This window comes from Microcoleus sp. Pol12B5, from assembly GCF_036701335.1.
In the GTDB taxonomy this organism is placed as follows: domain Bacteria; phylum Cyanobacteriota; class Cyanobacteriia; order Cyanobacteriales; family Microcoleaceae; genus Microcoleus.
This window is the reverse complement of record NZ_JAUBQQ010000011.1, coordinates 1-57,671: the sequence shown is the minus strand read 5'-3', so window position 1 is coordinate 57,671 and position 57,671 is coordinate 1. Positions and strand designations below refer to the sequence as shown.

Annotated in this window: 41 protein-coding genes, 1 pseudogene and 1 CRISPR repeat array (1 of these 43 running past the window's edge); of the genes and pseudogenes, 31 read left to right on the top strand and 11 right to left on the bottom strand. The window is 44.1% G+C overall.

The window, feature by feature from the left end:
* The 9 genes from QUA24_RS08540 to QUA24_RS08500 all read left to right on the top strand — a co-directional run.
* Window positions 1-482, top strand: partial view of a HAMP domain-containing protein gene (locus tag QUA24_RS08540; protein ID WP_333228820.1) — the final stretch only. The gene continues 5,335 nt to the left of window position 1, outside the view; the window shows 482 of its 5,817 coding nt (coding positions 5,336-5,817); its start codon lies off the left edge, out of view; its stop codon occupies window positions 480-482.
* A gap of 124 nt (window positions 483-606) precedes the next feature.
* Window positions 607-1,434, top strand: coding sequence for a protein-glutamate O-methyltransferase CheR (locus QUA24_RS08535; protein ID WP_333228818.1), 828 nt, complete (start codon window positions 607-609; stop codon window positions 1,432-1,434).
* Window positions 1,388-2,113: a chemotaxis protein CheB gene (locus QUA24_RS08530; RefSeq protein ID WP_333228815.1), complete on the top strand. Its 726-nt coding sequence runs from the start codon at window positions 1,388-1,390 to the stop codon at window positions 2,111-2,113. Before QUA24_RS08535 ends, QUA24_RS08530 begins: the two co-directional genes overlap by 47 nt.
* Before the next feature lie 7 nt (window positions 2,114-2,120).
* On the top strand, window positions 2,121-4,190 hold the full coding sequence (locus tag QUA24_RS08525; RefSeq protein ID WP_333228813.1) for a response regulator: 2,070 nt from the start codon (window positions 2,121-2,123) through the stop codon (window positions 4,188-4,190).
* A 138-nt stretch (window positions 4,191-4,328) separates the two neighbouring features.
* Window positions 4,329-5,156, top strand: a complete 828-nt coding sequence (map, locus tag QUA24_RS08520) for a type I methionyl aminopeptidase (RefSeq protein WP_333228811.1) — start codon at window positions 4,329-4,331, stop codon at window positions 5,154-5,156.
* Between the two features lie 175 nt (window positions 5,157-5,331).
* On the top strand, window positions 5,332-6,024 hold the full coding sequence (locus QUA24_RS08515) for a response regulator transcription factor (protein WP_333080704.1): 693 nt from the start codon (window positions 5,332-5,334) through the stop codon (window positions 6,022-6,024).
* A 979-nt stretch (window positions 6,025-7,003) separates the two neighbouring features.
* Window positions 7,004-7,363, top strand: a complete 360-nt coding sequence (locus QUA24_RS08510; RefSeq protein WP_333228808.1) for a hypothetical protein — start codon at window positions 7,004-7,006, stop codon at window positions 7,361-7,363.
* Between the two features lie 528 nt (window positions 7,364-7,891).
* Window positions 7,892-13,075: an nSTAND1 domain-containing NTPase gene (locus QUA24_RS08505; RefSeq protein WP_333228806.1), complete on the top strand. Its 5,184-nt coding sequence runs from the start codon at window positions 7,892-7,894 to the stop codon at window positions 13,073-13,075.
* A 356-nt stretch (window positions 13,076-13,431) separates the two neighbouring features.
* Window positions 13,432-15,717 (top strand): FdhF/YdeP family oxidoreductase, encoded by a 2,286-nt coding sequence (locus QUA24_RS08500; protein WP_333228804.1) that lies wholly within the window; start codon window positions 13,432-13,434, stop codon window positions 15,715-15,717.
* A gap of 172 nt (window positions 15,718-15,889) precedes the next feature.
* Here QUA24_RS08500 and QUA24_RS08495 read toward each other — a convergent pair whose 3' ends face one another.
* Together QUA24_RS08495 and QUA24_RS08490 are read right to left on the bottom strand one after the other, a co-directional pair.
* On the bottom strand, window positions 15,890-16,024 hold the full coding sequence (locus QUA24_RS08495) for a hypothetical protein (protein WP_333228802.1): 135 nt from the start codon (window positions 16,022-16,024) through the stop codon (window positions 15,890-15,892).
* A 223-nt stretch (window positions 16,025-16,247) separates the two neighbouring features.
* Window positions 16,248-16,463: a glycosyltransferase gene (locus tag QUA24_RS08490; protein ID WP_333228911.1), complete on the bottom strand. Its 216-nt coding sequence runs from the start codon at window positions 16,461-16,463 to the stop codon at window positions 16,248-16,250.
* Window positions 16,464-16,909: 446 nt separating this feature from the next.
* On the opposite strand from QUA24_RS08490, the gene QUA24_RS08485 reads away from it, so the two are divergent.
* On the top strand, window positions 16,910-17,035 hold the full coding sequence (locus QUA24_RS08485) for a hypothetical protein (RefSeq protein ID WP_333165309.1): 126 nt from the start codon (window positions 16,910-16,912) through the stop codon (window positions 17,033-17,035).
* A 223-nt stretch (window positions 17,036-17,258) separates the two neighbouring features.
* On the top strand, window positions 17,259-19,802 hold the full coding sequence (locus tag QUA24_RS08480; protein WP_333228800.1) for a protein kinase domain-containing protein: 2,544 nt from the start codon (window positions 17,259-17,261) through the stop codon (window positions 19,800-19,802).
* Between the two features lie 239 nt (window positions 19,803-20,041).
* Here the strand turns inward: QUA24_RS08480 and QUA24_RS08475 are convergent, their stop codons facing one another.
* A complete protein-coding gene (locus QUA24_RS08475; protein ID WP_333228798.1) occupies window positions 20,042-21,454 on the bottom strand; it encodes a hypothetical protein in 1,413 nt (470 codons plus the stop codon).
* Between the two features lie 77 nt (window positions 21,455-21,531).
* Here QUA24_RS08475 and QUA24_RS08470 point away from each other — a divergent pair, with 77 nt between their 5' ends.
* A complete protein-coding gene (locus tag QUA24_RS08470) occupies window positions 21,532-22,557 on the top strand; it encodes a hypothetical protein (protein WP_333228796.1) in 1,026 nt (341 codons plus the stop codon).
* Between the two features lie 181 nt (window positions 22,558-22,738).
* On the opposite strand, the gene QUA24_RS08465 is transcribed toward QUA24_RS08470, so the two are convergent.
* Window positions 22,739-23,062 (bottom strand): TMEM14 family protein, encoded by a 324-nt coding sequence (locus QUA24_RS08465; RefSeq protein WP_190735279.1) that lies wholly within the window; start codon window positions 23,060-23,062, stop codon window positions 22,739-22,741.
* A 125-nt stretch (window positions 23,063-23,187) separates the two neighbouring features.
* Between QUA24_RS08465 and QUA24_RS08460 the strand changes: the two genes are divergently transcribed.
* From QUA24_RS08460 to QUA24_RS08445, 4 genes are all read left to right on the top strand, one after another.
* Entirely contained in the window at window positions 23,188-24,492 is a 1,305-nt protein-coding gene (locus QUA24_RS08460; RefSeq protein ID WP_333228794.1) for an ATP-binding protein, read from the top strand.
* A 238-nt stretch (window positions 24,493-24,730) separates the two neighbouring features.
* Window positions 24,731-25,177, top strand: a complete 447-nt coding sequence (locus tag QUA24_RS08455) for a tellurite resistance TerB family protein (protein ID WP_333228792.1) — start codon at window positions 24,731-24,733, stop codon at window positions 25,175-25,177.
* Between the two features lie 153 nt (window positions 25,178-25,330).
* Complete coding sequence (locus QUA24_RS08450) at window positions 25,331-25,756, top strand: thioesterase family protein (RefSeq protein WP_333228790.1); 426 nt, start codon at window positions 25,331-25,333, stop codon at window positions 25,754-25,756.
* Between the two features lie 76 nt (window positions 25,757-25,832).
* Window positions 25,833-26,804 (top strand): putative 2-dehydropantoate 2-reductase, encoded by a 972-nt coding sequence (locus tag QUA24_RS08445; protein ID WP_333228788.1) that lies wholly within the window; start codon window positions 25,833-25,835, stop codon window positions 26,802-26,804.
* Between the two features lie 101 nt (window positions 26,805-26,905).
* On the opposite strand, the gene QUA24_RS08440 is transcribed toward QUA24_RS08445, so the two are convergent.
* The 4 genes from QUA24_RS08440 to menA form a co-directional block, all read right to left on the bottom strand.
* The gene (locus QUA24_RS08440; protein ID WP_333228786.1) at window positions 26,906-28,324 is read right to left on the bottom strand and encodes a 2-succinylbenzoate--CoA ligase; all 1,419 of its coding nucleotides are present in this window, start codon (window positions 28,322-28,324) and stop codon (window positions 26,906-26,908) included.
* 76 nt (window positions 28,325-28,400) lie between these two features.
* Window positions 28,401-29,516: an o-succinylbenzoate synthase gene (locus QUA24_RS08435; protein WP_333228784.1), complete on the bottom strand. Its 1,116-nt coding sequence runs from the start codon at window positions 29,514-29,516 to the stop codon at window positions 28,401-28,403.
* Window positions 29,517-29,527: 11 nt separating this feature from the next.
* Window positions 29,528-30,328, bottom strand: a complete 801-nt coding sequence (menH, locus tag QUA24_RS08430) for a 2-succinyl-6-hydroxy-2,4-cyclohexadiene-1-carboxylate synthase (protein ID WP_333228782.1) — start codon at window positions 30,326-30,328, stop codon at window positions 29,528-29,530.
* 133 nt (window positions 30,329-30,461) lie between these two features.
* The gene (gene menA, locus QUA24_RS08425) at window positions 30,462-31,358 is read right to left on the bottom strand and encodes a 2-carboxy-1,4-naphthoquinone phytyltransferase (protein ID WP_333165280.1); all 897 of its coding nucleotides are present in this window, start codon (window positions 31,356-31,358) and stop codon (window positions 30,462-30,464) included.
* Between the two features lie 427 nt (window positions 31,359-31,785).
* Here menA and QUA24_RS08420 point away from each other — a divergent pair, with 427 nt between their 5' ends.
* Entirely contained in the window at window positions 31,786-33,219 is a 1,434-nt protein-coding gene (locus QUA24_RS08420) for an isochorismate synthase (protein WP_333165279.1), read from the top strand.
* A gap of 111 nt (window positions 33,220-33,330) precedes the next feature.
* On the opposite strand, the gene QUA24_RS08415 is transcribed toward QUA24_RS08420, so the two are convergent.
* Window positions 33,331-33,627, bottom strand: coding sequence for an antibiotic biosynthesis monooxygenase (locus tag QUA24_RS08415; protein ID WP_333165277.1), 297 nt, complete (start codon window positions 33,625-33,627; stop codon window positions 33,331-33,333).
* A 73-nt stretch (window positions 33,628-33,700) separates the two neighbouring features.
* On the opposite strand from QUA24_RS08415, the gene menD reads away from it, so the two are divergent.
* Window positions 33,701-35,608 (top strand): 2-succinyl-5-enolpyruvyl-6-hydroxy-3-cyclohexene-1-carboxylic-acid synthase, encoded by a 1,908-nt coding sequence (menD, locus tag QUA24_RS08410; RefSeq protein ID WP_333228779.1) that lies wholly within the window; start codon window positions 33,701-33,703, stop codon window positions 35,606-35,608.
* Between the two features lie 44 nt (window positions 35,609-35,652).
* Here the strand turns inward: menD and grxC are convergent, their stop codons facing one another.
* A complete protein-coding gene (gene grxC, locus QUA24_RS08405) occupies window positions 35,653-35,967 on the bottom strand; it encodes a glutaredoxin 3 (protein ID WP_333165275.1) in 315 nt (104 codons plus the stop codon).
* A gap of 251 nt (window positions 35,968-36,218) precedes the next feature.
* Between grxC and QUA24_RS08400 the strand changes: the two genes are divergently transcribed.
* Window positions 36,219-36,434 (top strand): hypothetical protein, encoded by a 216-nt coding sequence (locus QUA24_RS08400; RefSeq protein ID WP_172188518.1) that lies wholly within the window; start codon window positions 36,219-36,221, stop codon window positions 36,432-36,434.
* 174 nt (window positions 36,435-36,608) lie between these two features.
* On the opposite strand, the gene QUA24_RS08395 is transcribed toward QUA24_RS08400, so the two are convergent.
* Window positions 36,609-37,475, bottom strand: a complete 867-nt coding sequence (locus tag QUA24_RS08395) for a WYL domain-containing protein (protein ID WP_333228777.1) — start codon at window positions 37,473-37,475, stop codon at window positions 36,609-36,611.
* A gap of 88 nt (window positions 37,476-37,563) precedes the next feature.
* Here QUA24_RS08395 and QUA24_RS08390 point away from each other — a divergent pair, with 88 nt between their 5' ends.
* From QUA24_RS08390 to QUA24_RS08335, 12 genes and pseudogenes are all read left to right on the top strand, one after another.
* Window positions 37,564-37,773 (top strand): hypothetical protein, encoded by a 210-nt coding sequence (locus QUA24_RS08390; RefSeq protein ID WP_333228775.1) that lies wholly within the window; start codon window positions 37,564-37,566, stop codon window positions 37,771-37,773.
* Window positions 37,774-37,836: 63 nt separating this feature from the next.
* On the top strand, window positions 37,837-40,383 hold the full coding sequence (locus QUA24_RS08385; RefSeq protein ID WP_333228773.1) for a hypothetical protein: 2,547 nt from the start codon (window positions 37,837-37,839) through the stop codon (window positions 40,381-40,383).
* Window positions 40,384-40,385: 2 nt separating this feature from the next.
* Window positions 40,386-41,330 (top strand): hypothetical protein, encoded by a 945-nt coding sequence (locus tag QUA24_RS08380; protein ID WP_333228771.1) that lies wholly within the window; start codon window positions 40,386-40,388, stop codon window positions 41,328-41,330.
* A gap of 3 nt (window positions 41,331-41,333) precedes the next feature.
* On the top strand, window positions 41,334-42,146 hold the full coding sequence (locus QUA24_RS08375; RefSeq protein WP_333228769.1) for a hypothetical protein: 813 nt from the start codon (window positions 41,334-41,336) through the stop codon (window positions 42,144-42,146).
* A 4-nt stretch (window positions 42,147-42,150) separates the two neighbouring features.
* Window positions 42,151-44,889 carry a CRISPR-associated helicase Cas3' gene (gene cas3, locus QUA24_RS08370; protein WP_333228767.1) on the top strand — a complete coding sequence of 913 codons (2,739 nt, stop codon included), beginning with the start codon at window positions 42,151-42,153 and terminating at the stop codon, window positions 44,887-44,889.
* Between the two features lie 43 nt (window positions 44,890-44,932).
* Window positions 44,933-45,775 carry a CRISPR-associated endoribonuclease Cas6 gene (gene cas6 / locus QUA24_RS08365; protein WP_333228765.1) on the top strand — a complete coding sequence of 281 codons (843 nt, stop codon included), beginning with the start codon at window positions 44,933-44,935 and terminating at the stop codon, window positions 45,773-45,775.
* A 354-nt stretch (window positions 45,776-46,129) separates the two neighbouring features.
* A complete protein-coding gene (gene cas4, locus QUA24_RS08360; protein ID WP_333228763.1) occupies window positions 46,130-46,723 on the top strand; it encodes a CRISPR-associated protein Cas4 in 594 nt (197 codons plus the stop codon).
* Between the two features lie 22 nt (window positions 46,724-46,745).
* On the top strand, window positions 46,746-47,750 hold the full coding sequence (cas1d, locus tag QUA24_RS08355; protein ID WP_333228761.1) for a type I-D CRISPR-associated endonuclease Cas1d: 1,005 nt from the start codon (window positions 46,746-46,748) through the stop codon (window positions 47,748-47,750).
* Between the two features lie 15 nt (window positions 47,751-47,765).
* Window positions 47,766-48,038 (top strand): CRISPR-associated endonuclease Cas2, encoded by a 273-nt coding sequence (gene cas2, locus QUA24_RS08350; RefSeq protein WP_333165245.1) that lies wholly within the window; start codon window positions 47,766-47,768, stop codon window positions 48,036-48,038.
* Between the two features lie 254 nt (window positions 48,039-48,292).
* A CRISPR array of direct repeats spans window positions 48,293-54,537; the repeat unit is 37 nt; unit sequence GCCGAAAACAACCTAAAACCCTATCAGGGATTGAAAC.
* 44 nt (window positions 54,538-54,581) lie between these two features.
* Window positions 54,582-54,767, top strand: a pseudogene (locus QUA24_RS08345) (transposase); the annotation flags it as partial.
* 124 nt (window positions 54,768-54,891) lie between these two features.
* Window positions 54,892-56,010 (top strand): alkene reductase, encoded by a 1,119-nt coding sequence (locus tag QUA24_RS08340; protein WP_333228759.1) that lies wholly within the window; start codon window positions 54,892-54,894, stop codon window positions 56,008-56,010.
* A gap of 391 nt (window positions 56,011-56,401) precedes the next feature.
* On the top strand, window positions 56,402-57,409 hold the full coding sequence (locus tag QUA24_RS08335; RefSeq protein WP_333228757.1) for a protochlorophyllide reductase: 1,008 nt from the start codon (window positions 56,402-56,404) through the stop codon (window positions 57,407-57,409).
* Window positions 57,410-57,671: the final 262 nt, after the last annotated feature.

The window sequence follows — 57,671 nt, the reverse complement described above, 5'->3', positions numbered from 1 at the left end:
CGGAACGTTTGTTAGATGAAACAGCTTTGTTTTTGCACCGAGTGCAAGCAAATTTGCCGGAACCGAAGCGCCAAATGCTAGAGCAATTGTATCAGACAGATTCGACGCTGGCGGGCAAAACAGTCTTGATTGTTGACGACGATATGCGGAATATTTTCGCCCTCACAAGTATGCTAGAGCGCCATAAAATGAAAATTGAGTATGCTGAGAATGGGAGAGAGGGCATTGCTAAACTGCAAAATACGCCTGGCATAAATATTGTGTTGATGGACGTGATGATGCCAGAGATGGACGGTTACGAAACCATGCAAGCAATTCGTAATATGCCTCAATTTGCTTCCTTGCCAATGATTGCTCTTACTGCGAAAGCTATGAAGGGCGATCGGGAAAAATGTATCGAAGCTGGTGCGTCTGACTACATTACCAAACCTGTTGATACGGAACAGTTGCTGTCGCTGCTGCGTGTCTGGCTTTATAGATGAAAGAAGTTATTAGTCATTAGTCATTAGTCAGCAGTCATTAGTCATTAGTCATCAGTCAGCAGTCAACAGTCAACAGTCAACAGTCAACAGTCAACAATGCCCAATAACCAATTACCAATTAAAAATGTCCGAAAGTCATGAACTTGAAACAATCGAAATTCAACTCCTACTAGAGGGAATGTTTCGCTATTACGGATTTGATTTTCGTAATTATGCTCTTGCCTCTCTCAAGCGCCGTATTAGGAACACTATTCGCTCGGAACGGCTCACCACTGTCTCTGCACTTCAGGAAAAGGTACTTCACAATCCTGCTTACTTAGATCGTTTACTGCTGGATATTTCTGTTAATGTAACGGCGATGTTTCGCGATCCCAGTTTTTACATTAGTTTCAGAAATAAAGTGGTGCCGCTGTTGCGTACTTATCCTTTTATTCGGATTTGGCACGCTGGATGCTCAACGGGAGAAGAAGTGTATTCTATGGCAATCTTGCTGCAAGAAGAAGGACTGTATGACCGTTGTCGTATTTACGCTACGGACATGAATGAATTAGTTTTGAAAACAGCCAAAACAGGGATATTCCCGCTGAAACAAATGCAAGAATATACGCAACTATACCACCAATCGGGGGGCAAGAAAGCGTTTTCTGAGTATTACACTGCTGCCTATGAAAATGCGATTTTTCGCTCTTCACTTAAAGATAATATTGTCTTTGCTCACCACAACCTAGCAACGGATAATTCTTTTAATGAATTTAATGTTATTTTATGCCGTAATGTGATGATTTATTTCAATTCACACCTCCAAGAGCGGGTACACAAGCTTTTTTATGAGAGCCTGGGAATGTTTGGAGTTTTAGGACTAGGACATCAGGAGTCTCTGACTTTTACACCTTATGAAAAATACTATGAACCAATTGAAAGTAGTGAGAAACTCTACCGGAGAGTTAAATAAGAAAAATTTTGAAATAGTGGTTGTGGGTACGTCTTTGGGAGGGCTAGAGGCTCTGACTGTGCTGCTGGCAGATTTGCCCCAAAGCTTTCCTTTGCCTGTAGCTATTGTCCAACACCGCCATAAGAGTTCTGAGAATAGGCTTACTTATTTTTTACAAAAGCAAAGCTCTCTCCAAATCACAGAGGCAAAAGACAAAGAGCCGATCGCACCTGGACGGGTTTACTTGGCTCCTGCTGACTATCACTTGCTAATAGAATCGCCCTCTGACGAGGAGTTTATCCTGTATGAAAACGACTTTACAGAATGGGGGAGCGTGGCACTGGAGTCAATCCATAATTCAAACTCCCCAATCCGCAATCGCGGAACTCCTACATTTGCACTATCAACTGAGGCTCCTGTCTGCTATGCGCGGCCCTCAATCGATGTGCTGTTTGAGTCTGCTGCGGATGCCTTTGGGGAGAAAGTTATCGGCATAATTTTAACGGGAGCTAATTCGGATGGTAGTAAAGGGCTGGCAAAAATTAAAGCTGAGGGAGGATTGACATTCGTGGAGGAACCGGATTCAGCTCTATGCCCGACCATGCCAGCATCGGCGATCGCAAATGTTGAAGTAGACTGGATTTTACCCCTCTCTAAAATCGCTCCCTGTTTAGTCAATTTGCTAAGAATTAAAGATTAAAAAAATTATGAATCAGCAGTCCCCCCATCGAGTAAATGTCCTTTTAGTTGACGATCGCCCAGAAAATTTGATAGCTCTAGAAGCTATTCTCAACAGCCCCTCTTATAATCTAGTACAAGCTAGTTCGGGCGCGGAGGCTCTGAGATGTCTGCTTAATGAAGATTTTGCAGTAATTTTGCTTGATGTGCAGATGCCGGGAATGGATGGATTTGAGACAGCTACATTGATTCGCTCTAGAGATCGATCGCGAGCGACTCCGATTATTTTTATCACAGCATTCAGCAGTAATGACACCCACGTGTTTAAAGGTTATTCTCTGGGTGCGGTGGATTACCTGTTCAAACCCTTGGAACCGGAAATATTGACCTCGAAGGTGCAGGTATTTGTGGAATTGTTCCAAAAAACAGTCGAGGTGAAGCAGCAAGCGACACTGTTAGCTGCGGTTAATAGTGAACTAAGTAAAAGTGAAGAGCGGTTTCGCACTTTGTGTGCTTGTTCACCACTGGGAATTTACTTAGCTGACGTTGAAGGCCGCTGTACTTACATCAATCCCCGTTGTCAAGCGATTTGCGGGTTAACTTTGGAGGAAAGTTTAGCAGAGATTTGGCAGCGGGAAGTTCATGAAGAAGATCGCGATCGCGTAGTAGCACATTGGTTAGCTTGGATTAAAGAAGGTCACGAATATTCTAATGAGTTTCGATTAGCTGGGAGCGAAACTGTGCGTTGGATTAATGTGCAGTCATCGCCAATGTTTTCGGATTTGGGAAAACTGATCGGTCATGTGGGTACGGTTAGAGATGTCACAGACCGCAAGCAAGCAGAGGAAGAACGCAGCAGACTAATCCGCGAACAAGTGGCGCGACAAGAAGCGGAGAGAGCTAACCAGATGAAGGATGAATTTCTAGCTATTCTCTCTCACGAACTCCGTACTCCTTTAAATGCAATTCTCGGCTGGTCTAGGCTGCTTCGTACCAAAACATTTGACCAAGACACTATTGAGAAAGCCCTAGAAACAATTGAGCGCAATGCTAAATCTCAAGCTCAACTCATCGAAGATATTTTAGATGTTTCGCGGATTCTGCGGGGGAAACTAAATTTAAATAAGCATCCGATTCGGTTGGAATCTGCGATCAAGCTGGCAATAGATTCTTTGCAGCCGCTGAGTGAGGAAAAATCAATAGTCATAGAATTAACGTGCAGTCCCAATGTAGGTGAAGTTATCGGCGATCCCGATCGCTTGCAGCAAATTGTGTGGAATTTGCTGTCAAATGCGATTAAGTTTAGTCCGCAAGAGGGTAAAGTAGAGGTGCGGTTAGAGTCAGTTGGCGATGAGGCTCACATTCAGATAATTGATAGTGGCATTGGTATAGATCCTGATTTTTTGCCTTATGTTTTCGATCGCTTCCGCCAAGCTGATAGCAGCACAACTAGGTCTTACGGGGGTTTGGGACTGGGATTGGCGATCGTCCGTCACTTGGTGGAACAGCACGGCGGTAAGGTGCATGCAGAGAATAATCCGGGCGAAGGTGCGAAATTTACGGTGGCTTTACCTCTTGCACAAAGGAAGACCGGAGGTGCAGGGGATGATTGGTCGGAACTCAATGACGCGACAGAGACTCTCCCCACTCTGGCTAATTTGCAATTGCTGGTGGTGGATGATGACGATGACACGCGGGAGTTTTTGATTGCTTTACTCGATGACGAAGGAGCTATGGTGCGATCGGCGACATCGGTAGCCGGGGCTCTAGCTGCACTGGAGAGTTATTGGCCGGATCTGCTGCTGAGCGACATTGGAATGCCGCAAGCAGACGGCTATGAGTTGATCGCGCGCGTGAGAGAAATGGAAGTGCTCAGGGGTGGAAAGATGCCTGCGATCGCCCTGACGGCCTACGCGAGAGAGGAAGAGCGCAAGCAAGCGCTGGAAGCTGGTTTCCAGATGCACTTATCTAAACCAGTTGACATAACTAAGTTAATTGCCGCAATTGCTAACCTTACAGGAAGGCTCGGAAATCCCGCTCCAACGGACTCGGCGGTTAAAACCGCTTTGTTGACCCCCCAATCCCGTGCTGATTACTGAGAAAAATATTAAGCTAGCTTAAAGGACACGCGATCGACAGTTCGGAACAAGACACCCCTTTTTCCACAAAAAGCTGGATATTTGCCGTTTTTTGCTTCAACCTGCCGTCAAAGTACAAAATTACCCGCCGATCAATACATGAATATTTTTAGCAGTCTGCTTTCTAGTCCAACTCAAGCACCCCAAGTCAAAAAACAGCGTCGAGGCATTGAAATTAAGTCGGAACGCGAAATCGAAATTATGCGGCAAGCAGCAAAAATCGTTGCAACGGTACTTAAAGAAATTTCCCAAATGGTGAAACCGGGAATGACTACTGCTGATTTGGATGCTTATGCCGAAAAACGTATCCGCGAAATGGGTGCAACTCCGAGTTTTAAAGGCTATCACGGTTTCCCTGGATCGATTTGCTCTAGTATTAATAACGAAGTTGTTCACGGCATCCCCAGCGCCAAAAAGGTAATTCGGGCCGGAGATGTTCTCAAGGTAGATACGGGGGCATATTACCAAGGTTTTCACGGCGATTCTTGCATTACGATCGCAGTTGTGGAAGTAACTCCCGAATCGGCAAAATTAATCCGAGTAGCAGAAGAAGCTCTCTACAAAGGCATCGAACAAGTGAAGGCTGGAGCCTATTTGCTCGATTTGGCTGGTGCGATGGAAGATCATGTCAAAAGCAACGGTTTTACTATCGTTGAGGAGTTTACCGGCCACGGTGTCGGACGAAATTTGCACGAGGAACCGTCGGTTTTCAATTTCCGCACCCGCGAAATGCCGAACGTGAAATTGCGAGCCGGTATGACATTGGCGATCGAACCGATTCTGAATGCCGGTTCTAAGTACACTCGGACGCTTTCTGACAAGTGGACTGCTGTAACAGTTGACAATGCTATGTCGGCTCAGTTTGAGCATACTGTGTTGGTGACAGAAACTGGCTATGAAATTTTGACCGATCGTTCCAAAGTTTAAGGGGAAAAAAAGACAATAGTTTTGAGTTTTGAGCTAAAGTTTTTATTCTGTAGGTTGGGTTGAGCGATGGCGAAACCCAACACCTTATTTAAAATGAAGATTTGGGCGGAGCGAAGTGTAGGGTTCGTTCCTCAACCCAACCTACAATATTTACACTATTAAGAAGGTAACAGAGATGTCAGCACGATTATTATTGGTAGATGATGAACCGGGCTTGCGGGAAGCAGTACAAGCTTATTTGGAAGATAGCGATTTTGCGGTTGAGGTTGCCAGTAATGCTCGCGACGGCTGGGAAATCTTGCAGCAGACTAATCCGGATTTGGTGATTTCAGACATTATGATGCCCCAGGTGGACGGTTATCAGTTTCTCAAGCAAGTGCGGGAAGATCCTCGCTATAAAGCTTTGCCGGTGGTGTTTTTGACGGCTAAGGGGATGACGAGCGATCGCATTCAAGGCTATCAAGCAGGCTGCGATGCTTATCTTTCTAAGCCCTTCGATCCCGACGAATTAGTAGCAATAGTAACCAATTTGCTAGCCCGCCGCGCGGCTGCTAAGGAGACAAGCGAAAATGCTGAAAGTCCAGATATTGCTGCTTTGACAAGCCAAATGGCGAGAATTGAGTCTTTGCTGAGTGGGCGGAGTTCGATCGCCCAAAGTCCTTCGCCGATTAAAATTGATTTGACTCCGCGAGAACAAAGTGTTTTGGATTTGGTTGCTCAAGGTTTGATGAATAAGGAAATTGCCCGCCGCTTGGAAACTAGCGTGCGTAATGTGGAAAAGTACGTCAGCCGTTTGTTTAGCAAGACGGGTACTAACAGCCGTACTGAGTTGGTTCGCTTCGCTCTCGAACACGGCTTGACGAAATAGGAGTCCTCTAGACTTGGCTGGAGGCTCTGCCTCGCCGAGCTGCGTTACCAGGCTCTTCCTGGTAACGAGAATTATGCAACAACTTAGAAATGTTAAGATATAAGTATTGACACATATTCGGTGGCTGTGGTATATCACATCAGCTTGCTGGTGGCAGCGCGGGAGTGCGAAAACTGGTGTGCGAAAACTGGTGTGCGATCGAACTTCTCACACACTTTGCTTTGAGTCTGAGTTGACATTCTCACCGGGCTAAAGCCACGGTGATTCCCAAACCTCACGATTTGAGTTTCTGCTTCATCGCAACTGCCTCCACCCACAAGGAGTTTTCTGGTCTTATGTTCGCTCCACAGACTAGCCCCGCTAGCCCAGCGGTTTTTATGCGTCGAATACCTAAAAGGAATTCTTATCTGTTGTTTTGATTCCAGGGATGTTTATCATTGCCCTATCCTCTTTTCCCGGTCTACCGATTTGTCTGCGCCGCCAGTTGTACTGGACTTCGCTCGTTAGGCTGTCTGAATCCATCGTCGCGGGTGGGTCATTGACCAAACTATAGTTTAATATAAAGCCGTCCTACAACGACGGGGTTTCCACCCACCTTTCTGATGAACACTCGCAAACGCCGGGGAATTACTTAACGGGAAAACCTGACTGTTTAAGAGTTTTCACGTAGTAAATAGAAAGGCAAACAGTTGACCGGATATGCTCCGTTAAGCAAACTTGCCACAAACAGTCACAGATAAGGTTATATCCTGTGGAAAAACAAGCCACTATTAATTAATGACTCTGCTCAAAAACGGATACTTGCGAACTGCCGGAGTGTTAAGCAGCCCCCAATTTTAGACCCTAGTTAAAGCTCTCCGATTCATCTGTGGAGGAAATCTAAAATCTAAAATTTAAAATCGACTGACAGCGCTCTAAAGTAGCCGCAGAAGTTGAATGTATAGCAGCACCAAAGTTTAGTTTATATCAGGAGGATACGATGAGGAAAATCACGGCGCGACCAACAATAAGTGCCCTAGTAGCACTGCCGATCGTACTAATAGCCAATACAACTCAAGCTTTTGCCACTGATACCGGTCAGAAAATAGAGCCAATTAAGAAAGTTTCGGATTTTGGCGATGAGCTAGATTTTGATATTGGGCCACCACCAACCATCAGCATTGAAGAAAGCGAGGATTGGGATGAACCTGATTTTACAGCTACTTTAGATATGGAGATTAGTAAATTTATGACAAAAAATCTTCAAGCTGTAATTGATGAGCCGCCGCCAGTAGTTTATCTCAGTGATGCAAGGGGTCAGTCAAGCAAGGAATGCCGGATTTCAGCGATATGCGAATAACTGAATTGGATTTGGGCGATTTGGGCGATGGCTGGGAACCCCGCAAACAAAGACTCTTTTGCTGGGTAGAATTTGAGCAATTATCAAGATTTCAGTAAAATCCGGTTGATTTTGCTGGGAATATGGGAATAACAGAGTATGTATTTTTTTGGGTATGCTTTAATTGCGATCGGCTAAAATAATAAGTATGCAGGCTGAAATAAACTTAATTAATTGATAGTTCCCAGTGATGGGAAATCGCCAAAAAGGGCAGAAATAAAATTAATCATGTGATTCTTCGCTGTGATTGGCAAACGTAACAACGGGTAAAAGTAAACTTAGTTAGAGCAACCGCCAAAACGGTTAGGAATTTCTTAATTGCACTTTCCCCCTGCGGTCGATTCCTGACATCCGTTACATCCGTTACATCCGTTAAAAAATCCGTTGCCGAACTTCCATCCATTACATCCGTTAAAAAATCCGTTGCCGAACTTACTTTTTTCGGCAGTTGACAGCACCTATCCTGAGAATATTTTTCAAATATTAATTATGATTAATTCGCACTGCCAGCAAGACACCGCAGCACAGCAAAACAAAAGTTCGCTGCAAACTCTCTCCCGGACTCTATCGATGTCTCAGGGGCAATTTTCGCTGATTTTGGTACGGTGCAATTACAGTGCCATGAGAGAGGAAATTGTACGGCAATTGCGGGAGGAGTCTGGTATCGATATTCGAGAAATTGTCCTCCCGCCATCTGTTAAAACTCTTTACACGACGATAGAAACCAAAGTTTCCTGCAGCCATCCCTCAGCTTTAATGGTGTTGGGATTGGAATCGGTAAGTGCGATCGATCAGGTGCTAATTTCTACCAACTACGTGAGGGAAGAATTTCGGAATAATTTTCCCTTTCCGGTGGTGCTGTGGGTGACAGACAAAATCTTAAAAAAACTGATTCGGTTAGTAACAGATATCGAAACTTGGACGACAAGTGTTGAATTTGTGATTGGCCCCGACGACTTGGTGGAGTTCTTAGGCAAAAGTGCCGATCGCATTTTTTCCCACATTTTAGAAACTGGCAATTGGCGTTTAACTAATTCTGCCATTCTCGGAGCCAATTCTTTGAGTGAACTAGAGTCAGCTAGCCAAGACTTGCAAACTTGCAACATCAGGTTAGAACCCGCTATTGAAGCAAGTTTGCAATTTATTCGCGGTAGGCATGAATATGCTTGTCACCACATCCCGGCCGCCATTGAATTGTATCAAAAAAGTCTCAGTTTTTGGAAGCATCAAGTAGCGTTTATTGGGTCGAAAACACAATTTAGCGATTTGTTATTTACCGTTCACCCAGCACCAGTGTTAGAGGGACTTCTGCTATTCCACATCGGTCTTTGCTACCGCTTCCAAGCAGAACAACATCGCAGCGGCAACCGTCCTTACTGGACGGAAGCTAAGAATTATTTTCAGGAATGTATTGATGTTTTAGAACGCGCGGGGCGGCCGGATACCGTTGGTATATTCATCAATCAACTTGGCGAAGTATTGCAGCATTTAGAAGATTGGGATGCACTCTGGAATTTAGCTATCAAAGCTCGGAGGTTACATGAAAATATGGAAAATTCAGCAGTTAATTTGGCTCAAGATTACGGCTTTTTGGCTAGAGTAGCCTTAGAGCAAAAGAACTGGCCAGGGGCGAAAGAATGGGCTTTAATCGCTCTAGACGTTCTCAACTCAAATTTAGAAGCGACGGGACAGGGAACCCATGTAAAGTCGCAGCATCTAGGCTTGTATCTGTTAATTTTAGCAGAAGCCCAGAGTCACTTGGGTGAGGTACAGGAGGCGATCGCACATTTAGAGGTTGCGCGCTCGGAAACCGAAGCGTGCTACAACCCGCAACTGTATTTGCGGGTTTTAGAAATGCTGCGATCGCTCTATTTTCAGCGGGGAGAATATCTCGAAGCATTTCAAATTAAGCAAGATTATCGAGCGGTGGAACACACCTATCGGTTCCGAGCTTTTATTGGAGCCGGAAAATTGCAGCCGCACAGAGAAGCGGTTAATTCCGTCGCCGAAACTATTGCCGGCGCTGCTACTATTGCTGACGAAATTACTGCTTCCGGTAGAGAGGAAGACCTCAACCGCTTGATATATAGAATGAACAATACCCCCGACAAACTGACAGTAATTTACGGTCAGTCTGGAGTTGGCAAAAGTTCAATAGTCACGGGAGGATTAGTACCAGCTCTCAAACAAAAAAAAATAGAAATGCGGACTGTTCTGCCCGTAGTGCTGCAAGTTTACAACAACTGGCCGCGGGAATTGACCAGACAGTTATCTGCTGGGAAAGCTGAAATATTCGATCCGGAAAATTCCGAAACATTACCAGAAACTGCTCCGGTAGATTTGACCCTAGAAACAGGTGCAGTCAAGGGAAATCTTATTTCGGGATTTCACGGTGGATCGAGTGGGAATAATCAGGATCAAAGGGAGCAGTCACAGCCAGTAGAATTAATCATACAACAACAGGCGATCGAATACGGAAATATTCTCAAGGAGCTGCAAATAAATTCCGAACATTTAGTGACTGTTCTGATATTTGACCAATTTGAAGAATTTTTTTTCGTGTGGAAAGAGCCAGCGGAAAGGCAAATATTTTTTGATTTTTTGCGGGAATGTTTGAAAATCAAATATTTAAAAGTCGTCCTGTGTTTGCGGGAAGATTACTTACACTATTTGCTGGAATTTTCCCGACCCAAAAACCAGACAGGATTCGTTAAAAATGATATTTTAGAGGACATCCTCAGCAAAAACATTCTGTTTTATTTAGGAAATTTTTCGCTGGTCGATGCGCGATCGGTAATTCGCACTTTAACTGAACGAGCGCAGTTTTACTTAGAACCGGAGCTGATCGAAGAATTAGTCAAAAATTTAGCTGGAGAATTGGGAGAAGTCCGCCCGATCGAACTACAACTTGTCGGCGCTCAACTGCAACAAGAGAACATTAGAACTTTAACTCAATATCAGGAACTTGGCAACAATCCGCAACAAAAATTAGTCGAAAATTTTCTCGAAGAAGTCATCAAAGATTGCGGGCCAGAGAATGAAGTAGCTGCCCGCAGAGTATTGTATTTGCTCACAGATGAAGAGCAGATTCGTCCCCTAAAAACCCGCGCAGAATTAGCTTCAAATCTAGCGACATTTGCTGAAGCTGACAAACTAGATTTAGTCTTAGAACTGTTAGTAAACTCTGGTTTGGTTTTTCGATGGACGGAACTGCCGGCAGAGCTTTATCAGCTCGTTCACGATTATTTAGTTAGTTTCATCCGCCAGCAGCAAGAATTAGATCAAAAGGCAGAATTTGAGGAACTGCGAAAGCAAAACCAAATTAACCGAGATGAAATTGAACAAATTCGCAAAGACAGAGAGCAAGATGCTTTGCTGTCGGAAGCTAGAGAGAAACAGCACGAAGCGGAAGCTCAACTTTACCAATCTCGGAGATGGCAATTGCGGGCGGCGGTTCTAGGAGTGCTTGTACTCGCAGGTGTTTCGGGGATGGCATTCGAGCAAGCAAAATTAGCAGAAATCGCACGGCAAGAAGCAGAAACCAGTCGGACTGATGCCCTAAATTCGGCGTCGGAAGCTTTGGTGCTTTCTAATGAAAAAAACCAATTAGGAGTGTTGGGAAGTAGTATCAAAATTGGTCGTGATTCTCTGAAAAGTACAGCGCTGCCTGTGGAGACTAAAACTCAAATTGCTGAAAGACTCAGACAAGCAGTTTCCGGGGTGCAAGAACGCAACCGTTTCGAGCAGCACAGCAAGTTTGTTTTGGATGTGAGTGTCAGTCCTGATGGCAATTCAGTTGCTTCGGCAAGTGCTGACAAAACTGTTAAATTGTGGAGCAAAGAAGGTAAGTTATTAAAGACTTTCAATCACCCAGATAGCGTGACGAGTGTTAGTTTTAGTCCCGATGGGAAAACGATCGCGACTGGTTGTGCCGATCGCACAATTAGAATTTGGCAAGTAGATAGCGACAAAAGTGCGATCGGCATTTTATCCGGCCACCGCGATATCGTCACCAGCGTCAGTTTCAGTCCAGACGGCAAAACTCTAGCTTCCGCCAGTCACGACAACACCGTCAAAATCTGGAACCTTGCGAACAAAAAATTGCTGCAAACCTTAACCGGACACAAAGACTGGGTACTCGGTGTCAGTTTCAGCCCCGACGGCCAAACAATAGCCTCAGCAAGTGTTGACAAAACTGTCAAACTTTGGAACAGAGAAAATAAAACCCAGAAATTTAGAATTAATCCCAAAACATTAACCAAACATTCTGACATTGTTTACAGCATTAAGTTCAGTCCAAACAGCCAAGAACTCGTCTCAGCAAGTGCCGACACCACAGCCAAAATTTGGAACCGAAACGGTGAGGAAATCAGAACTCTCAAAGGACATAACGATGAAGTTGTCAGCGCGAGTTTCAGTCGCGACGGCAAACAAATTGTCACCGGCAGTGCAGACGATACGGTGAAAGTTTGGAGTCGCAGCGGCACTTTACTCAACACTTTTCGAGGACATCAAGACGATGTAAGGGCAGTGAGTTTCAGCGGTGACGGCACTATTGCTTCCGCAAGTAAGGACAAAATCGTGAAAATTTGGAAACCGGACAGCACTCCGCTGAATAAGATTTTATCGGGACACGGAGACTGGGTTTACAAAGTCAGTTTTAGTGCTGACGGCAAAACAATTGCTTCTGCTAGCGGGGACAAAACAGTGAGACTTTGGCGCACTGACGGCAGTTTATTCAAAACCTTAGAAGATCACAAGGATTCTGTTACCTGGGTGAGCATTTCCCCTGATGATAAAACTGTTGCTTCTGCCAGCAATGACAAAACAGTGAAAGTCTGGAGTTTAGACGGCAAACTGTTAGATACTCTCAGCCACAGCGGCATTGTTAGAAGCGTGAGTTTTAGTCCAGACGGAAAGATAATTGCCGCCGCAAGTGCCGATCGCAAATTGTACCTCTGGCGCTGGAACGGTTCTAAAGCAACTTTGTTTGCAAAACTCGATCACAGCAATCCAGTAATTAGCGTTAGCTTCAGTCCCGACGGCAAAACTATTGCTACTGCTACCGCTGCTGAGGACAAGGCAAGCGGGAAGAAAAAGGCTTTTGAAATTACCGGAGAAAAGAGAGTTTACCTGTGGCAATTCAACGGTTCATCGGCGAAAATCCTGAAAACTCTCGACCACGAGGACAGCGTTAAAAATGTTAGTTTTAGTCCCGACGGTAAGACTATTGCTGCTGCTTGCGGTGACAAAAAAGTTTACTTGTGGGAGTTTGATGGAAAAATGGCGAATTTAACTGAAAAACTCGACCACAGCGATACTGTAGAAAGCGTGAGTTTTAGTCCCGACGGCAAATTGATTGCGGCGGCGAGTGGGGGAAATACTGTTAAGCTGTGGGATTTTGACGGCAAGAAGGCGCTGCTATCTAAGACTTTGGAGTCGAGCGATCGCGTGTTGAGCGTTACTTTTAGTTCTGACAGCAAAACTCTGGGTTTTGCTAGTAGGGATAGGAATGTAATTCTGTTGCCTGTGGAGAATTTGGAACTGAATAATATCATTGCTCGGAGTTGCGAGTGGTTGGGAGATTATTTGCAGAATGACCCGAATGTTGCTGAGGGCGATCGACTGCTTTGTCTTGGGTTTGGGAAGCAGGCTTTAAATAAGAGGAAGTAAACCTGGTTTGTAGTGAGGAATTCAATTTTCTCTCTGCCTGTGAATGATGATTAAAGTCCTTACTGCGAACCTATTCTTAAATAGAGATTAAAACATCTATCTGTTGAGTAGTTTTTTCTGTTGTAAATTTGCGGTAAAATTCGACTAATAAATTTAACTCCTCTGGCGGTTCCCCGCCGAGTCAATAGAAGTAAGTCGGTCTGCGGCAGAATTGTATTGTACAGTGCGCTCAAAAAAATCGCTTTGAAAAACAACAAAATTCTTGCCTTCAAAATTTTTATTTCATTCTGCCGAATGCCTTGTGATCCGGCTGCCTTTCTTCAACTAATCCGCAATTCAAACAAAAGGTAAACCACATGGATGTCAATTCTCAAAATGTCCAACCAATCCCGCCATTCAACGAGACAAACGAGGAAACACCAGAGATAGGTGGCGGTTTGCCTGTAATAGAATATTGGGCAAAACATACATTGTCCCCGGAAGGCCCAAAACTTTGGAAAACTTTGCTGCACAAAAGTGCTTGTTTGTCCTGTTCTTGGGGCACGGGTGGGCAGAAAGGAGGTTTTACAAATGAAGAGGGCGAAAAACTTCAGCGGTGCATGAAAAGCGTCGAAGCAATCTCCGCTGAAATCAAGCCGGCTATCTCAACTCAATTTTTTGAACAGCAGAGTATTGCACAACTTCAGCAATTAACTTCAATGGAAGCCGATAGGTTGGGAAGGCTGAGTTTTCCGATGATTTTGCGGGCTGGTTCCTCTCATTACGATCGCATTTCTTGGCAAGAAGTTTATCAAATTGCCGAAGCTGCCTTTCGCAAAACCCCCGAACGAGTGGCATCCTACAGTTCTGGCCGTTCTTCCAACGAAGCCGCTTTTCTGCTGCAATTGATGATGCGGGCGATGGGTTCCAATAACTTAGCAGATTGTTCAGATCTCTGCCACGCTCCCTCGACAGTCGGGTTAAGCGAAATGTTTGCCACCCGCACGTCGTTAGTGAGTCTAGAAAACTTGAAGGAAGCAGATTGCGTCGTGCTCGCGGGCAGCAATTCTTCCTACAACCATCCCCGCTTGATGAACGAATTGATTAAAATTCGCGACAAAGGCGGTAAAATAATTGTAATCAATCCGGTGATGGAAATCGGCTTAGTCAAGTTTGGTTCTCCCGCATTTCCCGTCAAGTCGCTCATCCCCGGTTCCGATATTTCCTCGCTATACTTGCAACCAATTCCGGGCAGCGATACAGCCATATTTGTGGGAATTCAAAAGTCTATAATCGAACAAGGTTTGCTGGACGAAAGCTATTTGCAAGCTCATACAGAAGGTTGGGAATCAGTAGTACAGCACGCCCGCGAAACCGCTTGGGAAACTATTACTAAAACCTGCGGAGTTTCCCAAGCAGAAATTGAGGCAGCCGCCAAAATTATCGGCACATCCCAGCGGGTTGTATTCGGTTGGGCGATGGGAATTACCCAACACGGTAACGGTGTAGATAACGTTTTCAGCATTGCAAATACTGCCTTAATGACAGGAAATGTCGGCAAAGAAGGTGCAGGATTAATGCCCGTCAGAGGACACTCAAACGTCCAAGGATTTGGCTCTATGGGCGTCACTGTGAAGCTGAAAAAAGAAATTCAACAAGCTTTAGAAAAGTTATTAAATCGTCCCCTCAGTCCTGTTAAGGGTTACGAAACTCGATCGCTCATTGAAGCAGCAGATGCAGGCAAAGTCGATACGCTGATATGTCTGGGCGGTAATTTGTATGGGGCGAATCCAGATTCAACCCAGGCCAAACGCGCTTTAGCCAATGTTGAAACCGTTATCTACCTCGCAACCAAACCGAATTTAGGGCATTTTCACGGATTAGCCAAGCACAATACAATTGTGATTCCCGTCCTGAATCGCTTTGAAAACCCCCACAAAACAACGGTGGAATCGGGGAATAATTTTGTGCGTTTAAATGATGAGGGCGAAACTCATCTCCAGAATTCGGATTTGATTCCTGAAGTTTATTTTTTGACAGAATTAGCCAGCAGAATTCACGGCGATTTCCCTGTGGATTGGCGCAGACTTCAAGACACAAAATACGTTCGCCAATTGATTGCTAAAACTATTCCTGGCTATGAAAAGATGGCTACAATTGATGAAACACAAGAGGAATTTACCATCAGCGGTCGCATTTTTACAGAACCTAAATTTCCTACCGAGTCTGGGAAAGCGAAGATGTTTGTGACGCCTTTACCTAAACTGAAATTACCGGAAGCGAAAGAGTTTGGAGTATCGGAATCAACACAGGGTATTGTAGTGGCATTGATGACGGGACGCAGCTATTCTCAGCATAATACTGTGGTTTACAAAATTGATGACAAATACCGGGGAATGCCGCACCGCAACTGCATTTTGATGAATCGTGCGGATGCAGAAAGCACTGGTTTGCATGAACATCAACGGGTTACGGTGCAGGGAAATGTGGGAAAAATGGAAAATGTCGAAGTGATTTACGGGGCGGTTCGTGAGGGTGCTGCTTTGATGTTTTATCCTGAAGTTAATGTGATTTTTCACCCGGAAATTGAAAGGCGTTCTGGTACGCCTGCTTACAAGCGCGTACCTGCTTTTGTGTATGCGGAAGCTCGGCAACGGATGTAACGGATGTAACGGATGTTATGATTAGCTCTGCCTTATTTCTTCTTCCTTCTTTCTTCTATAACTCACATTTTGGATGATTTTTGAGAACAGGCAAGATGCCTGTTCCACAAGGAGTTAATTTTTTGTGGGGAGTAGGGGTTGGGCATCTTGCCTGCCCCTATGCAAGTCTTAATTAACTCTTAATTTGCCAAGTTCTACCGCGCCAAGTCCATCCCCAACCAATTTCGGTTTTAATCGCAGAACCCATCGCAATCGCCGCCACTAACGCACATCCCAAACTTCCCAACCACAGTATTTTGTAGGGCATTCATAAATCTAGGCACCCAAGTGGCGCAAAGTTTAATGCTGCCAAATTACGATTACGGATAAACAAATAGTTAACCAGGTAAGTGGTTGGTGGGTCGCGGCTGACCAAGAATTTCTTGATGGTACCCGCCACGTGATTTATCCGTGGAATCAATCCAAAATCTAAAATCGAAAATCCTCAAGCCCCCGCATTTATCCGTGGGGTCACCTCTAAAATCTAAAATCTAAAATCTAAAATCTAAAATCGATTGACTTGCTAATATTTTAAGCCGGGGGTCGTTGAGATGCTGTTGCAGGGTTTGCCCGATCGCCTTGGTGTCGTCTGTCGATCGATCGTCTACAATTAAAACCTCTAAGTTGTCCACAGACAGCGGTGTACTCTCCCTCATGGCGATCGCGCAATCCCGAATATTCTCTGCCTCGTTGTATCCTGGTACGATTACCGAAACTTTAGAGAACTGCGCGGCGGGTTTCGGTTAGGGTATTGCGGAAATTCTGTCGGTTCGAGGCGCATTTTTGACTGATCGGCGCAAATTCTTACTGTAAGCTGTACTTACGATTAGAGAAAAGATTAGCAGGGTTAACAATATCAAAGCGAACTGAGCTCAAATTTTCGGTACACGATTTGTCACCCTAAATATTAAAAAATATTAAAACACAAAGCTAGTCGATCGCCCGAAAAGTTATTTTGACCGAAAGCATCCAGGATACAAGCCCCCGGATTCATCCGTGGGGTCAATGCTTCAATCTAAAATCTAAAATCTAAAATCTAAAATCGATTGACCGCCTCTTTTGCTATAATTTGTGAGCATCTTTCGGCTCGCCCGCAGCGAGGGGCAAGACCCCTCACCCAGACAGCGACCGAAAAGCCGAGGATAGATATCAGTTGTCAGAGGATATTGGAATGGGCGAATTTGTGACAGTCGATGTGTTGGCGAACGGGATAGCGGTACTTGGTGCTTTGGGATTTTTCTTTTTAGGATATCAAGCTTTGCAGATGTTGAAAAAATAATGTATGGAAGAAGAAATAAAGAAGAAAAAAGAAGGAAGAACTATTAGCTCGTCGCTTCCCCCAAACCCATAAAAAAAGGGTAGTAGGGGGGGACAAGAACATTCTTTCGCTCCCCTCAAACCCCTGAAAAAGGAGGATTTAGGGAGCGAAACTCAAAGACAAGTGACTCAACAGTGCAACTGTTTCTTGCGAAAATCAACCAAAAAAAGGCTGCGTTATTATCATGGTGAGCCAACTTTTAGATGGACGCTATCAAATCATTGAAGTCATAGAAACAGGAGAATTTGGACAAACATATCTTGCCAAAGATATTCGCCGTCCTGGAGAACCGCAGTGCTTTGTCAAGCACCTGCGTCCCGGTACTACCGAACCAAAATTAATTAATACTACGCGCCGTCTTTTTCAAAAAGAAGCAGAGGTTCTAGAAAAGCTCGGTCAGCATGACCAAATTCCTCAGCTATTCGCTTATTTTGAAGAAAATGAAGAATTTTTCTTAGTTGAATCCTTTGTTGCTGGTCACTCGCTATCAACCGAGATTGTACCGGGCAAGCCTCTAACTGAAGAAAAAATGATTCCTTTGCTGAAGGAACTGTTAGAAATTTTAGTGTTTGTACATGGACAGGGAGTTATTCACCGAGATATTAAACCGGCTAATTTAATTCGCCGCTATTCCGACAACAAGTTAGTTTTGATTGACTTTGGCTCGGTGAAAGAAATTCACATCGCTCAAAGACAAGCGCCGGTAACTGTGCGGATTGGCACTCTGGAATATATGCCGATCGAACAATTTCAATACAACCCCCAACTCAACAGCGATATCTACGCTTTGGGAATGATTGGCATCCAAGCAATGACGGGTTTGCCGGCTTACGATTTGCCGAAATTGCGGGATTTGAAAAATTCTAATAAAGGCGAAATTGTTTGGCGGCATTTAGCCACCTGTTCCCAAGCGCTGGCCGATGTTTTAGACAATATGGTGCGCTACGATTTTCGGGAGAGGTACCAGTCGGCGGCGGAAGCTTTAGCCGATTTGAGGAAAATTGGCGATCGCTCGCGGGCGCGGATTCCCAAGCTAACAATATATCGCGAAGAAGTCGATCGGCGCAGCAGCAGCCGGGGTGATATTACAGTCGTCGGTCGGAGAATATTAGATGAACTGCGCGTCAGTCTGGAATTGCTGCCAGAAGAAGCAGAGGCGATCGAAGATGAGGTATTGAACCCTTACCGGAAATACAGGGAAAAAGGCGAACGCTACGAACAATCACTGCAAGAAGCAATGCAGCAAGAATATCCCTTTTCTCTGGAAACTCGCGACGAATTAAAACGCTTGCAGCAAGTTTTAGGGCTTACCGACGAAGATGCCGCAAAAATCGAAGAATTAGTCATTCCTAAATCTTTATTTGCTAAATTGTACAAGGCGATATCCACAGTTTTAGAGGGACACCGCAACCCCAATCCGTCACCAGCGAGTAGCGCCCCTCACCTCGAATTGCAGGCAAGTCCGGCGGTATCCCCGCAGTTAAATCTGAACGGAAAAACCGATTTCTCGTTAGCGCAGCCCGCCCCTACGGGGGCTACGCCAACGGAGAGGATCGCCAGCCCAGCAGCACTTGTCCCCAAAGAAACTCGCAAATTCAATCCTTATCTTGCCGGGGCAACAATGGCGGCTATATTAGCTGCGATCGGCGGAATTTACGGATATCTCAAATGGCAAGAATGGCAGCAGCTAGTCCAAAAAGAATCTCAACAGCTCAATCAAATTGCAGGTCTCTATAAAGCCAGTAATTATGAAGACTGCATCAGCCAAATACCAACAATTGCCAACACTTCCAGCACCTATTCGTCCGCTCAGGAGTTACAAGAACAGTGCCAAGCAGGTTTGCGGTGGAAGAACGCCAAAGTCAAAAATTTCGCTCAGCATTCAGATGCCGTTGGGTCTGTTGCTTTCAGTCCAGACGGCTTAATGTTAGCCAGCGGCTCTAAAGACAAAACCATCCAAATTTGGGATTTAGCTACAGGCAAGTCGATCCGCACTTTTCCAGGAGATTCCTCCACTATTTGGTCGGTTGCTTTTGACTCAGACGGTACGAAACTGGCAACTGGAACCGGTTTTTGGCGAGTCATGCTGTGGGATTTGAAAACAGGGCAAGTGATTCGCAGTCTCGACCATACTGCTTCTGTTTGGTCTGTCGCTCTCAGCCCCGACGGACAGCTTGTCGCTAGCGGTAGCGGAGACAACACCACAAAGATTTCGGATGCAGCCACTGGCCGTTTGATTCAGAGTTTTCCCGACCATACAGATTTTGTTTATTCTGTTGCTTTCACTCCAGATGGAAAAAGTTTGGTTAGCGCTTCTAAGGATAAAAAAATTACAGTTGTTGATGTCGCAACAGGGGCGTTGCTCAAAACTATTGAGGGACACGGCGAGCCCGTGAGGTCGGTTGCTGTTAGCCCAGACGGCAAGACAATTGTTAGCGGTTCATACGATGAAACTATTAAAATCTGGAATATCGAAACAGGAGATTTAATTCGCTCTATTCAGGGACATTCTGACGATATTGTCTCGGTTGCTATCAGCCCGGACGGGAAGTTTATTGCGAGTGGGAGCAAGGATAAAACTATTAAAGTTTGGGATTTTGCTACCGGAGAATTGCTGAATACTTTGACGGGACATTCCGATGAAGTTTATGTGGTAACTTTTAGTCCCGATGGCAGAACTATTGCTAGCGGTTCTAAAGACAATACTATTAAGTTGTGGTTGAGGTAATCAGAAGGAAGAAGGAAGTTCGGCAACGGATTATGTAACGGATGTAACGGATGTAAAGGATAGAAGGAAGAAGGAAGAAGGAAAAATAGTCCTTGACGCACAGACTATACTTGTAGGGTGGGCAGTGCACACCTTACTACTACAGATAGTGTAACAATTGAAAATTTGTGTCTACGACTGAAGAAGTCAGTCAATAGTCAACAGTCAACAGTCAACAATATCCATTAGTCATTGGTGATTTAATTGCTATAATTCAGCTCGTTTTTTAAGTTTGGGGGAAAGTGCCAATAAGGAGTTTCTAATTCGTCCTCGGTTGGATAATTTTCAGTTGAGTTCTCTCGAATTTGAAAAAAGTGGTAGAGGTTAGCGACAGTTAAATCGGATATTTCTTGCCAATTCGAGGCAGCTAAAGCTTGATAACCAGTAGCGATCGCCTGCTGGCTGACATAAAATTCGTATCTCCGGCGGATTTCCGGCGACACAGCGAAGGTTAGCTGGTCGCGCAAGGATAGAAAGTGAGACTTTTGCTTTAAACTTTCATAAAGTGAAGGTTCCGCAGCTAATACCGCGAATGTAGTGTACACGCTGCTTTTTAACGTTTCGACGGCGAGTTTATCTAAACTAGCTAACTGGTGCTGCTCTTTTGGAGACAAAGTTTGCATCCAATCAACCTCATTTTGCCAAAATTCTATTACACTTAAATCATGGCCGAGAATCCTAGTAACTTCGGGAAATAAAAAATCTAGTTCGAGTTCGGATTGACATCCTTTAACAACAGTTAGAAGATTTTGACAAATTTTTGATTGGAGTTCCAGCAGGCGATCGCTCACCATATCGTAGGCCCGCTGCAAGTGAAACGTGACCCCGATCGCCTGCTCGATCGCCCAAACACATTCCATTTGCCTGAGTTGTCCAGCAGAACACAGCCCCTCCAACAAACTAGAATTATCATAAATTTTTAAAGCCTCAAATAGCATATCCCGCCCGCTATTAATTTCGGAATTCCGAAGTTTAAGATCGGGCACTGTCAGGGCTGACTGACAACGTTTGATAGCTTTAGAAAAAATCTCATAACCGTTAACCAGTTTCTGGCGGTGCATTTCAAAACTAGAGTCGTGAGCCACCTTAAAAATCTGCTGGATCACCTCTACTCCCCTATCTTTGAGGATGTGTCTGAGATCGATAAATCCGTCTTTAATTTTTAGCTTCTGGTGCTTGGCCTCTTCTCGGATTTTTAATACTTGGTTGAGGTTTACTGCTGACAAAACTGTGCTCGATACAGCGCCCATACCAATGACAGCAGCAGTCGCTTGCATCACTGCCAAATTAATTTTCAGACAGTTAAGCATTCTGTATATTTTTTGAAACCCCTGATGAGTTTGAGCCACCTGCAACGGCGCCAGTGTCACGTACACGGGAGCTACCAGCGGCTGTATGGGGCCACCTCCGGCTAACTGTGCGAGCAATCCTATAACTCCGCGCGAGGATAGAGTTTCACTTCTTGATTGATAAAAAATTTTTGCGATCTCCACAAACTCCCCTGTCACCGGATCTCTAGCAGCAGGGAGCAATTTTCCTGTTTTGGCAGCAGGCTGTACAAGGTTGCCACTATTGAGTCGCGCCTGAGTTGCAGGGGTGAATATATAATCCATGTAGTGACTCAGTTTCCATTCAAAAAGGCAGATGTTGTGTATTGTATGCTGTTTAGGGAAACGAGGGATGAAAGGAAATGAATGAGTATCTCAAGGCATTCCAGGCTATTACCCTGTTTAGCGATCGATTGTTGGCAGACGAATATCAATCCGTGGAGATTAAACAGTCAGCTACCCAACTCAGTTTAGATGTGGAACCTTGTATTGACGAAATTAAGCAATCTGCCATCAGACTCAAGGGGCTACTTCAGGTATGTTTCAAAGATGTATCTCAGGCTGAGGATGTCTGGAATAGCAAGCCGAGAATTGCTGGAGCATCGCCTGTTGATGTCTGGGAGCAAATTGGCGAACTAAGCGGATGCGATGTGAGAATTCGCAGTTTAGGAAAACAGGGCAAATATGATGCTGTTGTTAAAGTTCGCAAATCTTGGAGCGACAAGGCGACCAAGTTAAAAAATCAGTGGTTTTTGTGGGATAAAAACCCTCAAGCCTTTCAAAGAGATACTATTGGTTTTTTTGAAAAAGATAATTTGCACAAAGAGTTGCGGAATGAAGTGGATTCCCAGGCAGATCGAGTGATTTTAATTATGGAGCATGAACTAAGTTTAATTTTTAAAGAATTACAATCTATTGATATAGAAAAAATTGAAGTTTGTATTGAATGCTTCGACCTAAACAGTCAGTCGAAATTTAGAGAGCGACTACAATCAATAGGCGGGGAGATTGTATCGAAGTTTACGGAGCCACTGAAATATTTGCCGGATTCTTATATGAAGAGTTTTAAAGAAACGCTGAAAGAACCTGTAGAAACTCTGGTTCATAAAAGCAATCTGGGAATCAGTTTGGTCGATTTTGAAGATTCCTGTCAAGTGATTGGGTCAATCCTGGAAAAGGTGATTTTAGCAATTTTTGAGGAGCGCATGAAACTGGCAATTCAAACAGTTGAAAAAGCGATTAAATTCTACAATAATTTTTTAGAGAAGCAGGCGCGGTATCAGAAAGAGACGCCGGAACAGCGAGCGGCGGAAAAAGATTGGATCGAATGCCAGCGGCAGCAAATCAGGGAAATTCAGCAGTATATTGATGCAGTCATTAGTCATTAGTTATTAGTTATTAGTCATTAGTCATTAGTCATTAGTTATTAGTCATTAGTCATTGGTCACTGGTTATTGGTTAGTAGTTATTGGTTATTGGTTATTGGTTATTAGAACGAACAACTAACAATTAACAAATAACCACTGACCACTAAAAACAGTCAACAGTCAACAGTCAACAGTCAACAAATTATTGATATTGACCGCTGATTTCGTAAACGATCGCGCCCAAAGACGCTAAGCTAGCTAAAATTAGCATTCCGGCAGGCATGAATTTTTGAGTTTTAACAAGGCGCACAATAAAGACTATTACTAAAACAGCCGAGATGGCTGCTGCTAATGTTAAACCCCAACTTTGTCCCATAAGCTGCGCGGTGCCGGCAAAAATTAGGAGGGAACCGCTAATCAAGCCCGAAATGAGCGAGGCTTGGCTTTTGGCCTTGATATAACCCATGATGCCGCCAACCAGTGTTAAAATGCCGTAGCCGATCGCTGCTGCTGTCCCTAAATTCATTTTTAATCCTCCAGATTTCACAAGTGCATCTAAATTTATACAGCGCAGCCTGCAATTAATGTCACGAATTGTTAGAAAATTTATTAAAGCCAGTCAGGATATGTAACTGTTATACAATTGCCATTATGTCAGCCCTAACTTCTGGTGCGATCGCCCAAATCCGTTACCTCCAGCGCCAAGCAGCATCCCTGCTGCTGTATCAATCAGTTCTCAAAAGCCCCGCAGGTCAAGCTTTTCTCGATTTGCTGCAAGCCCTTCACCACAGCGAAGTCAGCGGTTTGGAATGTCAGGTAGCTTACGGGAACTGGTTCAAACTTCAGGCTGCTAAAAATTTAAGCTGGAAAGATTCTCTGATTTCCGAAATTCTCAAAGACGAAAACCCCTTTTCTCGCCGAGCACAGCAAACAGATTTTGCAAGTTTGCCCCCCGCTTTGGTGGAGGCCGCCCGACATGATTTAGAAGTGCTGCAAAATATTTACGAATGCAGCAGCGAACAGTTGAGCAAGTGGGTGCGGGTAGCGGGTCAACTTGACGCAGTGCCTCCGATTTGGCATTCAGAAACTGTAGCAGAACAGGGAGATTTGCCGCTGCACGGAAAACTAGAAAAATGGTCGAGCGCTACGGAATCTTTGGCAGCTTATTACCGACAGTTTGGCACGGGTTTGTTTGCCGAATATCGCGCTTTTGCGTGGCGGGAAGGGCAGTTGGCGAGTATTTCCCATCCCGATCGCATAACTTTAAAAGAGTTGGTTTGCTGCGATTGGCAACGGGATGCTCTGGTGAAAAATACGGAGTTTTTGCTGGCAGGTTATCCGGCTTTGCACGTCTTGCTGTACGGCAGCCGCGGTTCGGGTAAGTCTTCTTTGGTGAAGTCGCTATTAAATGAGTTTGGATCTCGCAATCTGCGCTTGATTGAAGTATCTAAATCTGATTTGCAAGATTTGCCGCTAATTGTCGAGCAGTTGCGGGGAGTTCCTCAAAAGTTTATTATTTTTGTGGACGACCTTTCCTTTGAGGAAGATGATGATGCTTTTAAAGCTCTGAAAGTTGTCTTAGAAGGAAATGTCACTGCTCGCTCTCAAAATGTGGTAGTTTACGCCACATCTAACCGCAGGCATTTAATTCGAGAGTTTTTTGACGACAGACCTCGCCCCCACGATGGAGACGAAGTTCACGCTTGGGATACTGTGCAGGAAAAACTTTCATTTAGCGATCGATTTGGCTTGACTTTAACTTTTGAGCCGGCAGATCAAAACACTTATTTAACAATTGTCCGACATCTGGCAGAACTTGCTGGAATCAAACTCGCTCCCGATGATTTGGAGCACCGCGCTAAAGAATGGGCAACTCGTCGCAATGGGCGATCGGGCAGGACTGCGCGGCAGTTTGTTGATTTTCTGAAAGCAGATTTAGCCATTTTTGACAAGTAAATGGTCTGCGCTGGCAGGGCGGGTTTTACCTGAAATACGGGAAGGCAATTCAGGAGCTAAATAAACCCGCCTTTGCCGCACCAAATGGCGAAAGAAAAATTCTTAAGTTTTTCATAATTTTATTGATAATAAATAACTAACAAAATTTGATATAATTATCAAAATCCCCAAAGAAACCTCCAGAGCCAGAACCCATCCTGACTCCATAAATCGACTACTAAATAATGAGGAAAATATCATGGGTTTATTTGATAAAGTATCGCAGACTCGTCAAGAAACGGACGTAACGTTAGGGCCGGCCGAAGCATTTGCGGCGATCGCGCTAATTGCCGTAGCAGCCGACGGTTACATCAATGACAGCGAAAGTAAAGCGATTAGCATGACGCTATCTCGGATGCAACTGTTCCGCAGTTATCCCGATGACGTGATGAGAAAAATGCTCGATCGCCTGCTGATGGTTATGCAACGGCAAGGAGTGGAGGTACTGTTTAATGCCGCTTTGGCAACGCTTCCCGACGAACTTAAAGAAACAGTTTTTGCTGTGACAACTGATATCGCTTTAGCAGATGGCGAGGTTTCAGAAGAAGAAGAACAACTTTTGAACGATCTTTACAGTGCATTGGGGATTTCCGAAGATATTGCCCTCAAGATTATAGACGTGATGTTGATTAAGAACAAAGGTTAAGAAATCAGTGGAAGGAGTGAGGAGAGCGAGTTTTACAATATAAAAAATTAGCGCCTACTTACTTAGCTAATAACTTCTCCAAAAGTGCGGGTTTACGGATATGATGGTTGGTAAAATTCAGATCCAATTTGCGATCGCCAGCTACTACCTCAAATGCCTTTCACTTACACCCGTACTGTTCGCTTTCAAGATACCGATGCTGCTGGAGTCGTTTACTTTGCTAACGTTTTGGCGATGTGCCACGAAGCTTATGAGGCATCTCTAGCAGCATCGGGAATCAATCTCAAAGAATTTTTCAGCAATCCCCAGGTTGCCTTTCCCATAATTCATGCTAGTGTAGATTTTTATCGCCCAATGTTTGCGGGCGATCGGCTGACGATTCAATTGACGCCCAAACAAGTTACTGGCGATGAATTTGAAATTGCCTATCAAGCATTTTCTGAAAAAGTTGCAGGAAGAAGCGCTGCTAAAGCTTTGACTAAGCACGTTTGCATTGATGCAGTTAGCCGAACTCGAAAACAGCTATCGGAAGACTTGATGGAGTGGATGAGGAAATTTGAGATTGAGATTTCAGATTAGTTCTATCTTTAAATAATAGCAGGGTATGAGAGTCAAATTTCTGTTTTGTTGATATTATTTCTGACTTTTTGATATTATGTCAAATCGCAATTATGCCATTGTGGGCACGGGAGCTTTAGGCGGATTCTACGGTGCTAGACTGCAACAAGCAGGTTTAGAAGTCAATTTTTTGCTACGTAGTGATTACGATCAGGTCAAAAAACACGGTTTGATTGTCGAGTCTCCCGAAGGCGACTTCACCCTCCCCCACGTCCGCGCCTACCACGACGCGCACAAAATGCCTAAGTGCGACGTAGTAATTGTAGCGCTGAAAACAACTCAAAATCACTTGTTGCCCAAAATTTTGCCTCCTTTATTAAAGGATAACGGCGCGGTTTTAGTATTGCAAAACGGATTGAATGCCGAACCGGAAGTAGCTAAAATTGTCGGTGCAGAACGAGTGGTTGGCGGGCTGTGTTTTCTCTGCTCTTATAAAGTTGGGCCAGGTCACATCTGCCACCTAGATTACGGCACTATCACGCTGGGAGAATATGCCCAAGACTACAAGCCCATCGGTATTACTGATAGATTGCACCAAATTGCTAAGGATTTTAAACGTGCTCATATTCCTATTAAAATGAGCGAAGATTTGCTATTATCAAGGTGGAAAAAGCTGGTTTGGAATATTCCTTATAACGGGCTGTCTGTAGTGTTGGATGCGAGAACTGACGAACTGATGGCTAATCCCGATACTCTGATTTTAGTTAAGGAAATCATGGGGGAAGTGGTAGCGGGAGCAAAAAGTTGCGATCGCATTATTCCCGATGACTTTATCCCACAAATGCTTGAATACACTCAGAAAATGAAGCCTTACCGCACGAGCATGAAAATCGATTATGATGAATCGCGGCCCCTGGAAGTTGAGGCGATTTTTGGTAATCCGATATGGGTGGCGCAGCAAGCAGGTATTAAGTTGACCCAAATAGAGGTACTTTACCGAATGTTGAAGTTTCTAGATGTTCAAAGACAAGAAGCAGAGAGGACGAGAAGGCTATTAGGTTTGTCGTAATTAGTCCGTTGACTGTTGACTGTTGACTGCTGACTGTTATCAGGAGGCGGAAATAAGCATGAGAAATTCTGCCTTCTGCATTGATTGCGATCGCCTAATAATTATTGATATTTGAGCGCAATTTCTTGCAATTGTTCTCGATTGACTTTGCCTTGAGAATTGCGGGGCAATTGTTCGACGATAACCCAATATTTCGGTCGCTTAAACTTGCTCAATTTATCTTCTATTGCCGCTTGCAGATTTTTGACACTAACTTCGGAATTAGCGGGAACGTAGATAGCAGTAACGACTTGACCCCAATCTTTGTCTGGCAAGCCAATTACAGCAATATCCGCCACTAAATTAGTCGATCGCACAACGGCTTCAACTTCCGCCGGAAATACATTTTCTCCGCCAGTGATAATTTTGTCGCTGCTGCGTCCGACGATATTTAAGTAGTTATTTTTATCAAAAAATCCCACATCGTCTAATTGGAAGTATTGGCGATCGGCAATTTTTTCAGGATAATAACCCAACGCCAAAGATTTAGCACTGACCACAATATTTCCAATTTTATTATCGCACAAAATCTCGCCTTTTGCACTGCGAATAGTTATTTTAGCGTGCGGCAAAATTTTACCGGAACTGTTATTGCCCGCGAGAAAATCTTCGGGTTTTAGTGTAGCAATTTGCGAGGCGGTTTCTGTCATGCCGTAACTTGGCGCTAATTTAATTTGATAGTTTCTAGCTGTTTCTAAAAGTTCCGGCCAAGCGGGAGCACCACCCAAAAGTACGGTCTGAAACCGTCCCAGCCAATTAGCTGTATCTGGATTTTGCAGCAGCCGTTGCAGTTGAGTGGGGACTAAAGAAATGAAAAATTCTTCGGGTTCGATATCACTTTTTTTACCATTTTCTAATTCTTTAAATGACTGAATAGCCATTTTTCCGCTGGTAGTAAACGATCGCATGAATTGCATTAAACCGCTGACGTGGTATAATGGCAAAACGCAGAATGAGTTGATTTTGTCAACTTGAAAATATTGTTGAAAACCTTGTACTGATGCGGTTAGTGTTTCCCAAGTGTGGATAGCAAAACGGATTTTTCCTGAAGAACCTCCGGTGGGAATCATGATCGTATCAAAACCGCTTTTTGTCGGCGAATGGAATTCGCGACTATACACACGAAGTTCGCCTTCGCGGACTGGGATATGGGGATTGTTGGGAAGCGGGTATTGTCCCAAAATTAAGTCGGGTTGGACTAAATCAAAGACTTGTTGCCATTCTGATTTTACCCAGTTGGGATTGCAGAGAAAAATCGGGCATTTGGCGGCGCGGGCGGCGGTGAAACTTGCCAGAAATTGCACGGGTTCTGGTTCTGCGATGCAAATTTTTGGGGGTGTTTTTTGTGCGGGATTCTGGGTGATTTCTTGAAATAGCCGATCGACAATTCGGGCAAATTCGCGACTGTCACAACCGATAAACCAATTATCGGGCAAGCTAGCCGCGATATCCAGGATATTTACTGTTAGATTTGTTGCCATAGATGCTTTCACCAAGTTTCTCGATTCAAAACAATTACCTAACCCGCTTGATTTAGTCGTGGGAGTAATCTAAAATCTAAAATCTAAAATCTAAAATCGAATGATTGTCATCGAACCAGCAATCGGTGCCGAAGCCGAGGGCTCTCTTATTTAAAGACAATTGTGTTGCTAAATTTAATGCTGCTTGTCTGCCGATTTCGGTTTCAAATACTGATGAGAAAACAGCGTCTATATTGTGAGTTTGACAAAATTTTCGCAGTTGAGATGGAGAACCGCAGATCGCAGGTTTAATGACGAAAATGCCCCGCCAGCCTTGGTTGTAGCACTCTTGGATGCGATCGAGGTTGGCGGCAGATTCATCAAGGGCGATCGGAGTTGCATAAATAGCATTCAATTCTACCATTTCTTGAAACTGTGTTACGGGCAGCGGCTGTTCCAAAAATTCAATGTCTGCGGAAAATTCGGGAGTTGCTTTTACCTCGTCGCAAGCTTCCAGCCATGTTTTAGCCTGCGAGTAACTGAGTCCCCCGTTGGCATCTAACCGCAAAAATGCCGATTCTCGATCGCACAAATTGTGCATTGCTTCGATTAGCTGCTGAAAAATCTTTAATTCTTGTTCAATTGCAGCAACACCAATTTTCCATTTAAACGTGCGATATCCCTCTAACCAAAGCAATTGCAAAGCCTGCAAAGCTATTTCACCTGCTGGCAATAAACCGCTAAACCGATTTTTTTCTTCCTCATTCCCAACCTCTGTCCATTCGTGACTGCTTAAGACTGAACCCGCAATAAATGTCGATTTTAGGCGAAGTCTCGATCCCCCTAAATCCCCCTTAATAAGGGGGACTTTGAGAATATTTCTTGTCCCCCCCTTATTAAGGGGGGTTAGGGGGGATCTAGAGTTTGATAGTGCTGACTCAAAGCCAAATTGACAAGCCGGCAATTCAGCGGAAATAGCAAAAATCATCTCTGATGAAATATTACCTGGCAACTGGTGACAAAAATCTAAAGCTTGCTCAAAACTTTCGGAATCAAACCAACTCAAAGGGGCAATTTCTCCCCAACCAATTTGATTATTTTCGCCCACAAGTCGCAGGATAATTCCTTCGCGAATATCCCAAATACCGTGACTTGTTTGCAGTGGACGCTTAAATTTTCGCTGATAAGTGCGAAACTCGAATTGATAAAGCATTGGTTTTTTAGTTAATCATAAAATTGTCTCACAACAGATCCAAACTTATCAATATTTTCAAAATGGATATTGTGACCAGCTTTTGGTACAATTTCCAGAGTAGCGGCCGGACACAATTTGGCAATTTCGGTATTTATAGTTGTAAATTTATCATCATATTCTCCCGCTAGCAAGAGGATTGGAATTTGATTTTGTGCGAGTTTTTCCCAGAGAGAAGGCTGGTTCCCGGTTCCCATGTTGCGGAGGGATTTGGCTAATTCTAAGGGATTGTTTGCTAAGCGGCTTTCTATGAGTTTGTCGAAATTAGGAGAATTTTTTAAAGATTTGAATAAAGGGCGATCGTACCAGTTTAATAAAAAATCTTTAATGTTGCTATTTTCTAGCTTTTGTGATAGCTGTAAATCGGCTTGCCGGCGGTGCGATCGCTCTTTTTCTGTCTTCAATCCCGGAGAAGCTGACTCTAACACTACTTTCTCGAATCTTTCTGGAAAATGTAATGTCATGTAAAGTGCCAATCGGCCGCCCATTGAATAGCCCAACAACAAACATTTGTCTATTTGTAGATCATCTAATAACTCGATTAATGCTTGGGCAGTATTTGACATATTGTAGCAACTTTCGTCACCGTTGACTTGGGTTTTTCCGTGGCCGGGAAGGTCAACTGCTAAGCAGCAATAACTGTTAGGAAGTAAGGGAATGACGCTGCTAAAGTCTTGACTGCTACCCGTGAATCCATGCAAAAATAAAAGTTTCGGCTGATTCTTGTTGCCAGTTAAGGAATAGTGAAAGTTATAATTATTAAATTTGTCCATATACAATTATACGATTCAATATGAGGTATGGATTGCTAAATTAAAGAAAATTTTGAGAAGTCACCCAACTCCACCAACTCCCTCAACTTAGCAAACCATACCTCCATTTTACCGAAATTCTCGATCGCCCGATCTACAAAGCAAACCCTAACGCCAGCAGCAATCCGCTCGAAAAATGCAGCGTAACTGCGATAAACTTAGAGTTGCTGACCTTTCCCGGTTGGTCGTGATAGTCTGTGACATGGCGGCAAAGGTCGATCGCAAATGGCAAACTCCCAAAAATCAACAGAGTCCAAATTTGGAACATTCCCACAGCCACAAATAGCACAGTCAAAGCATAAACGCTGCCGCACAACCACTGCAACAACTGGGCACCTTTCTTTGTACCGAGTCGCACAATTGGCGATTTTTTACCCGCCGCCAAATCATCCGCAATTTGATGAAAGTGGGAACAAAATAAGATGATACTCGTAGTAATTCCCACGATTGCCGAAGCCGCAAAATTAGTTGCAGACCAAGTTTGAGTCTGACTGTAATAAGCAGCGGCCAAGGCTAGCGGCCCAAAGGTGAAAAAGCAGATTATTTCCCCTAAACCCTGATAGCCAAGACGAAACGGAGGCCCTTGATAAGTGTAGCCGAGAGCACAGCATAAAACTACTAGCAAAATAACTGTTGGGTCTTTTTGCCACCAGCTTATGGCGCAGATTCCAGACACTCCGACTGCTAAAAACAGATTGGCTAGCCCGAAAATTAAAGCTTTATTTCCGGTTAAGTTAACTAGGGAATGCGCTTTGTTTTTATCGATTCCTGTTTCTGAGTCAAATACATCATTGCTGAGATTCAGCCATGCTATAATCAAAATGGCTGACATTAAAAATGTCGAAAAAATTGACGAATTAATCGTTTGAGTTTCGGCAAAAGCAATGGCTGTTCCTACTGAAATAGGAATCACCGCAACGCTGTACATAGGCGGCTTGATTGCCGCCAGCCACAATTTACTATTTGAACGTTCAATTAACTTTGTTGTCATTACACAAACTTGATTCAATTGATAGCAGCGTAGTAATTTTACAATTTTATTGGTGAAGAAAGTCTACTCTGTATTGGGTTGAGTGCGTGGGGGGCATCCCTTGAGAGGCTTTGCGGGCGATCGCACGCCCGGTAATGCCCGTCTGCAAACCTCTGCGGGGTCGATCGCATGAGAGTAGAGATTGAGTCGCTCAATCTTAAAGTTTTATGTCTAAATGTTTCGATTGATCGCGCGTTGGCGAAGTCCGCCCCTACGGGGGCTACGCCAACGAAGAAGATCGTCTGTTTTTTGCCCCCCGCTGAGCCCAAACTTTCCGGGAAACTCGAAAGGTCATGTTTTGCGATCGCCCTCCCGTGCTTAGATCGAAATAGGGGTTTTAGCCGGACAAACCCACACTCTATCTGACAAATCTGCTATTCTCGCTTTCATGACAGTAATACCGCACCGCGCTAATCTCTTGCAAAACCGCAATCAACTGCATCAGTTTCTGTTAAATTGCCAGCAGTCTTTAACCGAAAAAGATCGCACAAAAATAGTTAGTATTTCTCAGGAAATTTACCCCGTCGATCCGCTAGCTGTACTGCAAGAGATTTCCGAACCTTGTCAGCGGCACTTTTACTTTGAAAAAAGAAACCCAATTGTCGGCAAAAGTTTTGCGATCGCAGCCCTCGATTCGGCAATCCATCTCACAGTAGCAGGAACCGATCGATTTACCTTAGCTCAAAATTTTATTCGTTCAACACTTGCCAATACAATTACCATTGGTGCGGAACGCTTGCCATTTAGCGGGCCTCACTTTTTTTGCAGTTTTACTTTTTTTGATGAGAACATTGCGGCTAATTCTTACTTTCCGCCCGCTACCATATTTTTACCAAAATGGCAAATTTCTAGACAGAAAGATAGCTGCATTATCGTCGCCAATGCCGTCATAGAAAAAGATATAAACATTAAAACCATCGCCGAAAATATCTGGCAAACATTTGATAAAATTGCCTCTATAAAATACCATAAATTAACTACTGTGTTCGACAGCTCGATATCTTTGAAACAAATCCCCGTCAATGAGGCCAGTCAATTTAAAACATCAGTCAAGTCGGCTTTAGAATTGATAAAATCTCAATATTTTAGTAAAATTGTTTTATACCAAGCCATAAGTGTAATTTCTAAAACCCCTTTCAGTTTAATAGATTCCTTAAATAACTTGCGCCTCAGTTATCCAGATTGCTATGTATTTTCAACCAGTAACGGCAAAGGTCAAAATTTCATCGGTGCCAGTCCAGAACGCTTAATTAGCATTCACAACAATCAGTTATCAACCGATGCTTTAGCAGGTTCAGCACCGAGGGGAAAAAGTGAAGCAGAAGATGCGAAACTAGCCCAGGGGTTGCTAGAGAGTGAGAAGGATATTCGAGAACATCAAGTTGTGATTGATTTTATAGTCCATCACCTTTCTAAACTAGGCATAACCCCCAATTGTTCCCCAACTCCCCGACTGCTGCAACTATCAAACATTCAGCATTTGTGGACACCAATCACAGCTCAAATTCCCGCCAATATTCATTTATTAAAGATTTTAGCTCAACTGCATCCAACCCCAGCGGTAGCAGGCGTTCCGAGAGACATCGCCCTCGAACAAATTCGCCGCTGCGAAACCTGTGATCGCTCCCTCTACGCAGCACCCATCGGCTGGATCGATGCCCGTGGCAATGGGGAATTCGCGGTCGGGATTCGATCGGCATTAATCGACGGCGATCGGGCTATACTCTATGCTGGTAATGGTATTGTGGCAGGTTCCGAACCGGAAAAAGAACTAGCAGAAATTCAGCTCAAATTACAACCACTTTTAAATGCTTTAGTCTAATTCAGCTAATTTTAATCCGCTCCCAGAAACCGGGTTTTTTACGAAAAGACGCGTTATAGCCCGAATATTCCGTAAAAACCCGGTTTCTTTGGTTGGATTGCGTAAGTCATGTTAATTAATTTTCACCTCCTCAAAATGTTCTACTATGGGAAAAGGATCGTAAAAATGGTGAAGCATTCTTTTCCACTCTTGATATTGGTCGGAATTCCTAAATCTAATGGTATGAGCTTCTAAATTTTCCCATCTAACCAATAATAGATATTTTCCTTGAACTTCTGTACAGCGATGAAGTTCGTGAGATAAATATCCATCTATAGACGATATCAGACTGGAGGCTTCTCTAAAAGCTATCTCAAAATCACCCTCACAGCCAGATTTGACATTAAGCACAACCGCCTCAAGAATCATAAAAATGTATCCTGACAATTATTTGAGTATAATATCCTAGCACAATACAGAGTTGAGCTACTCAGGTTTAGCAATGCCAATAGATTTTCGCAACACAAATACCGTCTGGGCTTCCGTATTAGCAGAAACTTTGCAGCGGTTGGGATTAACTACAGCCGTGATTTGTCCCGGTTCGCGATCGGCACCCTTGACAATAGCTTTTGCTCAAAATAAAAAAATAGAAACTATTCCCATACTCGACGAACGTTCTGCCAGTTTTTTTGCATTAGGAATCGCCCAAAAATCCGGTTTACCAACCGCACTAATTTGTACGTCGGGAACCGCAGCCGCCAACTTTTATCCTGCGATAATAGAAGCCAGAGAAAGTCGAATCCCGCTGCTAATATTCACCGCAGATCGACCTCCTGAATTGCGGGACTGTCACGCCGGACAAGCGATCGACCAAGTTAAAATATACAGCAATTATCCCAACTGGCAAGCCGAATTAGCGATACCTTCTGCGTCCAGAGGAATGCTAGACTATCTGCGGCAGACGATCGTGTATGCTTGGGAGCGATCGCAATTTCCAACACCAGGCCCCGTCCACCTCAACATCCCGTTTCGCGACCCACTTGTACCCGTTCCAGACATAGCTGTAGAAGCTTTAGAAACACAATTCAATCCCGAACATTTCTTTGCAGGATTAGAACCAATTTTTGCCGGAGAAAGCTCTACTACCCCCTTGTTAAGGAGGGGAGAAGAAAGTACAATGCAACAATGGCAAAAGTGCAGCAAAGGGATAATTATTGCAGGCGTTTCCCAGGCTCAATTTGCCGAAAAATACTGTAGTGCGATCGCCCAAATTTCCCAATTATTAAACTGGCCAGTTTTAGCAGAAGGATTATCCCCAGTCAGAAACTACGCCCAACTAAACCCCCATCTAATTTCCACCTACGATTTAATCCTGCGAGACCGCGAACTAGCAGATAAATTAACTCCAGAAATCGCCATTCAAATCGGAGACTTACCCACAAGCAAAGAACTGCGAAACTGGCTAGACAAAACCCAACCAAAACGCTACATAATCGACCCCAGCCACCACAACTTCGATCCGCTACACGGCAAAACCATTCACCTGCGAACCTCCCCTGAAAATCTCGCAACTAATCTCGCAACTATATTAACTCTTGTCCCCCCCCTTATTAAGGGGGGGTTAGGGGGGGATCGAGCCCCTGCTACCCCTAATACCCCCCCTCAAATCCCCCCCCTTAACAAGGACGAATCAACTCAAATCCCCCCCCTTAGCAAGGGCGGGTTAGGGGGAGTTCAAACCTCTCCCTCAAACGAATACCTCCAACTTTGGCGCAACACCGAAATCCAAGTCAGACAAACAATAGACCACAAAATATCAGCAATTAACAACATAATCGAGCCCAAAGTTTCCTGGCTGCTTTCCCAAATTTTGCCACCGGGAACACCGATATTTATTGCCAACAGTATGCCCGTCAGAGATGTAGAGTTTTTCTGGAAGCCGAACAACTTAGAAATAAAACCGTTTTTCAATCGTGGCGCTAACGGTATAGACGGCACATTATCAACTGCTTTGGGAGTTGCTCACCGCAATCAAAGCAGTATCATGCTAACAGGCGATTTAACACTTTTGCACGATACGAACGGTTTTTTAATTAAAAATAAATTTGTCGGTCATCTGACAATCATATTAATTAATAACAACGGCGGCGGAATTTTTGAAATGTTGCCCGTTGCCAAATTTGACCCGCCTTTTGAAGAGTTTTTTGCCACGCCGCAGCAGATAAATTTTGCTCAGTTGTGTGCAACTTATGGGGTGCAACACGAGGTTATTGACGATTGGGAACAGTTCAAAGAAAAATTAAATTTGCTACCAAATAGCGGGATTCGGGTCTTAGAATTACAAACAGACAGGCGATCGGATGCTAAATGGCGGCAAGATAATTTAGGTAAATTTGCCAAAGATTTGTAAATTTGTAGGTTGAGCAGGTGGAACCAAACCCAACCTACACTAATTTAAACTGCTGGTTGAGCTAGCAGCGAATCTAACTGTCCTTCTGCATCAAGTTTGTGAATGTCATCGCATCCGCCTACGTGTTGGTTATTAATGAAAATTTGGGGCACGCTGCGGCGTCCGTTAGCGCGTTCGGCCATTGCTTTTCTAGCGGCTTCGTCGCCATCAATTTTGTATTCCGTGAAATTTACGCCTTTCCACCACAGCAAAGTTTTGGCGCGGATGCAGTAGGGACAGGTTTGCCAAGTATAGATTTCCACATTGGCTTTGATGCGATCGGGCTTGCGACCCAAGATGGGATTAAGAAAATCAAGCATTTTTAGTACGGGGGTAAGGGTGGAACTCATTTAGAAATCATACCCAATGTATAAATTCTGCTGGTATGGGCGCATCTGCCAGAGGTGGGTTTTAAGCTGTCGGGCGATCGCCCTGTGACCCAAGTCACAACTTTACTGTATTCGGATCACTTGCTTTCACCCCTGACAATCACCTTCGCGGCCTCATTAATATCACCGATCTTTTGAGGAAAGCAGAAGATGATAAATATATCGAATTCAACCGCACTGCCATGCACCCCGTACAACTCCTCCCCGGCGCTATCTCTGAAATCCTCGCTTCTGTAACGGATACAGGCGTTTTGACTCTGGCGGATCGCTACGGTTTGATGGCCGCCACCTTCGACGACTCTCTAAATGATGAAGACAGAGGCTGTGTCAACCGCTTGTTGCGGGCGGTGCTCCGAGGCCGAGTCCAAGTAGTCAACGAACTTTCCGCAGCATTCTAATCGGGATTTGAAGTTTTGTTCTGAAGGCAAGGTGAGTCAGCGGTAGATGAAAATAGTGGAAACTCAGGCAGGAGTTGAAACAGCAGTAATTTGAATTCGATTTAAAGTTTTCTCCTCTAACTCAACAACGGTTTATTTGTCAAAGCAGCCTTTACCGGCTGCTTTTTTTTTGATTTAATCGCGGATTTCCAGGTTGTACTGGCGACAGAGGGCGATCAGTTTTTGTTGGAATCGATCGCGCACGGTGTCTGGAGACACAATGACGCAATCTTCGCCGTAACGGAATACCTCCCGAATCAGCCAAAAGGGATTAGAGACGCGCCGCACGACTTGGCGGACATCTCCGATGACTTGATCTTCCTCACTGATATCTTTTTGCCTGCGTTCGTAAGCTTTTACCATGCCACGATAAAAGTGTAAGTACACTTTCAAAAAATCTAAGCCTTCCTCGCGCCACTCTCCGTCCATTGGCTCAATAGCCTTGATGCGATCGAACCGCAAAGACCGATTGTGAACAAGTTCGGGATAGTCGGGATTTTTGAGATCGTTAGTCTCTTCGCACCAGATTTCCAAGTAAAAGCGCTTTTCTTCAAAGGAAATCTCCGCGTAGCGCACTGTAAACTCCAGTTCCTCGTCTTGAGCGTTCAGGTAGAGCAGGCGGAAAGGTTGCTGGTTATTGAGGTGTTGATCGACGTGAGTTCGCCATGCCACGCTAGGCTGATTAGCTAATTGCCAAAGCGATTGACGCATCGGCGCTTCAAGCTCTCCTTGGTCTAACAGCAGACTTAAAAGGGTTTGAGCTTGTCCGGCGTGACCTGAATCTGTCAGGATTTTAGTGGCTTGCAGTAGCGCTTCCACCTGAGTCTGGTTCAGGGTAAAGAGTTTGCGGACTTCCGGCGTTTGTTGGGCGATCGCGACGATCAACCCCGAAGGACTGGGACTTTTGCCCCAGAAAATGTTCAAGCGGCGAGCTAGCTCCTCTAGCTGCTCCTTGGTTCCCGGCGGAACTGACAGTGTAAGTGTTTCTTTTTTCCTAGACATCTTTGAAATATACTTGCATTATTCATAATAATCTGCAATACTCTACTTATTGTACTTAAGAAAGCCTGAAAGCTTAAGGCAGCCTCCCATGAAAGAAAGTCTTACTGATCGCCTACTGCAACTGATGTCCGATGGGCAGTGGCACTCAACAGAGGAACTGGTGGCAAAAATCAGTCATCGGTTTTCCGCAACGCAGCACGTTTTGAAGAAGCGGGGTTACAAGTTTGATAAGCGACGGATAGAAGGACAGCACCACGAATATCGGTTGGTGACGAGTCCGAAAGCGAGCGCTTCTTAAATAAACTTTCTCAGATATTGGGGGTAGTATCTACTACTCCTAATATTCAGCTACTGGAGGTAAATGACTGTGAATTGGAAGCAACTCTCTTTGTTTGATGATTTGGATGAACAGCCTCAAAAAGTCTCAAATGAAGACGCTATGGATGAGATTACTAACTCTGACATCAGCATTCTTTTGAGTGCCTTAGCTGCTAAAGTTATTTCTGACCGTCAAAGGTCAGAAGTAATTACTAAATTAGCAAATCAGTCAGAGGCGGTAGCGATCGCGCATTCCTTCAGCGACTCTGGTCTAGTTAGAGAACTCAGACTCAGGCGCAGTCAAGAAAAAACTCAGCTACCAAAACTCACTTTCACAGGCGATCGCGTTATCTATCAAAATCAAGAAATTGGCAAAACTCAGATTCTGTACAAATCGGCGTTACCAGGAGAGCTACAAGCCAGATTATCTATTGAAAGCGCCATAGATGGATTTTTAGAGTATTTGCAGAAGCAATATCAAATAGCGGTACTCCATGAAAGTGACTATCACGTACAGGTTTTTATTCCCCATCGAAAAGCACCAGCAGACTTTAGTCAATATTGGCGAGAGTTTATCGAAAATATTGCTTTCTCAACTTATGGGGATACCAAGCACAATTTACCAGGATTAGTACAGACATTCATTGTCATGCTCAATAGTGTCACTCTAGCCGGACGCGGTTTCAGTACCTTGGAAATTCCGATTTTGACACAAGAGCAATCTAATGTTTTAGCCGCTTGGTATTTGGCAGTTGTTAGAGAGGTAGAAAAGCGTCAAACAGAGCGTCAGAAGCAAATTAAGGCTCTCAAAACAGAAATAGATCATCCTGATACAACTGATAAAGACCGCAAAGTTTCAGAAAAAAAGTTGCTAGAAAAGGAGGAGATGCAGTTAAAGGAAGCGAAGAAGTACAACGAAGCTTTTCAAAAGTCCTTTGGTAAAGTCCTGGAGGAGCAACAGTCTATAGGGCAAGAGCTAAATCAAATTAGAAGGGAATTGGCAGACTCAGGGTTAACGAAAGCACAGAGGAATAAGTTACAAAAACAGCAAGCTAAGCTAGTTACTCAAATCATTTTTACTCAAGAGTCTGTCCAGCAAAAGATTCATTTATTTGCAGAGTCAGAGGGTGAACCATTTAAGTTTATTCAGTGCGATCGCCAACAAAACCCCGATCGGTTTAAAGACATCGTTAAGATTTCTAAAATTTTCACCAAAACTGCTACAGACCAGATCAACTCAACTCGCGGGGATATTTTTACTCAGTGTATTTCAGAGATGTATCGCCTGTTGGAAAATCCGCCAAACGATCCACGCCCTGAACCATTGCTGAGTGAACAGCCAAGTATCAAAGAAGTGCGATCGGCGGGAGATGACGGCAAACATTTTTGTTACTCCTGTGGCGTTAGTCTCCAAGATGCTAAATGGAAAGTAGCCAGATTTATGTTCGAGCGACCCTCCCAGCGTCGTCAATCATCATCAAGCGAAGATCGACCCTATATTTGTGCTTCCTGTTCGGCCTTGGCTTTTGCTTCACCCCTGAAAGTTACTGATGAAAGTATCATTTTGAAACTTGAACCTGTCAATCAAAGTGAACCTGCTAAACTCAAAGTTAAAGACTACATTAGAATGTTAACCAATAAAGAGTTACATTTAAGTGCAGGTCGATATGTAGTTTTAGCCTCCGATCGAACTGGTGGCGGTGATTTAGCATCCCAGAAAGTCGGTCAAGTTCAATATGCACTAGCAAAAGTAGCTTCAATTTTTGCCCTTGAGGTTTTAGCTGATTTTAAATTCTCGCTAATTATTCAGGGAAGTCAGCCAAAACAGTTAGCCAGCAGACATCTAGTTTTCATTAAGGGATTGATCGAAGGCTACAACCAATCAATTGTAATTACGGCCAAGGAAATTAATATGACTCTAGGCGATGCTGTTCGTTATATAGAGGAAGATTTACCCTTTCTTGCTGAATACGATGTGACGAAGGCTGCTGCTAAAGTCAACTCTTTGCAACTAGAGAAAGTTCGCCAAATCTACTGGCAAATCATTCAAGAAGACTTAAAATTACAAGGAGTAAATATGAGTTCATCAAACCAACTGGCTAAACGAGCCAAATTATACAAGGATGTGACTGCTTTAACAGGCTTAACCTATGCCTTTGCTCAATCTTTAGAAAGTACAGCTAAAAAGGCAATGAAAACAGAAGATGCAGAAAGAGAAGTAAGTAAAATTATTGAAAAAGTGGATGATGCCGTTGCTTTTTGCTACTACGCCACCCTTGGCGATGAGAAAAAAACCAATGTCCAAGCAAGACTTTATTGCAACCCGGAAAACTACTTTGTTTATGAACAGACAAAAAAATTATTGGAGGAATTAAAAATTACCAACCGAGAAGAAAAAGATGCCGAAAAACAGCAAATGTGGCTAACGCTCTACGCTGATGATGTGATGAGAGCTTATACCTACTTTTCTGAAAATGGCTACAGTCAAGACCGAGAGTGGAATGAGTTAACTTATAACTTAAAACTTTCTCTATACACTCGTTTTCCTGAATTGGTTCGCAAAGTGAAATCTACAACGGATAAAAACTAATCATGGCTGCTAAAAAATCTCAAACAACTAATGATCAAACTGAAAATGGTTCTGAGACTGCTAAGGAATCCAAAGTAACCAGTGGATTACCCAGAACAGATGAAAAGAACCCTCGTATGCACTTTGATATTTATGCTATTCTTGAAGGTTCGCAGGAGCTTTATTTTGGACATGAAGTACAAGTCAATGTCAACTTAGTGGAGATAGTGAAGCTAACTACTAAGGATGGGAAATCTATCGAAAAATGTTATATTTCCCCAACGAAACGGCGAGGCGTTGAGCGACGTTGCTTGCTTTGGGCACCTGTGAAAAGTGGGGAACTGCTAGGAGATAAACAACAGTGTGGCATTCCCAAAACTTGCGCTAAACCTGCCTGTCCTATTTGCGCTCCCTATGGCGCACTTGACCCAGGAAAAAGCACTTTAATTGGTCGTGTTACTCACGGTGGCGGTGTTGCTGTCCAAGATATCTACCCAGTAGAGAAGCAACGGGCAATGCACCCGGCACGTCTAGTAAATCAAAAAGATGAAACACCGATACCATTTAAGCGCCAGTACAATCAGCCTGGTATTCTCTATCCGGTTTCTAATCATGCGTTGAGTATTACCGATCGAGATTTTTACTCTGTAGCCTATGCTTTTTTGGATTCTTTACCGCGCATAGGTTCAGGAAATCCCAAGGGAATTGCGATCGCCGAATCCGAGAATCAAACCCCTTTGCTAGTTGTCGATCGCTACTTAGTACCCAGAGGAAAACGCCCGATTATTTCTCCATCTGTAACAGATCCAGAACAGGCGATCGCAGACTTTATGCGCCTTGCCCAATATCCAGAAGATAATACCGATCGCATCCAAGCAACTTACTTCGATCGCTGGATTGGAAATGCAGCATTAGAGAAATTACAAGAATACGCCGCGAACTTCGTTGAAACCGTTTTACAGGCGTGATCTATGTATTGCATAAAACTCACCATCACACCTACGGCAGCAATGACATTCCGCATTCTGCCGGGGTCAATTCTCAATATTGCCACCTATCCTTTTGTACCGCCAACAACTCTATCGGGATTTTTACGAAGGCTAGGAATGCTCAGTGTAGGCTTAGAAATTCCTGAAACTAGAATCAACAAAGATGATCCCCCATTTTATGCTTTACCCCGTCATTATGTTGAGCTAGGAGCCTATCCTAGCTCAAACACTTGGCGGGGAGTGCATAAAACCTATCGCAAAGGAATGCGCGAATTTAATCACGATGTATTTTCCCGATTGTATGTGGAAAAAGACAAAGCTAACTTTCAACTTCACACTTGGGAATATTTAATTGTTGAAGAACTAACGGGTTATGTCGTCAGCGAATCTTTACAAGGTTTAGAACATTTCCAAGACGTAGAAACCTACGGCTGCAAACTGGGTAAAGAAGGCTTTGCCGTTGTGACAGAAGTTTTTACACCCATTGAGTTAAAGCGCGAAACAGTTACAGCTTATCCATCAACAATTGTGCCGATGGAATCACTGTTACAGAGTTCTCAGTTTGTTGGAGGTTGCGATATTTACAACTTGTACCGTTACAACTGGTCTGCTGGTTCTGAAATTGATTCAGAAACAGAGGGATTTTTAGACCAAAATCGCACTCCTGTAGATGGATTTATTCCTTTTGTTGCCGCTTACTACCCGCAAGCTTTTAACTCTCCACCTACTCTTGATTGCTACACCGACGGAGAAATTTATCTCCCCCTTTCCCTTATCAACCTGCTAAGAGATTAAGTTTATGGCTAAGTCAGAACGTCAGCGTCCCTATAATTTTGGTCGTGTCTTTTTTCCTAGTGACCCCAATCCAGAACCCGGAATTCCTAATGAAATCCGTTTTCAGCCTCTGGGCAATCATGTTGGGAATGTCATCAAGTTAGTTGAATACTGGGAGCGAGATGACTTTCCTTGTTCCTCATCCTTTGAACGGGTTAAGGAAGCAGCCAAAATTCACGACAAAGGCAAACCACAAAAGTTTGAGCTGCGAGTTGAAACTACCAGCAAAGGCATTTTCAAAAAATATATTTACTCTTTCAGAGGACATCGGTATTTAGCAGAAAGCAAAGATGCGTGGGCTGAGTCTTTGGCGAAAGGACACCACGATTTTTCGGTGAAAGATATCTGTCGTGATACTTATGAATTAAAGAAACATCCAGAGTATGTAAAAAATCTCGCCGAAGAACCTTTAGCTTATGCACGAGAACTTTACATTTTAGAAATGTGCGATCAAATTGAAGCTGAGTTAGCTTGTCGGGTAATTGGAGATGACGAGCAAGCCGAGTCGCGCACTTTCATGGATTATACCATTGCTAAGAATGATTCCGAGCAAAATGTTTATCGAGTTGACCCTTGGATTTTCTTGCCCGACCAAATTGAATTAACTTTTGACTATTGGTTGTTTTGTCTTTCTGAGGATGACAAGGCTGAGTTGAAAAAATGTCGGACAGAAAATCGAGATGTTGACTTAGGGAAAAAGTTAGACGCAATTGCTAAACAATGGTGGCAAAAGCATCAAGGTCAGCCAGAAAAAGCAGAACCTCGAAAAGTTACGCTCAAACCTTACTTGTCAAACAAGCAGTTTCAAAATCGAGATTGTGAGTTTTGGTATCAGCAGTTAGCTGGATTTGCACCTAACCCCATGCAAAAAATAATTTTTGAGGTAATTGAACAGACACAAAACCCAGCTTTTTTGCTCAAATCTCCTACGGGTTCTGGCAAGTTTGAAGCGATTTTATTTCCGGCCTTATCAAAAAATAGTCGTTTAATTTTGCCACTACCTGCTCGGAGTTTAATAGAAGACCAAAAACAGCGAATAGAAAAGTATTTAAAACGTTTTTCTGATCTGAATCCAGACCGTGAAATCTCTTTAGTCATCGATACGGGTTCTCAAATGCAACGCTGGGTTTATCGCAATGGAAAAGAGGAACCTAAAGCGAGGACTTACAATCCCAGACGGCATCTGTACAAGGCAGATGTCATTTTAACGACATTGGACAAATTTCTCTACCGTTATTTTGCCTTTGGAGACAAGCAAAAGTCTTTTGTATTTCCCTTGAGGATTCACCGGGACAAAACTGGCGATGAAAAAACTATCATCTGTTTTGATGAGGCTCACAGTTACGATGAGATAGCATTTACCAATTTTCAAAGTTTAGTAAAGTCACTTTATGAAGCTGGGCGATCGCTCATTCTGATGACAGCTACCATGCCACAGGAATACATCTATCGCTTTGATTATTTAGAAACGATCGATTATATCGGTACTGCCGATGATTCGGTCAAAGCTGAACAGTTGATTAATTTCCAGAAACAACACTTACAACAGCCTTATCTCAATCGAAGAAGTTTTGAATGGATTAACGACATCGAGCGCAACTCTGAAAATCCTGCACCTTTTCAAAAACGGATTTGTGAAACGGTAACTAAAGAATGGCAATCTAAATCGAATTGCAGAATTATTACCGTGGTTCAAACTGTTAGAGATGCCGTTGCTATTTATGGGCAACTTTCAGATAAGTTGAAACTGACTGAAAATACAGAATATAAACAACTATACCTTTACCACGGTCGTCTAGACCATCGAGTCAGGCAAGAGGTCTATACCCAACTAAAACAACGAGAATATAAGGCTCAACCTTATATTCTCATTACCACCAGCGCAATTGAAGTTGGATGTGACTTGAATAGTGAGGTTCTTATTTCCGAAATTTGCCCACCTGAAAACTTAATTCAAAGAGCAGGGCGCTGTAATCGGAAAGGGGATTTTCCTGATGCTAAGGTAATTGTTCTGGGTAAAATTGAGGGCAGTCGTATCCCTTTTTATGCTCAAACTTTGGAGGAAGCTGAATGGCAAGACTATCAAGAAACTCTTCAGCAATTAGAAAGCTTTGACAGCCATAAAATTGCCGAACATATCACACGATCGCAAAAAGTTGATGACTACCGAGTAGTCGAACTATTCTCGATGCTCCATGACTATGTTTACAGTGCTGACTTAACTTGTCAACCCGCTCACGAAAAAGGGCTAGTCGTTACTCGGAGTTGGACACCATCCGCAACATTAGTTTATGACGATGGGACTCATGGCGACCAAATTGAAAATATGCCTCAAGTGACAGTGCCAATTGACCGTTTAACCATCAAAAAAGACAATATCAATCAGTATGCTAATACTCATGTTTGCGAACGCTACTATGACCAAGAAAATACATCCTGGGAAATGCGCGGTTTACGCTGGGGCTTTGCCTATCAAAAAGAAATTGTCATCAAAATAAATCAAAGCAATGATGGTGCATTTATGCCAGATGGCAATCCAGAATATTCCTATAACCCAGAACTAGGTTTTGTAGAACTGCCGGGAGTTTTCATCAAGCTGAAAACAAATGGGTTTGATGAAAAATTATTATATCAGTATGGCAACACGGGTCAGAAAAAATCAGTAATTATTACATACACCAAGGCATTAGAGGAGACGACTTAACAGCGATCGCACCCTCATCAACACAACCAACCATTAACCAAATATGCCACACAGCCTAGTCCTCAACATCCTCCCCCTGGCCCCAATTCCCCCCGGATACCTCACCGGAAGACACCTGCACGCCCTCTTCCTCACCCTCGTGAGCTCCGTTGACAAAAAACTCGGCGATCGCCTCCACGATGCCACTGCCCAAAAATCCTTCACCCTCAGCCCTTTTCAAACTAAAAAATGCCCTTTCAAAAAACACCATTTCCTGCAATGGGAACACACAGAACCGATTCCAGAACACACCCTCTGTTGGTGGCGGATTACTCTGCTTGATGACACTTTATTCGGCCAATTAACTAATCTTTGGCTGAATCTCAATCCCTCGAAGCCGTGGCATTTGGGCCCAGCCGATTTGATGATTACTAAGATTCTCGGTACGCCCCAAGTAGATCAGCCTTGGGCTAATGCTTGCGATTACTTTCAATTGTACGATCGCGCTTCCGAAACTAATCGTTTAATTGCCTTCAGTTTTGCGACTCCTACAACTTTTCGACAGGGGAAATTTGATTCAGTAATCCCTACTATAGATTGCGTTTTTAATAGTCTCCTCAGTCGCTGGAATAAGTACAGCCCGATCGCACTTCCCGATCTTTCCTTCGATGCACTTTTTTCGACATTTGTCAATATCCGCAGTGAAAAATTGACTAACTATCAAAGCGATTTTGTTGGCATGGTTGGGGAGGTTAGCTATCGGATTTTGGGAGATGTGGAGCCTTTAGTGATTAAGCAAATTAATGCTTTGGCTGATTTTGCGGTTTACTGCGGGGTGGGGAGAAAAACTCCGATGGGGATGGGAATGACTAGACGAATAGTTGTTAAAAAAGTTCTTGATAACTAAACGAAAAACCCATAGTCCGGCAAGGGTTGAAACCCCTGCCTCAAAGCTCAAGTCCTCTTAATAGGACTGCAAGAATAAATGATTAAATTACTCCTTCAGTCGGTTTCAACCTTTGCGCTTACTGTTACCGAGAAGCTCAAAATATCATCAATAATTAAATTACTGCTTCAGTCGGTTTCAACCGACTTTAGCTATGAGACAGGGGTTTCAACCCCTGGCGGACTGGCGGATCAGTGGCGGATCACTAATTCCTCAAATTATTTCGCTCCCACGGCAAAATTAAATGTTTCAACCCCTGGCGAACTTACGGATAACTAATTTCCCATTACTAATCTCCTACAAACCATCAAAATTATGAACGATTTTGATTACATTTCGATTGCAACTCTCAACCAGTATTCTTACTGTCCTCACCGCTGCTGGCGGATGTCTTGTGCGGGAGAGTTCACGGATAATCAGTATACCATTGAAGGGACAACTTTGCACGATCGCGTTCACACAATGGGGGAAATTAACCGCAATGAAACTTGGCAGGTGCGGGCCATTTGGCTGAAATCTGAGCGCTACAAACTGATTGGTAAATCGGATTTGATTGAGTCGGCTGATGGTGAGATTTACCCCGTCGAATACAAGCGGGGCCGAAAGGGAGAATGGGATAACGACGAGTTGCAAGTTTGCGCCCAAGCGCTTTGTTTAGAGGAGATGACGGGGAAAACTATTGCCACTGGATATGTGTATTACGCGCAGTCGCATCAGCGGCAATTAGTGGAGATTTCTGAGGGTTTGAGACAGGATGCGATCGCAACTATTGAAAAAGTCGGTGCTCTTTGGCGATCGGGCAATATCCCTTTACCAGTTTACACCGCTCGGTGTACGGGATGCAGTCTTTTTCCCCAATGTCTGCCCCAAGCTGCCGCCAAAGTCAACCGCTACCAAGAAGCAAGTTAACCTGCAAATAGGAGAATTCACAATGGGAACAGTTTACATTACTCAAGAAGATGCTTTTATCGGCAAAGTGGATGAACGTCTGACGGTTAAAGCTGATAAAAAAAATCTGTTGGACGTGCCTTTAATTAAGATTGATGGGGTTGTTGCATTGGGACGCGCTACAGTTTCGCCGGCTGTCGTTGTGGAACTTTTGGAACGTCACATTCCTTTGAGTTTTTTGACTGCAAACGGACGTTATTTGGGAAGATTGGAACCGGAAATGACGAAAAATATTTTTGTGCGAAAAGCTCAGTGGCAAGCGGCTGGGGAATCGGAACAAGCCGTGCATTTAGTTAGGGGATTTGTCCGGGGAAAGCTCAAGAATTACCGCAATTCTTTGTTAGAATTTCAGCGCAAATATTCTCCCCAGGAATTTGAAAAACCCATTGCACAATTGAAACAAGTCATCGCGTCTATTGACAAAACTTCCAGTATTAATTCTCTGCGAGGATTGGAGGGGGCGGGTAGTGCGACTTATTTTGGCTGCTTCAATCAACTGATTCGGGTGCCGGATTTTAGCTTTGAAGTTCGCCGCCGCCGTCCGCCTACTGACCCGGTAAATTCTCTGTTAAGTTTGGGATATTCTCTGCTGCGGCACGATGTTCAAAGTGCAGTGAATATTGTGGGATTCGATCCGTATTTGGGATATTTGCATTTTGAGCGCTATGGGCGTCCTTCCTTAGCGCTGGATTTGATGGAAGAATTTCGACCTTTGGTAGTTGATGCTGTAGTGTTGAAAGCGATAAATTTGCAGAAAGTTTCCCCTAATGATTTTACTGCAGAACCGTTGAGCGGGGCGGTTTCTTTAACAAAAGAAGCGCTGCACAATTTTTTGCGACTTTACGAAGAAAAGAAGCAGTCAAAGTTTAAGCATCCTGTGATGGGAAAGTTGTGTACTTATCAAGAAGCTTTTGAAATTCAAGGGCGGTTGATGGCTAAGTATTTGATGGGTGAAGTTGATAAGTATCCACCTTTGATTCTGAAATAGGGAGGCAATTAAGTTATGTTTGTTTTGGTTTGCTACGATATATCTGAGGACAAGCGCCGCACTAAGATTCACAAGATTCTCAAGTCTTATGGGGAATGGAAGCAGTATTCGGTGTTTCATTGCGACGTGACGGATACCGAGTATGCCCGGATGCGCCAACGTCTGAGTAGGGTGATTAAGTCGGAAGAAGACAGCATCCTGTTTCACTATTTGTGCGCTTGCTGTCAGGGCAAGATCGAGCGGATTGGCGGCCGGGCACCGATCGATACTACGATCTTTATGGTGTGATTTTGCGTCTGGCTGTAGGTGTTGAACGGAGGGGGTGAATTTTAATGGCTGAAAGCTTTACTAGGACTGGGTTTGCAGTGGTTTGTACCTCATGCGGGTCAGACGCAAATGCTGAAAGCTTTACTGGGAGAGAGTTTGAGGTCTATTTGAATTTTGCCCCCTTGACAGGGCGATCGCCCAAACGGTATATTGATTGCAGTCAGACGCAACTGAACCTTGAAAACCTTATATTTCAAGCCTCCCAGACCCCGGCGGCCGAAAACAACCTAAAACCCTATCAGGGATTGAAACCCCGTAAACTTAGGAGGACTAGGACTTGCCGAGCCGAAAACAACCTAAAACCCTATCAGGGATTGAAACAACTAATAGATTTAGTCGGTTCACAATCTCCTCAGCCGAAAACAACCTAAAACCCTATCAGGGATTGAAACCAGACTCTATCCGGTTATAGGCAGAATTGAGAGCGGCCGAAAACAACCTAAAACCCTATCAGGGATTGAAACGCGCTTATCTTGCTAGCAATCATTCTCGGTGCGAACCTTCTGCCGAAAACAACCTAAAACCCTATCAGGGATTGAAACCATTCTTCGCTGGCGACCATAACAAACCTCCAGTCGAGCCGAAAACAACCTAAAACCCTATCAGGGATTGAAACACATTTTCTTCGAGGTGAGAATTATATTCGATCCTGAGCCGAAAACAACCTAAAACCCTATCAGGGATTGAAACTTTGCTAACGATCGTATTTGCAATCAAACATCTGGTGCCGAAAACAACCTAAAACCCTATCAGGGATTGAAACTTCTTTTTTGCCGACTGGGAGCTTTGGATATTTTTGAGCCGAAAACAACCTAAAACCCTATCAGGGATTGAAACCCCCGGTTCCCCGATCATAATCTGCTGACAGGAAGCCGAAAACAACCTAAAACCCTATCAGGGATTGAAACCTGAGCATCGCGCTCTGTCCCTGTTGGCTCCCGGCCGAAAACAACCTAAAACCCTATCAGGGATTGAAACAGAGTCTCAATTTGACGCATTATTGCCCGATGTCATGCCGAAAACAACCTAAAACCCTATCAGGGATTGAAACAACAAGAGGAATTAGATTGCATCGCCCAACAAATCGCAGCATTAAGAAAGCCGAAAACAACCTAAAACCCTATCAGGGATTGAAACGAGTTTGGCGGCCATTGATTGACTATTATCTAAAAGCCGAAAACAACCTAAAACCCTATCAGGGATTGAAACTTAATATTTCCTGCATTTGGGCGATAGTTAAAAGCCGAAAACAACCTAAAACCCTATCAGGGATTGAAACGTTTCTGTCATCATTAAGCGGCAATCCTTGAATAAGCCGAAAACAACCTAAAACCCTATCAGGGATTGAAACTCAAATTGGTAACATACTTTCGCACGGACTGTTAGCCGAAAACAACCTAAAACCCTATCAGGGATTGAAACATCAAATCGAGGATTTACCATATAAGCAGCTAAAGCCGAAAACAACCTAAAACCCTATCAGGGATTGAAACCTTGCACGTGCAAGTGCAGAGCATACCCCAACGGCCGAAAACAACCTAAAACCCTATCAGGGATTGAAACTGACATCATCTCGAACAACCCGCCCAAGATATACCGCCGAAAACAACCTAAAACCCTATCAGGGATTGAAACCGCACTTTTGGGATAACTTCAATTCCCAATATATGCCGAAAACAACCTAAAACCCTATCAGGGATTGAAACGCAAGTTGGCGCACAATGCCCAACACTACCCCTTGCCGAAAACAACCTAAAACCCTATCAGGGATTGAAACAACAATAAAAGTAGGCGGGTCGCCGACAATGCAGGAGCCGAAAACAACCTAAAACCCTATCAGGGATTGAAACTACCAGCAGCGTCTTGACCGCCGCCGAATAAGCGCCGAGCCGAAAACAACCTAAAACCCTATCAGGGATTGAAACTCTAGAATCTAGTCAGTTAAGGAGTTTATGTCTAGCCGAAAACAACCTAAAACCCTATCAGGGATTGAAACATAGCCTCACCTACACCTCCATATCTACCAAGAGCCGAAAACAACCTAAAACCCTATCAGGGATTGAAACCCCCGATTGCAGCAGTACCAATCAGCGCGATCAGCCGAAAACAACCTAAAACCCTATCAGGGATTGAAACAGGAATGTCTGAGTTTGTGACATCTAAAACCCTAGCCGAAAACAACCTAAAACCCTATCAGGGATTGAAACTAAAGATTCATTAGCCGCTTCTAATTCGGCAATCCGTGCCGAAAACAACCTAAAACCCTATCAGGGATTGAAACTATTTCAAATATGCTAAAACCCCCGCCCAAATCACGCCGAAAACAACCTAAAACCCTATCAGGGATTGAAACTGTCGATCCGACTAATGGCAATTTTGCCAATGCTTCCGCCGAAAACAACCTAAAACCCTATCAGGGATTGAAACGGGCGATAATATCGGCAAGCAAAACCTGATATTTAGCCGAAAACAACCTAAAACCCTATCAGGGATTGAAACTAAACGCATTACCAGACGGCGCTACCCGCGCAACTGCCGAAAACAACCTAAAACCCTATCAGGGATTGAAACTGGACTGCATACCCTGGGCGGCTAGCAATTTGCGCCGAAAACAACCTAAAACCCTATCAGGGATTGAAACATTTATGAACGAACCACGCTCCCACGATGCCGTGCCGAAAACAACCTAAAACCCTATCAGGGATTGAAACATGATAATGTGGGGCATAATTTATCTCCTTGTTTTGCCGAAAACAACCTAAAACCCTATCAGGGATTGAAACGCCAAATTTTTCGGGTGATTCAAGCATGAAGTCGAGCCGAAAACAACCTAAAACCCTATCAGGGATTGAAACAAACAATCATTAAAACCATGCCCAAACCACAGTGCCGAAAACAACCTAAAACCCTATCAGGGATTGAAACAGTACTTGCCCTAATCATTCCATCAATACCTATTAAGCCGAAAACAACCTAAAACCCTATCAGGGATTGAAACACTTAGAATCAACCAACGCACCGCAGGAATTGATAGAGCCGAAAACAACCTAAAACCCTATCAGGGATTGAAACAAAAAGTTTCCATCTCTGCTGATTGGATTCGCCGCCGAAAACAACCTAAAACCCTATCAGGGATTGAAACGCCTAACTAATTCTGGCAAAAATTCTTGGATCGCCGAAAACAACCTAAAACCCTATCAGGGATTGAAACGAAAAACCCAAATTGCCTACCAAAATGATTAACGCCGAAAACAACCTAAAACCCTATCAGGGATTGAAACAAATGACGAGAATGTTTGAAAAACTAACTGAACTGCCGAAAACAACCTAAAACCCTATCAGGGATTGAAACACTAATTGAAAAGCAGTTGGAGGCAAAACGCAAGCCGAAAACAACCTAAAACCCTATCAGGGATTGAAACTACAGGTGGAATTTCTATAGGGGGAACAACTACAGCCGAAAACAACCTAAAACCCTATCAGGGATTGAAACTACCCAAAAAGCAGCCGACATCAGCCGACCTAACGCCGAAAACAACCTAAAACCCTATCAGGGATTGAAACTTAATGGCTGCTGATGGAGGCCCGCTTTATAGACGCCGAAAACAACCTAAAACCCTATCAGGGATTGAAACAAAATCTTAACTTTGTATCGTCGAGGCGTGACAAGCCGAAAACAACCTAAAACCCTATCAGGGATTGAAACTCAAATATTGCGAGTTAGAATTGTTGACGATTCCGCCGAAAACAACCTAAAACCCTATCAGGGATTGAAACTGGTGGTTGCCATGACCATAGTGGACACCTTCTGGCCGAAAACAACCTAAAACCCTATCAGGGATTGAAACTGCGACCTCCACTAGAAGGCTGCTTGCCCACATTGCCGAAAACAACCTAAAACCCTATCAGGGATTGAAACTTTTCAGTTTTTTTGATCAAGTTCAGGGTAACTGCCGAAAACAACCTAAAACCCTATCAGGGATTGAAACCATGTTCCCCCTCGTGACCGCTGCTACGTGCAAAGCCGAAAACAACCTAAAACCCTATCAGGGATTGAAACGCAGACTTAATCAGAAGAACAGGAGTAGACTTTGCCGAAAACAACCTAAAACCCTATCAGGGATTGAAACGAAGGAGCACGAGATTAAGTAGCCCATAAGTACGCTGCCGAAAACAACCTAAAACCCTATCAGGGATTGAAACCTTTCCACTTCCCGACCTTCGCCGTTCTTAACTTGCCGAAAACAACCTAAAACCCTATCAGGGATTGAAACCTCCTATTAAGGAATCTATTTCCTTGGAAGAAGCTATGCCGAAAACAACCTAAAACCCTATCAGGGATTGAAACTTCCCATTCCTCCGTGATAGCTGCTTCTCTTTCCTTGCCGAAAACAACCTAAAACCCTATCAGGGATTGAAACTTCTCACAGCAGGTGCTGGCGCTAAGGGTGCAACGGCACTCACGCCGAAAACAACCTAAAACCCTATCAGGGATTGAAACAGAAAGACAGCCTTAAAATACTTTACCCTCACAGAAGGCCGAAAACAACCTAAAACCCTATCAGGGATTGAAACCTTTCCACTTCCCGACCTTCGCCGTTCTTAACTTGCCGAAAACAACCTAAAACCCTATCAGGGATTGAAACCTCCTATTAAGGAATCTATTTCCTTGGAAGAAGCTATGCCGAAAACAACCTAAAACCCTATCAGGGATTGAAACTTCCCATTCCTCCGTGATAGCTGCTTCTCTTTCCTTGCCGAAAACAACCTAAAACCCTATCAGGGATTGAAACTTCTCACAGCAGGTGCTGGCGCTAAGGGTGCAACGGCACTCACGCCGAAAACAACCTAAAACCCTATCAGGGATTGAAACTCGAACACACTGCCGGGGACATCAGCTTATATTGCTCGCGCCGAAAACAACCTAAAACCCTATCAGGGATTGAAACGGGATAAGTAGCCGAAAAGGTAAAACCCTAAAGGCCGAAAACAACCTAAAACCCTATCAGGGATTGAAACTGGTTTTGAGGAATTCAACGATTATTGAGGCGGTTTGGGCCGAAAACAACCTAAAACCCTATCAGGGATTGAAACGAATTCCCTTAAGCAAGGACTGGAGACGGGTTGGCCGAAAACAACCTAAAACCCTATCAGGGATTGAAACCTGGGGGCAGGAATTGAATATCGTTTGCGGTAGCTACCACGAGCCGAAAACAACCTAAAACCCTATCAGGGATTGAAACCCAGTGAAGCTTGATAAGTGGAAAAAGAAAGACTTGCCGAAAACAACCTAAAACCCTATCAGGGATTGAAACGTGGATAGCTTAACCGAAAGGTTGTTTGATGCTTGGCCGAAAACAACCTAAAACCCTATCAGGGATTGAAACGTGGAGTACAAAGAGTTAACCAAAGAGGAGGAAGCCGAAAACAACCTAAAACCCTATCAGGGATTGAAACTCTGACGTTGAGACGGCGAACGGCGCTCTTGCTCAAGCCGAAAACAACCTAAAACCCTATCAGGGATTGAAACGCAGGCGATCGAGCAAACGGCGGCGACAGCGCCAAGCCGAAAACAACCTAAAACCCTATCAGGGATTGAAACCTATTGATTTAGTCAGTATGCAATTTCGTCTTTGCCGAAAACAACCTAAAACCCTATCAGGGATTGAAACGAAGGGCGTGATAGAAGGTAGATTTTGGTATGCTGCCGAAAACAACCTAAAACCCTATCAGGGATTGAAACAGGTAAAAGTAGTGCCAATTGACGAACAACTTGAGCCGAAAACAACCTAAAACCCTATCAGGGATTGAAACGTCGGGGTATGAATTATCTTGCTTAGAACTTAGGCCGAAAACAACCTAAAACCCTATCAGGGATTGAAACCCTAGAATCCATACAGACTCCCTCTGGGTAGATGCAGCCGAAAACAACCTAAAACCCTATCAGGGATTGAAACAATCTGAGAACAACCGTCGCCGTGGTCAATCGCGCCGAAAACAACCTAAAACCCTATCAGGGATTGAAACTTTACCTTAGTAGTTTATACAATTGGTATTCATTTAGCCGAAAACAACCTAAAACCCTATCAGGGATTGAAACGCTTGGTCGCTTTTTTACCTTCACCTTCTGCCAGGCCGAAAACAACCTAAAACCCTATCAGGGATTGAAACCTAGAGGTTATCTGTGAGCGAGCTGCGAAATACTGCCGAAAACAACCTAAAACCCTATCAGGGATTGAAACACAGCGCGGCCGGAACCAATCAGCGCCCATCATTACCGCCGAAAACAACCTAAAACCCTATCAGGGATTGAAACACGACACAACCACCATTGCCCATCAAATCCTTGCGCCGAAAACAACCTAAAACCCTATCAGGGATTGAAACCTGACCGCGTAAGGAAATAAAGTATCAGGAATACAAGCCGAAAACAACCTAAAACCCTATCAGGGATTGAAACCTCGCAGCTATCCATCTCCTTACTCATCTCCTTGGCTAGAAACAAGTTTACTTCCAACGCTTCTCACAGCACAGGTGGTGGTCATCGATAATCTCACATTTGATAAAAGTGGTCGGATTCAGGAATTGATTCAAACAGCAGGGTGTAGACTATTATATTTACCGCCATACTCTCCAGAGTTTAACAAAATTGAACAAAGAAGAGTCTTGGCTAAAAAGTCAAACTCGTAAACAGCTTGATGAGTTTGATTGCTTACGTTTTGGCGACCCTTGGATGTCTTGCGCCTGGGAGCATAACACCGGCCGTTGCTATATGTAATTTCCCAGACTCTTCAGTTGAGAAAACCTCAAAATTATGACCACTCAAACAACTTCTCCACTCCTACTCAGTCCCTTCAAAATCGGAGATTTACCCTTAAAAAACCGGGTACTCATGGCACCCCTAACGAGAGCCAGAGCCGGTGAAGCGCGGATGCCCAACGCCTTGATGGCAGAGTATTACACTCAGCGGGTATCTGCTGGTTTAATCATTACAGAAGCTACGGTGGTTTCTACTCAAGCTAATGGTTGGCTCAATACGCCCGGCATTTATTCAGACGAGCAAGGCGAAGCTTGGAAACAAATAGTGACTGCGGTTCATGCCCACCAAACGCCGATTTTCATGCAGCTTTGGCACTGCGGACGAGCTTCCCACAGCAGTTTTCATGAAAACAATCAATTGCCAGTTGCAGCCTCTGCCATCAAAATAAACGGAGAAGGAATTCATACCCCCGTAGGCAAAGAACCCTACGAAACTCCCCGTGCTCTAGAAACCGATGAAATCTCCCTGGTTGTAGAAGATTATCGCAAGGCGGCGGAACGGGCAAAAATGGCAGGTTTTGACGGTGTAGAAATTCACGCGGCAAACGGCTATCTCATTGACACATTCCTACAAACCAAAACCAATCACCGCACTGATTCCTATGGAGGCACAGTTGAAAACCGTTACCATTTTCTTAAGGAAATTGTGGAGGCGATTATCACAGTATTTCCGGCAAACCGCGTGGGAGTTAGGCTTTCTCCCAATGGTATTTACAATGACATGGGCTCTCCAGAATATCGAGAAGATTTTCTGTATTTCGCGGGGCAGTTAAATACCTATGATTTAGCTTACCTTCACTTGGTGGACGGTCTGGCATTTGGCTTTCACGAATTAGGCACGCCGATGATGATAGGAGAGTTTCGCGATGTGTTTGCAGGGCCGCTCGTCGGCAACTGCGGATATACTCAAGAACAGGCTGAAACTGCCCTGAGCAGCAAACTTGCCGATTTAGTAGCTTTTGGTCGGGATTTTATCAGCAATCCTGACTTGGTAGAGCGTTTTACTAATGGTTGGCCACTCAATCCGCCTGCTGAAATGGGCGTCTGGTATTCTTTTGGCCCTGAAGGTTATATCGATTTCCCTACCTATCATGAACCTCAAGCTATTTCTTAGTTAAATTGGTTGGGGCGGGTTTATCAATAAATAGTGAGTATGTGCGTCATAGATAATGGTGAACTCGCCCTAAAAGAGGTATGGTTAATTTTTCAAAATAGGAGTCGGATTTGGAGTCATATTTAATTTTTATCGCCAGTTGAAAGCGAGTATTTATTATTTGTAAAAACACTGCTTCTGGCTCCTGCCTCGCAGTATCAGCCCTCCTGCCCCGTCCTCGCAGTCTCGGCCCTCCAATTTCTAGCTTGTCGGCAAAAGTGAGAGGCTCCCAGTTGAGATCGAGAACGTTTCCTCATATCCTAATAACCATAGGGTACTTCAAAACATCCAAGCTGCTAGCTCAGCGTTTGAGTGCCTGAAAAAAATCAATAGCGGAAGCGCTTTTAACAAGATGGCACAAAATTACAAATCAACGGTTATCATTACCGGCGCTTCCTCCGGCGTCGGTTTGTACGGCGCGAAAGCTCTCGCAGACAAGGGATGGCACGTAGTCATGGCCTGTCGGGACGTGCGGAAAGCCGGAGATGCCGCGCGAGAGTTGGGTATACCTGAAGGCAGTTTCTCCATCATGGAGATTGACTTGGGCGATTTGGAGAGCGTGCGCCGGTTTGCTCGCGCATTTAAGGCCAGCGGCAGGCCTCTGGACGCTTTGGTGTGCAACGCCGCCATTTATATGCCTTTGATTAAGGAACCGCTGCGGAGCCCGGAGGGTTATGAGTTGACGATGACTACCAATCACCTGGGTCATTTCCTGCTGTGCAACCTGATGATGGAAAATATGAAGCCTTCCTATTATTCCGATGCCAGAATCGTGATTTTGGGAACCGTGACTCACAATCCAGACGAGTTGGGCGGGAAGATTCCGCCGCGCCCGGATTTGGGCAAGTTTGAAGGTTTTGAAGCGGGTTTCAAAGACCCGATTTCGATGGTTGATGGCAAGAAGTTTGAACCGGTCAAGGCTTACAAAGATAGCAAAGTTTGCAATGTGCTGACGATGCGGGAATTGCACCGCCGCTTTCACGAATCCACTGGGATTACTTTCACTTCGCTGTATCCGGGATGCGTTGCGGATACGCCGCTTTTCCGCAACCACTATCCTTTGTTTCAGAAGCTGTTCCCGCTGTTTCAGAAGAATATCACCGGGGGTTACGTGTCGCAGGAGTTGGCGGGAGAAAGGCTGGCGATGGTGGTTGCAGATCCCGAATACAAGCAATCTGGGGCTTACTGGAGTTGGGGGAACCGCCAGAAAAAAGATGGTAAGTCTTTTGTGCAAAAGGTTTCTCCCCAGGCCCGCGATGATGAAAAAGGCGAGCGGATGTGGGAGTTGAGCGCTAAGTTGGTGGGATTGACTGACGGAGCTCAAATGGGTGCTGCGGCTAGTGCGGGCCGCTCTGCATAATTCAAAGTTACAAATCCCCTTGATCAGGCTTGGCGGTTGAAACGGCGTCTACGCACAGGATGTGGGTAGACGCGGACTCAATAATAAAGGGGGTATTAAAGTCGGATTTGGTATGATGCACCAAAATCAAAGGAACCGGGTTTTTTAGTGGCTCTGCAGGCTGTAACTCACATCTTGCACTATTCTTAACCCTCTTTTGTCACTCTAGGCAGAAGAAAAGTGCAAATAAGGGATATTGAGGTTTTGAAAAATTGAACGAGTT

Excerpts from the sequence above, each read along its gene's own strand:
- QUA24_RS08340 (WP_333228759.1), top strand. The coding sequence starts at position 54,892 with ATGACCACTCAAACAACTTCTCCACTCCTACTCAGTCCCTTCAAAATC.
- QUA24_RS08465 (WP_190735279.1), bottom strand. The coding sequence starts at position 23,062 with ATGAATTTAGGGACAGCAGCAGCGATCGGCTACGGCATTTTAACACTG.
- QUA24_RS08455 (WP_333228792.1), top strand. The coding sequence starts at position 24,731 with ATGGGTTTATTTGATAAAGTATCGCAGACTCGTCAAGAAACGGACGTA.
- cas6 (WP_333228765.1), top strand. The coding sequence starts at position 44,933 with ATGCCACACAGCCTAGTCCTCAACATCCTCCCCCTGGCCCCAATTCCC.
- QUA24_RS08530 (WP_333228815.1), top strand. The coding sequence starts at position 1,388 with ATGAACCAATTGAAAGTAGTGAGAAACTCTACCGGAGAGTTAAATAAG.
- map (WP_333228811.1), top strand. The coding sequence starts at position 4,329 with ATGAATATTTTTAGCAGTCTGCTTTCTAGTCCAACTCAAGCACCCCAA.
- cas1d (WP_333228761.1), top strand. The coding sequence starts at position 46,746 with ATGGGAACAGTTTACATTACTCAAGAAGATGCTTTTATCGGCAAAGTG.
- QUA24_RS08470 (WP_333228796.1), top strand. The coding sequence starts at position 21,532 with ATGAATGAGTATCTCAAGGCATTCCAGGCTATTACCCTGTTTAGCGAT.
- QUA24_RS08500 (WP_333228804.1), top strand. The coding sequence starts at position 13,432 with ATGGATGTCAATTCTCAAAATGTCCAACCAATCCCGCCATTCAACGAG.
- QUA24_RS08400 (WP_172188518.1), top strand. The coding sequence starts at position 36,219 with ATGCACCCCGTACAACTCCTCCCCGGCGCTATCTCTGAAATCCTCGCT.
- cas2 (WP_333165245.1), top strand. The coding sequence starts at position 47,766 with ATGTTTGTTTTGGTTTGCTACGATATATCTGAGGACAAGCGCCGCACT.
- QUA24_RS08505 (WP_333228806.1), top strand. The coding sequence starts at position 7,892 with ATGATTAATTCGCACTGCCAGCAAGACACCGCAGCACAGCAAAACAAA.
- QUA24_RS08450 (WP_333228790.1), top strand. The coding sequence starts at position 25,331 with ATGCCTTTCACTTACACCCGTACTGTTCGCTTTCAAGATACCGATGCT.
- QUA24_RS08415 (WP_333165277.1), bottom strand. The coding sequence starts at position 33,627 with ATGATTCTTGAGGCGGTTGTGCTTAATGTCAAATCTGGCTGTGAGGGT.
- QUA24_RS08495 (WP_333228802.1), bottom strand. The coding sequence starts at position 16,024 with ATGCCCTACAAAATACTGTGGTTGGGAAGTTTGGGATGTGCGTTAGTG.
- menH (WP_333228782.1), bottom strand. The coding sequence starts at position 30,328 with ATGGACAAATTTAATAATTATAACTTTCACTATTCCTTAACTGGCAAC.
- QUA24_RS08525 (WP_333228813.1), top strand. The coding sequence starts at position 2,121 with ATGAATCAGCAGTCCCCCCATCGAGTAAATGTCCTTTTAGTTGACGAT.
- QUA24_RS08385 (WP_333228773.1), top strand. The coding sequence starts at position 37,837 with ATGACTGTGAATTGGAAGCAACTCTCTTTGTTTGATGATTTGGATGAA.
- QUA24_RS08445 (WP_333228788.1), top strand. The coding sequence starts at position 25,833 with ATGTCAAATCGCAATTATGCCATTGTGGGCACGGGAGCTTTAGGCGGA.
- cas4 (WP_333228763.1), top strand. The coding sequence starts at position 46,130 with ATGAACGATTTTGATTACATTTCGATTGCAACTCTCAACCAGTATTCT.
- grxC (WP_333165275.1), bottom strand. The coding sequence starts at position 35,967 with ATGCTTGATTTTCTTAATCCCATCTTGGGTCGCAAGCCCGATCGCATC.
- QUA24_RS08390 (WP_333228775.1), top strand. The coding sequence starts at position 37,564 with ATGAAAGAAAGTCTTACTGATCGCCTACTGCAACTGATGTCCGATGGG.
- QUA24_RS08480 (WP_333228800.1), top strand. The coding sequence starts at position 17,259 with ATGGTGAGCCAACTTTTAGATGGACGCTATCAAATCATTGAAGTCATA.
- QUA24_RS08460 (WP_333228794.1), top strand. The coding sequence starts at position 23,188 with ATGTCAGCCCTAACTTCTGGTGCGATCGCCCAAATCCGTTACCTCCAG.
- QUA24_RS08510 (WP_333228808.1), top strand. The coding sequence starts at position 7,004 with ATGAGGAAAATCACGGCGCGACCAACAATAAGTGCCCTAGTAGCACTG.
- menA (WP_333165280.1), bottom strand. The coding sequence starts at position 31,358 with ATGACAACAAAGTTAATTGAACGTTCAAATAGTAAATTGTGGCTGGCG.
- QUA24_RS08515 (WP_333080704.1), top strand. The coding sequence starts at position 5,332 with ATGTCAGCACGATTATTATTGGTAGATGATGAACCGGGCTTGCGGGAA.
- QUA24_RS08335 (WP_333228757.1), top strand. The coding sequence starts at position 56,402 with ATGGCACAAAATTACAAATCAACGGTTATCATTACCGGCGCTTCCTCC.
- QUA24_RS08435 (WP_333228784.1), bottom strand. The coding sequence starts at position 29,516 with ATGCTTTATCAATTCGAGTTTCGCACTTATCAGCGAAAATTTAAGCGT.
- menD (WP_333228779.1), top strand. The coding sequence starts at position 33,701 with ATGCCAATAGATTTTCGCAACACAAATACCGTCTGGGCTTCCGTATTA.
- QUA24_RS08475 (WP_333228798.1), bottom strand. The coding sequence starts at position 21,454 with ATGGATTATATATTCACCCCTGCAACTCAGGCGCGACTCAATAGTGGC.
- cas3 (WP_333228767.1), top strand. The coding sequence starts at position 42,151 with ATGGCTAAGTCAGAACGTCAGCGTCCCTATAATTTTGGTCGTGTCTTT.
- QUA24_RS08375 (WP_333228769.1), top strand. The coding sequence starts at position 41,334 with ATGTATTGCATAAAACTCACCATCACACCTACGGCAGCAATGACATTC.
- QUA24_RS08395 (WP_333228777.1), bottom strand. The coding sequence starts at position 37,475 with ATGTCTAGGAAAAAAGAAACACTTACACTGTCAGTTCCGCCGGGAACC.
- QUA24_RS08535 (WP_333228818.1), top strand. The coding sequence starts at position 607 with ATGTCCGAAAGTCATGAACTTGAAACAATCGAAATTCAACTCCTACTA.
- QUA24_RS08380 (WP_333228771.1), top strand. The coding sequence starts at position 40,386 with ATGGCTGCTAAAAAATCTCAAACAACTAATGATCAAACTGAAAATGGT.
- QUA24_RS08440 (WP_333228786.1), bottom strand. The coding sequence starts at position 28,324 with ATGGCAACAAATCTAACAGTAAATATCCTGGATATCGCGGCTAGCTTG.
- QUA24_RS08420 (WP_333165279.1), top strand. The coding sequence starts at position 31,786 with ATGACAGTAATACCGCACCGCGCTAATCTCTTGCAAAACCGCAATCAA.